The 55918-nt window shown below is 68.7% G+C and carries 48 protein-coding genes (2 of these 48 only partly in view); 18 read left to right on the top strand and 30 right to left on the bottom strand.

Annotated elements, in window-relative coordinates; translation table 11 throughout:
• The 5 genes from ACYVKR_RS21440 to sucC form a co-directional block, all read right to left on the bottom strand.
• Positions 1-245, bottom strand: partial view of a pilin gene (locus ACYVKR_RS21440; RefSeq protein ID WP_460483003.1) — the start only. 280 nt of this gene lie to the left of the window's left edge; the window shows 245 of its 525 coding nt (coding positions 1-245); its start codon is at positions 243-245; the stop codon falls past the left edge of the window.
• Positions 246-497: 252 nt separating this feature from the next.
• Positions 498-1154, bottom strand: a complete 657-nt coding sequence (locus ACYVKR_RS21435) for an FHA domain-containing protein (RefSeq protein WP_460483002.1) — start codon at positions 1152-1154, stop codon at positions 498-500.
• Between the two features lie 318 nt (positions 1155-1472).
• A complete protein-coding gene (locus ACYVKR_RS21430; protein WP_460483001.1) occupies positions 1473-2153 on the bottom strand; it encodes a TerC family protein in 681 nt (226 codons plus the stop codon).
• Between the two features lie 120 nt (positions 2154-2273).
• Positions 2274-3170 carry a succinate--CoA ligase subunit alpha gene (gene sucD / locus ACYVKR_RS21425; RefSeq protein ID WP_460483000.1) on the bottom strand — a complete coding sequence of 299 codons (897 nt, stop codon included), beginning with the start codon at positions 3168-3170 and terminating at the stop codon, positions 2274-2276.
• Positions 3171-3186: 16 nt separating this feature from the next.
• Positions 3187-4347: a succinate--CoA ligase subunit beta gene (gene sucC / locus ACYVKR_RS21420; RefSeq protein ID WP_460482999.1), complete on the bottom strand. Its 1161-nt coding sequence runs from the start codon at positions 4345-4347 to the stop codon at positions 3187-3189.
• Between the two features lie 436 nt (positions 4348-4783).
• Here sucC and argC point away from each other — a divergent pair, with 436 nt between their 5' ends.
• The 3 genes from argC (at position 4784) to ACYVKR_RS21405 (ending at position 7069) form a co-directional block, all read left to right on the top strand.
• Positions 4784-5716: an N-acetyl-gamma-glutamyl-phosphate reductase gene (gene argC, locus ACYVKR_RS21415; protein WP_460482998.1), complete on the top strand. Its 933-nt coding sequence runs from the start codon at positions 4784-4786 to the stop codon at positions 5714-5716.
• Between the two features lie 158 nt (positions 5717-5874).
• Positions 5875-6789, top strand: coding sequence for a drug/metabolite transporter permease (gene yddG, locus ACYVKR_RS21410; protein WP_460482997.1), 915 nt, complete (start codon positions 5875-5877; stop codon positions 6787-6789).
• A 121-nt stretch (positions 6790-6910) separates the two neighbouring features.
• Positions 6911-7069 carry a hypothetical protein gene (locus ACYVKR_RS21405; RefSeq protein WP_460482996.1) on the top strand — a complete coding sequence of 53 codons (159 nt, stop codon included), beginning with the start codon at positions 6911-6913 and terminating at the stop codon, positions 7067-7069.
• A 9-nt stretch (positions 7070-7078) separates the two neighbouring features.
• Here ACYVKR_RS21405 and ACYVKR_RS21400 read toward each other — a convergent pair whose 3' ends face one another.
• Complete coding sequence (locus tag ACYVKR_RS21400; protein WP_460482995.1) at positions 7079-7936, bottom strand: fumarylacetoacetate hydrolase family protein; 858 nt, start codon at positions 7934-7936, stop codon at positions 7079-7081.
• Positions 7937-8119: 183 nt separating this feature from the next.
• Between ACYVKR_RS21400 and ACYVKR_RS21395 the strand changes: the two genes are divergently transcribed.
• Entirely contained in the window at positions 8120-9052 is a 933-nt protein-coding gene (locus ACYVKR_RS21395; RefSeq protein ID WP_460482994.1) for a hypothetical protein, read from the top strand.
• Positions 9053-9166: 114 nt separating this feature from the next.
• Entirely contained in the window at positions 9167-9793 is a 627-nt protein-coding gene (locus tag ACYVKR_RS21390) for a LysE family translocator (RefSeq protein WP_460482993.1), read from the top strand.
• A 7-nt stretch (positions 9794-9800) separates the two neighbouring features.
• Here the strand turns inward: ACYVKR_RS21390 and ACYVKR_RS21385 are convergent, their stop codons facing one another.
• From ACYVKR_RS21385 to recA, 3 genes are all read right to left on the bottom strand, one after another.
• A complete protein-coding gene (locus ACYVKR_RS21385) occupies positions 9801-10775 on the bottom strand; it encodes a type 2 periplasmic-binding domain-containing protein (protein ID WP_460482992.1) in 975 nt (324 codons plus the stop codon).
• 98 nt (positions 10776-10873) lie between these two features.
• Positions 10874-11335: a regulatory protein RecX gene (gene recX / locus ACYVKR_RS21380; RefSeq protein ID WP_460482991.1), complete on the bottom strand. Its 462-nt coding sequence runs from the start codon at positions 11333-11335 to the stop codon at positions 10874-10876.
• A 9-nt stretch (positions 11336-11344) separates the two neighbouring features.
• Positions 11345-12427 (bottom strand): recombinase RecA, encoded by a 1083-nt coding sequence (gene recA, locus ACYVKR_RS21375; RefSeq protein WP_460482990.1) that lies wholly within the window; start codon positions 12425-12427, stop codon positions 11345-11347.
• 140 nt (positions 12428-12567) lie between these two features.
• Between recA and ACYVKR_RS21370 the strand changes: the two genes are divergently transcribed.
• Complete coding sequence (locus ACYVKR_RS21370; RefSeq protein WP_460482989.1) at positions 12568-13068, top strand: MarR family winged helix-turn-helix transcriptional regulator; 501 nt, start codon at positions 12568-12570, stop codon at positions 13066-13068.
• A gap of 277 nt (positions 13069-13345) precedes the next feature.
• On the opposite strand, the gene ACYVKR_RS21365 is transcribed toward ACYVKR_RS21370, so the two are convergent.
• The 5 genes from ACYVKR_RS21365 to ACYVKR_RS21345 are packed head-to-tail and all read right to left on the bottom strand — an operon-like array spanning position 13346 to position 18845.
• Complete coding sequence (locus ACYVKR_RS21365; RefSeq protein WP_460482988.1) at positions 13346-14734, bottom strand: FAD-dependent oxidoreductase; 1389 nt, start codon at positions 14732-14734, stop codon at positions 13346-13348.
• Between the two features lie 5 nt (positions 14735-14739).
• Complete coding sequence (locus ACYVKR_RS21360; RefSeq protein ID WP_460482987.1) at positions 14740-15345, bottom strand: HD domain-containing protein; 606 nt, start codon at positions 15343-15345, stop codon at positions 14740-14742.
• A gap of 14 nt (positions 15346-15359) precedes the next feature.
• Positions 15360-16808, bottom strand: coding sequence for a phosphonoacetaldehyde dehydrogenase (phnY, locus tag ACYVKR_RS21355; protein WP_460482986.1), 1449 nt, complete (start codon positions 16806-16808; stop codon positions 15360-15362).
• A 20-nt stretch (positions 16809-16828) separates the two neighbouring features.
• A complete protein-coding gene (gene phnA / locus ACYVKR_RS21350; RefSeq protein WP_460482985.1) occupies positions 16829-18061 on the bottom strand; it encodes an alkaline phosphatase family protein in 1233 nt (410 codons plus the stop codon).
• Position 18062: 1 nt separating this feature from the next.
• A complete protein-coding gene (locus ACYVKR_RS21345) occupies positions 18063-18845 on the bottom strand; it encodes a phosphonate utilization associated transcriptional regulator (protein ID WP_460482984.1) in 783 nt (260 codons plus the stop codon).
• A 151-nt stretch (positions 18846-18996) separates the two neighbouring features.
• Here ACYVKR_RS21345 and ACYVKR_RS21340 point away from each other — a divergent pair, with 151 nt between their 5' ends.
• From ACYVKR_RS21340 to ACYVKR_RS21325, 4 genes are all read left to right on the top strand, one after another.
• A complete protein-coding gene (locus ACYVKR_RS21340) occupies positions 18997-20037 on the top strand; it encodes a type 2 periplasmic-binding domain-containing protein (RefSeq protein ID WP_460482983.1) in 1041 nt (346 codons plus the stop codon).
• A gap of 83 nt (positions 20038-20120) precedes the next feature.
• Positions 20121-21248: an ABC transporter ATP-binding protein gene (locus tag ACYVKR_RS21335; RefSeq protein ID WP_460482982.1), complete on the top strand. Its 1128-nt coding sequence runs from the start codon at positions 20121-20123 to the stop codon at positions 21246-21248.
• Positions 21245-22981, top strand: coding sequence for a putative 2-aminoethylphosphonate ABC transporter permease subunit (locus tag ACYVKR_RS21330; RefSeq protein WP_460482981.1), 1737 nt, complete (start codon positions 21245-21247; stop codon positions 22979-22981). Before ACYVKR_RS21335 ends, ACYVKR_RS21330 begins: the two co-directional genes overlap by 4 nt.
• Before the next feature lie 43 nt (positions 22982-23024).
• Positions 23025-24158, top strand: coding sequence for a 2-aminoethylphosphonate--pyruvate transaminase (locus tag ACYVKR_RS21325; protein ID WP_460482980.1), 1134 nt, complete (start codon positions 23025-23027; stop codon positions 24156-24158).
• A gap of 58 nt (positions 24159-24216) precedes the next feature.
• Here ACYVKR_RS21325 and ACYVKR_RS21320 read toward each other — a convergent pair whose 3' ends face one another.
• A complete protein-coding gene (locus ACYVKR_RS21320) occupies positions 24217-25017 on the bottom strand; it encodes an IclR family transcriptional regulator (protein ID WP_460482979.1) in 801 nt (266 codons plus the stop codon).
• 325 nt (positions 25018-25342) lie between these two features.
• Between ACYVKR_RS21320 and xsc the strand changes: the two genes are divergently transcribed.
• The 3 genes from xsc (at position 25343) to pta (ending at position 29898) form a co-directional block, all read left to right on the top strand.
• The gene (gene xsc / locus ACYVKR_RS21315) at positions 25343-27151 is read left to right on the top strand and encodes a sulfoacetaldehyde acetyltransferase (RefSeq protein WP_460482978.1); all 1809 of its coding nucleotides are present in this window, start codon (positions 25343-25345) and stop codon (positions 27149-27151) included.
• 244 nt (positions 27152-27395) lie between these two features.
• Positions 27396-28853: an amino acid permease gene (locus ACYVKR_RS21310; protein ID WP_460482977.1), complete on the top strand. Its 1458-nt coding sequence runs from the start codon at positions 27396-27398 to the stop codon at positions 28851-28853.
• A 58-nt stretch (positions 28854-28911) separates the two neighbouring features.
• Entirely contained in the window at positions 28912-29898 is a 987-nt protein-coding gene (gene pta / locus ACYVKR_RS21305; protein ID WP_460483199.1) for a phosphate acetyltransferase, read from the top strand.
• Between the two features lie 404 nt (positions 29899-30302).
• Here pta and ACYVKR_RS21300 read toward each other — a convergent pair whose 3' ends face one another.
• From ACYVKR_RS21300 to ACYVKR_RS21265, 8 genes are all read right to left on the bottom strand, one after another.
• Positions 30303-31163, bottom strand: a complete 861-nt coding sequence (locus ACYVKR_RS21300) for an isocitrate lyase/PEP mutase family protein (RefSeq protein ID WP_460482976.1) — start codon at positions 31161-31163, stop codon at positions 30303-30305.
• Positions 31164-31174: 11 nt separating this feature from the next.
• A complete protein-coding gene (locus ACYVKR_RS21295; protein ID WP_460482975.1) occupies positions 31175-32146 on the bottom strand; it encodes a Bug family tripartite tricarboxylate transporter substrate binding protein in 972 nt (323 codons plus the stop codon).
• Between the two features lie 38 nt (positions 32147-32184).
• On the bottom strand, positions 32185-33378 hold the full coding sequence (gene prpF, locus ACYVKR_RS21290) for a 2-methylaconitate cis-trans isomerase PrpF (protein WP_460482974.1): 1194 nt from the start codon (positions 33376-33378) through the stop codon (positions 32185-32187).
• A complete protein-coding gene (locus ACYVKR_RS21285; RefSeq protein WP_460482973.1) occupies positions 33375-34124 on the bottom strand; it encodes a hypothetical protein in 750 nt (249 codons plus the stop codon). Before ACYVKR_RS21285 ends, prpF begins: the two co-directional genes overlap by 4 nt.
• A 20-nt stretch (positions 34125-34144) precedes the next feature.
• Entirely contained in the window at positions 34145-36778 is a 2634-nt protein-coding gene (gene acnD, locus ACYVKR_RS21280) for a Fe/S-dependent 2-methylisocitrate dehydratase AcnD (protein ID WP_460483198.1), read from the bottom strand.
• Between the two features lie 17 nt (positions 36779-36795).
• Positions 36796-37776 carry a tripartite tricarboxylate transporter substrate binding protein gene (locus ACYVKR_RS21275; RefSeq protein ID WP_460482972.1) on the bottom strand — a complete coding sequence of 327 codons (981 nt, stop codon included), beginning with the start codon at positions 37774-37776 and terminating at the stop codon, positions 36796-36798.
• A gap of 84 nt (positions 37777-37860) precedes the next feature.
• Entirely contained in the window at positions 37861-39015 is a 1155-nt protein-coding gene (prpC, locus tag ACYVKR_RS21270) for a 2-methylcitrate synthase (protein ID WP_460482971.1), read from the bottom strand.
• Positions 39012-39410, bottom strand: a complete 399-nt coding sequence (locus ACYVKR_RS21265) for an acyl-CoA thioesterase (protein WP_460482970.1) — start codon at positions 39408-39410, stop codon at positions 39012-39014. The genes prpC and ACYVKR_RS21265 overlap by 4 nt, the downstream gene beginning before the upstream one ends.
• 121 nt (positions 39411-39531) lie before the next feature.
• Here ACYVKR_RS21265 and ACYVKR_RS21260 point away from each other — a divergent pair, with 121 nt between their 5' ends.
• Positions 39532-40959, top strand: a complete 1428-nt coding sequence (locus ACYVKR_RS21260; protein ID WP_460482969.1) for a short-chain fatty acyl-CoA regulator family protein — start codon at positions 39532-39534, stop codon at positions 40957-40959.
• On the opposite strand, the gene ACYVKR_RS21255 is transcribed toward ACYVKR_RS21260, so the two are convergent.
• On the bottom strand, positions 40956-41540 hold the full coding sequence (locus tag ACYVKR_RS21255) for a 4'-phosphopantetheinyl transferase family protein (protein ID WP_460482968.1): 585 nt from the start codon (positions 41538-41540) through the stop codon (positions 40956-40958). The genes ACYVKR_RS21260 and ACYVKR_RS21255 overlap by 4 nt on opposite strands.
• Positions 41540-45604, bottom strand: coding sequence for a non-ribosomal peptide synthetase (locus tag ACYVKR_RS21250; protein ID WP_460482967.1), 4065 nt, complete (start codon positions 45602-45604; stop codon positions 41540-41542). Before ACYVKR_RS21250 ends, ACYVKR_RS21255 begins: the two co-directional genes overlap by 1 nt.
• 342 nt (positions 45605-45946) lie before the next feature.
• Here ACYVKR_RS21250 and ACYVKR_RS21245 point away from each other — a divergent pair, with 342 nt between their 5' ends.
• From ACYVKR_RS21245 to ACYVKR_RS21235, 3 genes are all read left to right on the top strand, one after another.
• A complete protein-coding gene (locus tag ACYVKR_RS21245) occupies positions 45947-46864 on the top strand; it encodes a LysR family transcriptional regulator (RefSeq protein WP_460482966.1) in 918 nt (305 codons plus the stop codon).
• Between the two features lie 90 nt (positions 46865-46954).
• Positions 46955-47935: a Bug family tripartite tricarboxylate transporter substrate binding protein gene (locus tag ACYVKR_RS21240; protein ID WP_460482965.1), complete on the top strand. Its 981-nt coding sequence runs from the start codon at positions 46955-46957 to the stop codon at positions 47933-47935.
• 16 nt (positions 47936-47951) lie between these two features.
• Positions 47952-48686 (top strand): class II aldolase/adducin head domain-containing protein, encoded by a 735-nt coding sequence (locus ACYVKR_RS21235; RefSeq protein ID WP_460482964.1) that lies wholly within the window; start codon positions 47952-47954, stop codon positions 48684-48686.
• A gap of 51 nt (positions 48687-48737) precedes the next feature.
• On the opposite strand, the gene ACYVKR_RS21230 is transcribed toward ACYVKR_RS21235, so the two are convergent.
• From ACYVKR_RS21230 to alr, 5 genes are all read right to left on the bottom strand, one after another.
• Positions 48738-50150, bottom strand: coding sequence for an outer membrane factor lipoprotein domain-containing protein (locus tag ACYVKR_RS21230; RefSeq protein WP_460482963.1), 1413 nt, complete (start codon positions 50148-50150; stop codon positions 48738-48740).
• A gap of 2 nt (positions 50151-50152) precedes the next feature.
• On the bottom strand, positions 50153-51244 hold the full coding sequence (locus ACYVKR_RS21225; RefSeq protein ID WP_460482962.1) for an HlyD family secretion protein: 1092 nt from the start codon (positions 51242-51244) through the stop codon (positions 50153-50155).
• Complete coding sequence (locus ACYVKR_RS21220) at positions 51241-52926, bottom strand: efflux MFS transporter permease (protein ID WP_460482961.1); 1686 nt, start codon at positions 52924-52926, stop codon at positions 51241-51243. Before ACYVKR_RS21220 ends, ACYVKR_RS21225 begins: the two co-directional genes overlap by 4 nt.
• Entirely contained in the window at positions 52923-53504 is a 582-nt protein-coding gene (locus tag ACYVKR_RS21215; protein WP_460482960.1) for a TetR/AcrR family transcriptional regulator, read from the bottom strand. Before ACYVKR_RS21215 ends, ACYVKR_RS21220 begins: the two co-directional genes overlap by 4 nt.
• A gap of 95 nt (positions 53505-53599) precedes the next feature.
• The gene (gene alr / locus ACYVKR_RS21210) at positions 53600-54706 is read right to left on the bottom strand and encodes an alanine racemase (protein ID WP_460482959.1); all 1107 of its coding nucleotides are present in this window, start codon (positions 54704-54706) and stop codon (positions 53600-53602) included.
• A gap of 163 nt (positions 54707-54869) precedes the next feature.
• Between alr and lplT the strand changes: the two genes are divergently transcribed.
• Positions 54870-55918: the 5' portion of an MFS transporter gene (gene lplT / locus ACYVKR_RS21205; protein WP_460482958.1), read on the top strand. Its footprint extends 256 nt past the window's final position; 1049 of the gene's 1305 nt are visible here — the first part of the coding sequence; its start codon is at positions 54870-54872; its stop codon lies beyond the right edge, outside the window.

The following is a 55918-nucleotide window of genomic DNA, read 5'->3' as shown; positions in this document are numbered from 1 at the left end:
CAACCCCAGCCGTTGGCAGTCGAGGAGACGTTGTCATTGCGCATGGTTTGCACAGCTTCGCTGATGGTGGTGCGGCATTGCGAGGCAGCCAGCACCACTTCAGAAGCACGTGCCTTGATGGTGTAGTCCTTATAAGCCGGCAGCGCCACGGCAGCCAGGATACCGATAATCGCCACCACGATCATCAGTTCGATCAGCGTAAAGCCCTTTTGCAGAGCGCGCTTTGTACGGTTCATGCGGTTCATGTTCATTCCTCTCTATCAGCGAAAGCTTGGTAGCCCACGGAGACATTCCGCAGGTCCGCGGCTATAGAGGCAATCGGCATGCCAGCCCGGCACGGCCACACAAACGTAACCAAAAGCGACAAATTTGCGCTTATTTGTTAAAAATTGACGATCTTGTCTTACATTTTTGTAAGCAGCCGTGAGGGGTCGTCGATAGCGGCCCAAGCGCCGCATTGCGCCATAGCTGCGAGTGAGACCGGCAGGGAGGCCTGCTCAGTGCCCCGTGAACTCGTACACGATGCCCGCCAGCGCCACGCGGTCGCCGTGGCGCAGGGGCTGGGCCTCGGTGCCCAGGGGCTGGCCATTGAGGGTGGCTTCGTCGCGGCCGTCGAGCTTGTTGATGACGTAGCCGTGCTGGCGGCGGATGACGGCGGCGACGGCCACGCCCAGCTTGCCGATGGTGGTGACGACCTTGGCGAGGTCGATGTCCTTGTCGTTGCCCGAGACCACCCGCAGGCAGGCGCTGACCAGCGAGGGGGAAGGCACCGAGTCGGGCATGGCGCCGAGTTCGATCGGAGCGGTGTGCGAGTACTCGGCGCCCCACAGTTCCGAGATGGCGGCCGGGCCAGTGGCCTCGGGGAGCGCGGCATCGCCGATGCCTGCCATATGGTGGTCGAGCAGGAAGCGGACGCGGGCCGTGCCAATGTCGATGAGGTCGCCGCTTTGCAGCACGCGGGTGCGCATGCGCACGCCGTTGACGCGGGTGCCGTTGGTGCTGTCGAGGTCTTCGACCATCACGATGCCGGTCTGCTGGTCGTGGATGAAGACGGCATGCTCGGCACTGACAGACCTGTCAACCAGGACCAGATCGTTGGCCGGATGGCGGCCGAGCGTGGTCCTCGGCTGCCCGAGCACGATATCGTGCAGCACAGATCCATTAATAGAAACAATGAGTCTCGGCGTTTTCATACTTCAGGGCAATTGTACGATGGTCATCCCCATTTGTTTCAATTTGTTATTTTGTTGACATTTGTGAGTAGAGGATCGATCGTGGATCTCCAATACATACTCAACACCCGTACCGATGAAGGAATAAAAGACTATTGAAAAAATAGAATGGACAGTTTGTCTTGATGGAAATCCATCCCGGCATGCAAAGGCGCCGATGCGCAATAGCCGCTCATCGCCTGCTTTGGACAACAAAAAAGCGCCCGAAGGCGCCTTTCTGCTGGAGTGTGAAGGGGTTTGCTAGGCGGCCTGGGCGTGGCGCTTCTTGAGCAAGGTGCCCACGGCGACCACCAGGATGGCGCCAGCGGCGGCTGCGACGTAGTGCAGTATCGGGAAGGATTCGAGCGCACCATGCAGGGCCCGGTCGCTCATGATGGTTTCGCCGGCCACCCAACCGATGAGGGCCGCACCCAGCACGATGATGACGGGGAAACGCTCCATGAGCTTGATCATCAGCGTGGAGCCGAAGACCACCAGCGGGATGCTGATGGCCAGGCCCAGGATGAGCAGCACCATGTTGCCCTGGGCCGCGGCGGCCACGGCGATCACGTTGTCCAGGCTCATCACGAGGTCGGCGATCAGGATGGTGCGGATGGCGACCATCATGCTGCTATGGCCCTTGCCTTCGCCTTCTTCGCCCTCGTCGCCGGTGAGCAGCTGCAGGCCGATCCACAGCAGCAGGCAGCCGCCCACGATCTGCAGGAAGGGCAGTTCCATCAGCTTGGCAGCCACGACGGTGAGCACGATACGCAGCACCACGGCCGCGCCCGAGCCGAACATGATGGCCTTGCGCTGCTGCTCAGGAGGCAGCGAGCGCGCCGCCAGGGCGATGACCACGGCGTTGTCGCCCGACAGGATGATGTTGATCCAGATGATCTTGACCAGCCCGATCCAGAAGTCGGGGGTGCTGAGAAATTCCATGTTGATCTCCGCTGTTATGAATGTAAAGACGCCAGCATCCGAGGAGCTGGCGTCTTCTTTTATGCAGATGCGCAGTGTAGCGAGGCAGGCCGCCTCGCGCATGCGTAATTTTGCGTATCTTTACTTGATCAGTGCCTGCAGCAGGCGGCCCATCTCGGAGGGGTTGCGGGTGATGGTGAAACCGCACTCTTCCATGATGGCCAGCTTGGCATCGGCCGTGTCGGCACCGCCGGAGATCAGCGCGCCGGCATGGCCCATGCGCTTGCCGGGAGGCGCGGTCACGCCGGCGATGAAGCCGACCACGGGCTTCTTCATGTTGGCCTTGCACCAGCGGGCGGCTTCGGCCTCGTCGGGGCCGCCGATCTCGCCGATCATGATCACGGCGTCCGTGTCCGGATCGTCGTTGAAGGCCTGCATCACGTCGATGTGCTTGAGGCCGTTGATCGGGTCGCCGCCGATGCCGACTGCGGAGGACTGGCCGATGCCCAGCTCGGAGAGCTGCGCCACGGCTTCATAGGTCAGCGTGCCGGAGCGCGAGACCACGCCGATGCGGCCCTTCTTGTGGATGTGGCCGGGCATGATGCCGATCTTGATCTCGTCGGGCGTGATCAGGCCGGGGCAGTTGGGGCCCAGCAGCAGGGTCTTCTTGCCGCCGGCGGCTTCCTTGGCCTTCATCTTGTTGCGCACTTCGAGCATGTCGCGCACCGGGATGCCTTCGGTGATGCAGATCGCCAGGTCCAGGTCGGCTTCCACGGCTTCCCAGATCGCAGCGGCTGCGCCTGCCGGGGGCACGTAGATCACCGACACGGTGGCGCCGGTTTCCTTGGCGGCGTCCTTGACCGAACCGAAGATCGGAATGTCGAAGATCTTCTCGCCCGCCTTCTTGGGGTTCACGCCAGCCACGAAGCAGTTCTTGCCGTTCGCGTATTCCTGGCACTTTTCCGTATGGAATTGGCCCGTCTTGCCGGTGATGCCCTGGGTGATGACCTTGGTGTCTTTGTTGATGTAGATAGACATGTTGCTGCTCCTGGGCTTACTTGACGGCGGCGACGATCTTGGTGGCGGCTTCGGCCATCGTGTCGGCGCTGATGATGGGCAGGCCGGATTCGGCCAGCATCTTCTTGCCCAGTTCTTCGTTGGTGCCCTTCATGCGCACGACCAGCGGCACGCTCAGGTTCACGGCCTTGCAGGCGGTGATCACGCCGGTGGCGATGGTGTCGCACTTCATGATGCCGCCGAAGATGTTGACCAGGATGCCCTTGACCTTGGGGTTCTTGAGCATGATCTTGAAGGCTTCGGTGACCTTCTCGGGGGTGGCGCCGCCGCCCACGTCCAGGAAGTTGGCCGGCTCGCCGCCGAACAGCTTGATGGTGTCCATGGTGGCCATGGCCAGGCCCGCGCCGTTCACCAGGCAGCCGATGTTGCCGTCCAGGCTGATGTAAGCCAGGTCGAACTTGGAGGCCTCGACTTCAGCCGGATCTTCCTCGTCCAGGTCGCGCAGGGCCACGATCTCGGGGTGGCGGAACAGGGCGTTGGAGTCGAAGTTGAACTTGGCGTCCAGCGCAACCACGTTGCCCTTGGAGTCGCGATTCAGCGGGTTGATCTCGACCAACGATGCATCGGTGTCCATGTAGCACTTGTAGAGCTTCTGGCAGATGTCGATGAATTGCGCGGTGGAGTCGGCAGGCATGCCGATGCCCTGGGCCAGGGCTTCGCCGTTGGCCTGGGTGAAGCCGGCGAGCGGATCGACCATCACGGTCACGATCTTCTCGGGCGTGGAGTGGGCCACTTCCTCGATGTCCATGCCGCCTTCGCTCGAAGCGATGAAGGCAACCTTCTGCGTGGCGCGGTCGGTCACGGCGGACAGGTAGTATTCCTTCTGGATGTCGGCGCCGTCTTCGATGTACAGGCGACGCACCTTCTGGCCTTCGGGGCCGGTCTGGTGGGTGACGAGCTGCATGCCCAGGATCTGGCCGGCCAGCGCCTTGACGTCGTCGATCGTCTTGGCCACCTTCACGCCGCCGCCCTTGCCACGGCCACCGGCGTGGATCTGCGCCTTGACCACCCACACCGGGCCGCCAAGTTTCTGCGCGGCTTCTACCGCCTCTTGCACCGTGAACGCGGGGATGCCGCGGGGCACGGGCACACCGAACTGGCGCAAGATTTCCTTGCCTTGGTATTCATGAATTTTCATGATTGCTCTCTCAAACGATGGTGAAAACCTGGCGGGGCCATGCCTGCAAAAAACCTGCAGCGCACAGGGTGCAGTGGCCTAGCAGGCCGCGAATTTACCATGCTGCACCGCGCAAATGCTTGCGCAGACTGCGTTCCAGGCCCTGCCGGTACGTGCATTCCGGTAAGGACATCTACGTAATTACTATGTTATTGATAGCTATATGCACTGATATCCACTGCGAATGAGGCCCATTCCATCAAAGAATATGCTCACCCTGCGGTGATTCCTGGCCTGCCTGGGCCCGGCCATGCAAATGCCCCACTAATCCACGAAGCCATGCAGGGGTTTTGGCGGCGGGGCAACAGCGATCTGCGGTATTGCGCTACGCCTGCAACGCATTTGTCGCACAATAAGCGTTTACTTCGGCAATCAGGTTTTCCCCAGGAGCGTAGCAATGGCAAAAGTGTTCATCGACGGCGAAGCAGGCACCACCGGTTTGCAGATCCGCGACCGCCTGGTCGACCTGCCCGGCGTGGAGCTGGTGAGCATCGCTCCCGAGCTGCGCAAGGACCCGGCCGCCAAGCGCGCGCTGATCGCCGGCGTCGACCTGGTCATCCTGTGCCTGCACGACGACGCGGCCCGCGAGACGGCCGCGCTGGTCGATGCCATCGAAAAGGAAACCGGCCGCACCATCAAGATCATCGACGCCTCGACCGCGCACCGCACGGCCGACGGCTGGGTCTACGGTTTTCCAGAACTGGCCGCCGGCCAGGCCGAGGCCGTCAAGGGCGCGCGCCGCGTCTCCAACCCCGGCTGCTACGCCACAGGCGCCATCGCCCTGCTGCGCCCGCTAGTGGATGCAGGACTGCTGCCGGCTGATGCGGCGGTGTCGCTGCCCTCGGTGTCGGGCTACAGCGGCGGCGGCCGCAGCATGATCGAGACCTACGAAGCGGGCACCGCTGCGCCCTACGAGGCCTATGCGCTGGGGCTGACGCACAAGCACATCCCCGAGATCCTGAAGTACACGGGCCTCGCCCGCCGCCCGGTGTTCATCCCCGCGGTGGGCAACTTCGCGCAGGGCATGCTGGTGCAATTGCCGCTGCACCTCGACCTGCTGCCCGGCGCGCCCACGGCCGCCGCCGTGCACGACGCCTATGCCGCGCACTACGGCAAGACCAACCTGCCCGAGCAATGGGTGAAGGTGCTGCCGCCCACCGATGACGGCAAGCTCGCCGCCGACACGCTGGCCAACACCAACAACCTGGAGATCCGCGTGTTCGCCAACGAGCAGCACCGCCAGGCCGTGGCCATCGCCCGCCTGGACAACCTGGGCAAGGGCGCCAGCGGCGCCGCGGTGCAGAACCTGAAGCTGATGCTGGGCTTGTGAGCGGCGTACCGCGCCTTCCTGAAAGCGGCCTGCGGGCCGCTTTTCATTTATTGATAGCTGCTGACGCTTGCCATATAACGATTTCAAATGATTTTTCACTTGAAATCCTGACATGACAAGCGCCAGCAGCTCCTGTTTTTGACATCCCCACTCTTGCCATGACCACCGCCGACCGTTCCCCCGAGGCCCTGCGCCGCGCCACCGCCATCGGCCTGGTCGCCGTGCTGTGCTGGAGCAGCACCGTGGGCCTGATGCGCTCGGTGTCCGAATCGCTGGGCGCGCTCGGCGGCGCGGCCGTGCTCTTCAGCGTCAGCGCCACGCTGGTGCTGCTGGTGCGGGGCGTGCCCAGCCGCCAGCAGCTGCGCCAGGCCTCGCGCATCTACCTGCTGGGCTGCGGGCTGCTGTTCGCGCTGTACGAGATCTGCCTGTCGGTGGCGATCGGCCTCGCGCACGACCGCCAGCAGACCATGGAGCTGGGCATGATCAACTACCTCTGGCCCAGCCTGACCATCGTGCTGGCCGTGCTGTGCCGCCAGCAGCGGGCGCGCTGGTGGCTGTGGCCGGGCGTGCTGCTGTGCCTGTGGGGCCTGTCGCTGGTGCTGGGCGGCGACAGCGGTGCCACGCTGGCCGAGGTGGGCGGCCACGTCGCCGCCAATCCGCTGGCCTATGCGCTGGCGCTGGGCGCGGCGCTGATGTGGCCGGCCTACTCGGTGCTGGCGCGCATGTACGGCGGCGGCCTCAATGCCGTGGGCCTGTTCCTGCTGCTGACGGCCACGCTGCTGTGGCTGCAATGGCTGGCGCTGGCGCCGCCGCCCATGGCCTGGAGCTGGAGCGTGGCCGCGCAGGTGCTGGCCATCGGCGCCAGCACCGCGCTGGGCTATGTGTGCTGGGAGCACGGCATCCAGCGCGGCCACCTGGCGGTGCTGGCAGCGGGCTCGTACTTCACGCCGGTGCTGTCGGCGCTGTGGGCCAGCCTGTGGCTGGCGGTGCGTCCGGGCTGGTCGTTCTGGCAGGGCGTGGCGCTGGTCACGCTGGGCTCGCTGGTATGCTGGTGGGCCACGCGGCGCCAATGACCTGCCGGTGCCGGTGGACATGGCGCGCCGGCCTGTACGGCGGCCGGTGGCTCGGTTAAATTTCACCGCCCAGGAAACCTATGCCGCGCACTGCGCCGCGGCCCCCACCGGAGACAAGAAAATGGACTACACCCGCCCCAACCACATCCCCACGCCCGAGGAAGAGGCCGCCGAGGAACGCACCGAGTACCTGATGCTCAAGTGGTTCGCCGTGCTGGCCATCATCATCGTGGTGATGACCGCGGTGGTGTTCAGCTCCAAGATCACCGGCGCGGCCTGACGACCAACCCTAGGCTTCTTCGCGCGACCAGGCGCGGGTCACCTGGGTCTGCACGCCCAGGCCCTCGACGCCCAGGCGCATGGTGTCGCCGGGCTTCAGGTAGACCGGCGGCTTCTGCCCCAGGCCCACGCCGGGCGGCGTGCCGGTGCTGATGATGTCGCCCGGCAGCAGCGACATGAATCCGCTGATGTAGCTCACCAGCGTCGCCACCGAGAAAATCATGGTGCGCGTGCTGCCGTTCTGGAAGCGCTTGCCGTTGACCTCCAGCCACAGCGCGAGGTTCTGCGGGTCGGCCACCTCGTCGCGGGTCACCATCCACGGGCCGATGGGTGCAAAGGTGTCGCAGCCCTTGCCCTTGTCCCACTGGCCGCCGCGCTCGAGCTGGAATTCGCGCTCGGACACGTCGTTGACCACGGTGTAGCCGGCCACGTAATCCATCGCCTCGGCTTCGGACACGCACGAGGCCTTCTTGCCGATCACCACGCCCAGCTCCACCTCCCAGTCGGTCTTGACCGAGCCACGCGGGATGACCACCGCGTCGTCCGGCCCGGTGATGGACGAGATGGGCTTGAGGAAGAGGATGGGCTCGGCCGGGATGGGCGAGCCGGTCTCGGCCGCGTGGTCGGCATAGTTCAGCCCCACGCCGATCACTTTGCCCACGCGCGCCACCGGCGGGCCGTAGCGCACCGGGCCGCTGACCAGGGGCAGGCCGGCCGCATCGAGGGTGGCGAGCCTTTGCAGCGCCTCGGGCGCCAGCGCCGCGCCGTCGATGTCGGCCAGCTGGGCCGACAGGTCGCGCAGCTGGCCCTGGGCATCGATCAGGCCCGGCTTCTCGTGGCCGGCCTGGCCGTAACGTACCAATTTCATTGCAAGGTCTCCTGGGGAAAAAGGCGATGCTAGCTTTTCGGCATCGGCCCCATGGCGCCCCGGATTGATAATTTTTTCCGATTCCAGACGTTGAAACCAAAGGTTTCAATAATTCAGGCCTGCGGACCGCCCTCGCCCGGCCTGCAATGGCACACTGCGCGCTTTCTTTTTGGGAGCAGGGATATGTTGCAGAGATTGGAAAGCGGGCTGTTGTTTCTGGCGCGGATCGTGATGATCGCGCTGGTGCTGCTGACGCTGGCCGGCCTGGTGGCGTGGCTCGTGGCAGAACTGCCGGGCAAGAGTGACAAGGCGGACGAAGCGCACGCCGCCAGCACCGTGCAATGGTCGGACGTGAAGATCGACGACGCCGATCTCAAGCGCACCACCTACTCCGATTTCGACTACAGCTTCAACGATGGCAATGTCGACATGGCCGAGAGCTACCGCAAGCTGGCCGCCGATGCCGCCGCGGTCCAGGCCTTTGCCCGGGTCGATGCGCTGCTGCGCGGCGCCATCGAGCGCAAGCCGGCGGCCCGCGCGGCGCTGGAGGAGACCCAGTATGGCAGCGGCCTCGCACCCGCGCAGACGCTGGGGCAGATCGTCAAGGCCTGGGAGGACGACCCCGGTGTTCCGGCCGTCGATGCGTCCGACGACGCCGCATCGGCCGCTGCCGCTGCCGCCTCCGCCAGCGAAGGGAGCGAAACGCATGACGCGGTCTCCATCGGCAAGGAGCTGCTGGAGCGCAGCTACGCCGTCATGGAAGGTCATGGCTACGACGCCGGCCGCGCCTTTGTGCTGGGCGCGCCCGCGGCCTTCGAGACCCTGCTGGCGGACCCCAGGGTGCAAAAGGGCATCGACCGCCAGACCGCCTCCTACGTGGTGAACAACCTGCTGATGAACTACCACATGGCCTTTTCCAGCAAGGCCTCGGAAGCCCGCGAAAGCAGCAGCGGCGCCACCACCGCCTGGTTCCACCGGCTGATGGAGCCGTCCAACCTGCTGATCCTCTCCATCATGCTGTGGTCCTTCGTGCTGATGATGATGGTCGTGGTGTTCCTGCGCATCGAGCGCTACCTGCGCGGCATGGCGGCCCCGCGTGCCGCAGACCGTCCGTAGGCCACGGCCATGCCATGAAGGGAGCCCCGGGCTCCCTTTTTTTGTCGCCGCCGCATCACTGCGCTGCGAAAAACGCATGAACCCCGGCCGCGCGAAGTGGAACAATCAGCCGCCATGGCATACCTTTCCTCGCTGCTGCTCATCGCCGGCATCTACCTGGCGGTGCTCGCCAGCCCCGGGCCCAATTTCTTCATCCTGAGCCAGATGGCGCTCGAAGGCCGCCGGCAAGAGGCGCGCCAGGTGGTGCTGGGCCTGGTGACGGGATCGGTCTTCTGGGTGACGGTGGCGCTGGCCGGGCTGTCCACGCTGCTGGGCCAGCACCCCTGGCTGACCACGGCCGTGCGCCTGCTGGGCGCGGCCTACCTGGTCTGGTACGGCGCGCAGCTGCTGCGCGCCGCCCTGGCGCCGCGGCCTGCCGCCGCCGACGCACCCGCCGCCCGGCATGCCACGCCATGGGCCGCCTACCGCACCGGCCTGCTGACGGGCATGACCAACCCCAAGGGCGCGGCGTTCTGGACCAGCGCGTTTGCCGCCATCTTTCCCGTAGGCGCACCTGCGTGGTTTTATGCGGCCACCATCGTGCTCGTCACCCTGCTGTCGCTGGGCTGGCACTGGGGCATCACCGCCGTGTTCGGCACGCCCGCGCTGCGGTCCGGCTACCTGCGCGTGGAGCGCGGCGTGAACGGGCTGGCGGGCATGGCGCTGGTGGCGCTGGGCATCCAGCGCTGCCTGGCGCGCTGATCCGCTCCTATTGCCGGGGAATGCCGGCGCGCTCGATCACCGCACCCCAGCGCCGGATCTCGCCGGCCAACAGCGTGGCCTGCTGCTCGGGTGTGCTGCCGCGCGCCTCCACGCCCAGGCTGCGCAGGCGCTGGCGCACCTCAGGCGCGGCCAGCGCGGCCTGGGCCGCCTGGTTCAGCCGGGCGATGGTGGCGGGTGGCGTGCCGGCCGGGGCGGCCAGCGCATTCCACGAAGCCACCTGAAAGCCCTTGGCGGCCGCACTGCTCTCGGCCACGGTGGGCACGCCGGGCAGTTCGGGCGCGCGCTGCCCGCCCATCACGGCCAGTGCGCGCAGCGCCTTGCCGCTGACCTGGGGCAGCACCGGCGCGAGGATTTCCACCGCCGCGTCCACCTGCTTGCCGCGCAGCGCATTCACCACGGCCGGCGAGCCGTTGAACGGCACGATCTGCACGTCGATGCCCAGCGTGCTCTTGAACAGCTCGGCCGCCAGGTACTGCGTGCTGCCGATGCTGATCGTGCCGATATTGAGCCGGCCGGGCCGGGCCCTGGTCTGGGCGACCAGCTCGGGCAGCGAGCGGATGGGGCTGTCGGCCGCCACCAGCACGGCCAGGTCGAAATAGCCCAGTGTGGAGACCGGCGCGAAATCGCGCACCGCGCTGTACGGCAGCGACTTGAACAGGCCCTCGGCCACCGCGTTGGCGTTGGACATGAGCAGCAACGTCAGCCCGTCGGGCGCCGCATGGGCCACCTGCTCGGCCGCCACCACGCCGCCCGCGCCGGGCTTGTTCTCGACGATGATGGGCTGCCCGCCCATCAGCTCGGTCATCTTCTGCGCCACGCTGCGCACGGTGAGGTCGGCCACGCCGCCGGGGCCGAAGGGCACCACGATGCGGAGGGGCTTGGTCGAAAGGGGCTGCGCGCCCGCCGCCGGCGGCAGGGCGGCCAGCGCCAGCAAGGCGCCGGCAAAGCATCGTCTTTGCATGCGGAGATCTCCTGTGGAGCCCCTACTCTGGCCGCAATCGGCGGCCATGGGCACTGCCCCGGGGCTTCTAGCTGGTATGCGTGCGCGGCATGGAGGCGCTATGCGCCATCGTCCTCGTCGCCTGCACCGCCCAGCACCTTGCGCACCACGTCGCCGCCAAAGCCGCGGCCGAGCAGAAAGCGCATCTGCTTCGCCCGCTCCTGTGGCGTGGCGGGCGGGGCGTCGAAGCGGCGGCGCCAGACCTCGCGGGCGCGCTGCAGTTCGGTGGAACGCAGCTGCTCGACGGCCGCGCCGATCAGCTCGGCATCCAGCCCCTTGCTGCGCAGCTGCTGCGCCACGCGGGCCGCGCCGTAGCGCTGGGCCTTGCTGTGCACGACGGAGTCGGCCACGCGCTGCGGGTTGATGAAGTCGCGCGCCTCCAGCTCGTCGAGCAGCGCCGGCAGGTCTTCGTCCTCCTGCACATGCGGCGCGAGCTTGGCCTGCAGCTCGCTGCGCGAGTGCTCACGCAGCGCCAGCAGGCGCAGCGCGCGGCCCTTGAGCGAGAGCCTGGCAAACGACATGCGCCGGCCTTACTTGGACTTTTCCTTCTCTTCCGGATCGGGAATGACGCCGTCGGTCGGCATCAGGGCGATGCCCAGGCTGTCGCGCACCTTGTTCTCGATCTCGATGGCGAGGTCGCGGTTCTCGCGCAGGAATTCGCGCGCATTGTCGCGGCCCTGGCCGATCTTCTCGCCGCCGTAGGCGTACCAGGCGCCGCTCTTCTCGATGATGCGCGCGTTCACGCCCATGTCGATGATCTCGCCCTCGCGCGAGATGCCCTCGCCGAACAGGATGTCGAACTCGGCCGTCTTGAACGGGGGCGAGACCTTGTTCTTCACCACCTTGACCTTGGTTTCGTTGCCGATGGCCTCGTCGCCCTTCTTGATGGTGCCGGTGCGGCGGATGTCGAGGCGCACCGAGGCGTAGAACTTTAGCGCATTGCCGCCGGTGGTGGTTTCGGGCGAGCCGAACATCACGCCGATCTTCATGCGGATCTGGTTGATGAAGATGACCATGCAGTTGGTCTTCTTGATGGTGGCGGTGAGCTTGCGCAGCGCCTGGCTCATCAGGCGGGCCTGCAGGCCGGGGAGCTGGTCGCCCATCTCGCCCTCGATTTCGGCCTTGGGTGTGAGTGCGGCCACCGAGTCGATGACGATCAGGTCCACGGCGCCCGAGCGCACCAGCGAGTCGACGATCTCGAGCGCCTGCTCGCCGGTGTCGGGCTGGCTGATGAGCACTTCGCCGAGGTTCACGCCGAGCTTCTGGGCGTAGCTGGTGTCGAGCGCGTGCTCGGCGTCGATGAAGGCACAGGTGCCGCCCTGCTTCTGCATTTCGGCGATGACCTGCAGCGTCAGCGTGGTCTTGCCCGAGGATTCGGGGCCGTAGATCTCGATCACGCGACCGCGCGGCAGGCCGCCGACGCCCAGCGCGATGTCGAGGCCCAGCGAGCCGGTGGAGACGACCTGGATGTCCTGGATGGCCTCGCCTTCGCCCAGCTTCATGATCGTGCCCTTGCCGAACTGCTTCTCGATCTGGGCCAGCGCGGCCTGCAGGGCCTTGGCCTTTTCGCTGTTGTCGGCGGTGGATTTGGCGTTCTTGGTGGCGGCGTCCATGGAGTGCTCCTTGAAGGGTGAGAGGGTTTGCATGCACCTGAATGGATCGACAGGCTGGATGCTTGAACAGTAGTTTATGCGACCTATACTTTGCCGGAAACCCTCTTTTTAGTCAGTTTGCCTGACTAAAATCAAGCTCTATGCACCCCCTGCAACCCACCACGCCGGCCTCGGACGCCTGGCGCCAGACCCACCTGGGCCGCCTGCTCGGCCATGCGATGCGCCGCTTCGATGCGCGCGTGCTGCAGCTGATGGCGCGCGACATCGATGTGCCGCTGGCGCTGTCGAATCTGGCGGCGCGCGACCAGGTGAGCGCCGCGCACATCCACATCACGCGGCACCTGTCGCTGGCCGGCGACCGGCTGACCGACCTGGCCGAGCGCGCGGGAATGAGCAAACAGGCCATGGCCAGCCTGGTCGACCAGTGCGAGGCCTGGGGCCTGGTGCGCAAGGCCGCCGACCCGCACGACGCGCGGGCGCGGCGCGTGCAGTTCACCGAGACCGGGCTGCTGTGGCTCAAGGCCTTCGAGCTGGCGGTGGCGCAGGCCGAGGCCGAGTTCCGCGCCGAGGTGGGCGAGGACGTGGCGGCCGTGGTGGCGCTGGGGCTGGAGGCCTATGCGGGCGGCGCGCCGGGGTTTTGACAAAAATCATAGCTGCTAGCGCTTGTCATTCAACGGATTCAGATAGAAATCACATTAAATTCCAATAGCAATGAGCGCCAGCAGCTCTTGTTTTTGATCAGGGATGCTCTTCATGAATCGAGCGGAAAGCAGGCGCTGCGGATCGGGATGGGCTGCAAGGGGGCGGCCCCCCGCGCGCAAAGCGCAGCGATAGCCGTAGCTATCGCGAGCATTTGCAACGCCGCAGACCGCCCGAGTCCGCAGATGCATGCGACGCGACGATTCGTGAAGAGCCTCCCTAAGCCTTGTCGGCCTTGCCCGCGGCGTTGGCCAGCTTGCTGAGCTGGCGGTCCAGCCACCAGGGGGTGCGGTCCTCGTCCTCGGCGCGCTCCTTGCGGCGGATGGCGTTGCGCACCACGATGGAGCCGGCATAGCGCAAGGGCTCGGGCGGAAAGCTGCCCAGCGGCCCGCGCGCGAGCGGGCTGCGCGTCCAGGCGTTGTCCTGGCCGAGCACCAGCGACGACAGCAGTTGCCCGCCCATGTAGGTGGGCCCGACGCCGTTGCCCGAGTAGCCGAAGCCGTAGTAGATGTGCGGCGCGCCATCGAGCCGGCCGAAGAAGGGAAAGCCGGTCACCGAGCGGTCGGACGGGCCGTTCCAGCTCGCGGTGACGGGCACGCCCTTGAGCGACGGGAAGAAGCCGTGCAGCGCCTGCGTCAGCTCGGCCTCGTAGGGCGAGCGCTCGTCGAACACCGGCGCGATGCGCCCGCCGCGCGCAAACGTGTTGCCGCCCTTGCCGAGCATGAGGCGGCCGTCGGCCGAGGTGCGGTAGTAGTAGACGAAAGTGCGCGAATCGAGCACCGAGACGCCATCGGCCAGGCCCGCCGCGCGCAGCAGCTCGGGGCAGCGCTCGGTGATGATCATGTCGCTGGAGACGATGGCGATGCTGCGCTCGAACTGCGCGAAGCTGCTGGCCATCCACGCGTTCATCGCCAGCACCACCTTGGGCGCGGTGATGCTGCCGCAGGGCGTGCGCACGACGGCGGGCTGGCCGCGCTCCAGCGCCACCATGGGGCTGCGCTCGTGGATGCGTATGCCCATCTGCAGCGCCACGCGGCGCAGGCCGCGCACCAGCTTGCCGGGGTGCACGGTGGCGGCGATGGGCGAGAAAACGCCAGCGAGGTTGCGCGCCGAGCCCGAGCGGCGCGCAACCTCTTCAGGCGGCAGCTCCTGGTAGGAGTTGATGCCGCGCTCGGCCAACGCCGCGATCACCGGCGCCAGCGTGCCGATCTGCGCGCGCGAGGTGGCGGTGTAGAGCGTGCCGTCGCGGCGGAATTCGGCTTCGATGCCGTGCTCGCGCACGAAGCGCTCGATGTGGCCGACGGCATCGTCCGCGGCGCGCACCAGGCGCACGGCCTCGGCCTCGCCGAACAATCGCCGCAGCGTGAAGAACTTGGCCGACCAGGTCAGCAAACAGCCGCCGTTGCGCCCGCTGGCGCCGGCGCCGCAGAGGTCGCTCTCGACGATGGCGATGTCGAGCTGCGGCTGCTGCTGCTTGCACTGGATCGCCGTCCAGAGGCCGGTGAAGCCGCCGCCGACGATGCACACGTCGGCCTGCTGCGCACCCTGCAGGGCCGGAGCCAGCGCCCCGTCGTTGAACAAGGCCTGCTCGATCCAGAAGGGGCGCATGGTGCTTACTCCGTGGCGGTGGCGAATGTGGCAGAAGGTGCGGCGGCGGCGCGCTGGGCGCGGTGCTCGTCCGCCGCGAGGACGAGGTGGCGCACGAAGTGCGCGAGACCGGGCACCCGGGCGTCGGCCGACTTGGCCAGGTCATCCCAGCGGCGCAGCGCCACGGCATCGAGCGCATAGGGCTGCGCGCCGAAGGCTTCGGCCTGGGCCGCGTCGAACACGCCGCCCTGCAGCACCAGGCTGCGCGCCGAGTCGGGCGACAGCGCTTCGAGGTAGCCGGGCTCGCGTGCGCACAGGTAGCGCTTGGCATCGACGTGCAGGCGGATGGGCGCGATGGTCGCCTCGCCGAACAGCCCGCGCAGGAAGGGGATGCAGCGGTACTGGTGCAGGTCGTCCACGCCGGCCTGCGTGGGCGAGCCCGGCAGGTCGTGCAGCAGGTGGCCCAGGTCGTGCAGCAGCGCGGCGGCGATCAGCGCGCTGCCCGAGCCCGCCTGCTCCGCGTAGTGCGCGGACTGCAGCGCGTGCTCCAGCTGCGTGACGGGTTCGCCGTCGTACTGCGCGTGGCCCTTGGTCTCGAAGAGGTGGACGATGTCGTCGATGCTGAGACTCATGGCTTGGCCTCGGCTCACCAGGGCAGCGAGTAGGTCTTGGTGTTGCAGAAGCTCTTCATCGCCTCCAGCACGCCTTCCTTGTAGCCCAGGCCCGAGTCCTTGATGCCGCCGAACGGCGTCAGCTCCAGCCGGTAGCCGGGCACCTCGCGCACGTTCACGCTGCCCACGTTCAGCTCGCGGATGAAGCGGGTGATGTAGTCCAGCCGGTTGGTACACACCGACGACGACAGGCCGTAGGCCGTGCCGTTGGAGATGCGGATGGCCTCGTCGATGTCCTTGAAGCGGATCACCGGCGACACGGGGCCGAAGGTCTCGTGCTTCACGACCGTCATCTCGGGCCGCACATGGTCGAGCACGGTGGGCGCGTAGAGCGCGCCGCGGCGCACATGGCCGGCCAGCAGTTTGGCTCCCTGGGCGATGGCTTCGCTGACCACCTGCTCGAAGTGGATGGCGGCCTCCTCGTCGATCACCGTGCCCATGTCGTTGTGCGGGTCCATCGGGTCACCGTACTTCAGCGCCTGGGTCTTCTGCACCAGCAGCTCGACGAACCGGTCGGCCACCGCCTCGTGCACCAGCATGCGCTTGACGGCGGTGCAGCGCTGGCCCGAGTTCTTGTACGAGCCGCTGGCGGCCAGCGTGGCGGCCTCCTCCACGTCGGCGTCTTCCATCACGATGATGGGATCGTTGCCGCCCAGCTCCAGGATCTGGCGCTTGTAGACCGCCTTGCCGGCGATGTACTTGCCGATGGCCACGCCGCCGGTGAAGGTGACGAGGTCGACGTCGGGGTGGGTGAGCATCTCGTCGGCGATCTCGCGCGGATCGCCGGTCACGACCGACAGCATCTGCGGCGGCAGGCCGGCTTCATACAGGATGTCGGCCAGCACGTAGGCGGCCAGCGGCGTCTTCTCGCTGGGCTTGAGCACCACGCGGTTGTTGGTCGCCACGGCCGGCGCCACCTTGTGGATCACCTGGTTCAGCGGGTGGTTGAAGGGCGTGATGGCGGTGATCACGCCCAGCAGCGGCTCCTTGGTGGTGTAGACCTTGCGGCTCTTGCCGTGGTGCGTGAGGTCGCACGAGAACACCTGGCCGTCGTCCACCAGCGCCTGGTTGGCGGCGAACAGCAGCACATCGGACGCGCGGCCCACCTCATACAGCGAGTCCTTGCGGCACAGGCCCGATTCGAGCGTGATGATGCGCGAGATCTCGTCGAGGCGCGAGGCGATGATCTCGCCGGCGCGCATCAGGATCTGGTAGCGCTCGTAGCGCGTGAGCGTGGGCTTGTAATCGCGGGCGATCTGGTAGGCGCGGCGCACGTCGCCCAGCGTGGCCTTGGGCACGGTGGCGATCACTTCGCCGGTGTAGGGGTAGGTGACATCGATCACCTCGTCGCGGTAGACCTTCTCGCCGGCGATGCGCAGGGCTTCTCGGCGGATCTCGATGGGTTTGGCTTGGGGCAGGCTCATGGCTCGTGTCTCCGGATGGGTCAGGCGGCGGCGTGGTTCAGGGCGAGATCAAGGGCATCGAAGTTGCGCAGCCGCCGGCTGCTGGCGATGCCGCTGACCGGGCGGTTGCAGATCAGCGGCACGCGCTGCTCGGAGATGCCGCCGTGCGAGCGCAGCGGTGCGTCCAGCCCCGACAGGTCGTGGCGGCTGGCCGCGGTGCCGAGCACGGTGCTCTGCTCGCTGACGACGACGATGTCGCCTATGCGGTCCGCCGGCAGCTCGAATTTTTTCGCGGCCTCGGCGCGGGTCAGCGCCAGCTCCACGCCGGGCAGCTCGCGGATGCGGGCGATCCATTCGGCGGCGGTGGCCTCGTCGGGCGCATAGATGGTGGCGTACGAGCCCAGCGCGCCGTGGTGCACCACATAGGGGTCGGTGATGGGCAGGATCACGCGGGCGCGCTCGGGGCCGTACCAGGCGTCGAGCTGGTCCTGCAGGTAGATGACCTTGGGGCTGCCGTCGGCGCTGTGCTTGTCGTTCATGCCGTGGTCGGCGGTGAGCACGATGGTGGCGCCCAGCGCGTCGAGCTGCGCGAGGTACTTGTCCATCATGGCGTAGAAGGCGTTGGCGGCCTCGCTGCCCGGCGCGGCCTTGTGCTGCACGTAGTCGGTGGTCGAGAGGTACATCAGATCGGGCCGGCGCGTCTCCATCAGCTTGACGCCGGCGGCGAACACGAACTCGGACAGCTCGGCGCTGTAGACCGAGGGCACAGGCATGCCCACCAGGTCGAGCACGCCGGTGATGCCGTGCTCTTCCTGCGTCACCTGGTCGGCCTTCTCGGACGAGAAGCAGATGCCCTGCATGCGGTTGCCCAGGAGCTTGCGCAGCTTGTCCTTGGCGGTGACCACGGCCACCTTGGCGCCCGCGTCGGCGAAGGCCGCCAGCACGGTGCCGGCGCGCAGGTACTTGGGGTCGTTCATCATCACTTCCTCGCCCAGGTCGCGGTCGAAGAAGTAGTTGCCGCAGATGCCGTGCACGGCCGGCGGCGCGCCGGTGACGATGGACAGGTTGTTCGGGTTGGTGAACGAGGGCACCACGCAGTCGGCCAGCAGGTCGGCGCCCTGCGAGCGCATGCGCGCCAGGTACGGCGCCACGCCGGCCGCCACGGCCGCGTCGAGGTAGGCCGGCTCGCAGCCGTCCACGCACACCACCACCACGGGGCGGGGCATCCAGCGGTAGCTGCGGTTGTTGACTTCGATGGTCTGGGGGGTCGTCATCTCAGGCTTCCTTGGTGGGTGAAGAGGTATCCGCCGCCGGGGCGTCTGCGGCCGGCGCTCCGGTGGCCGGCTGCTGCGGCGCGTCCGGATTCGTGTCGTGGGCCGGGCCACGGCCCAGGGCCTTGTGCATGCGGGCGCGGCTGTCGGCCACGTGCTGGCGCAGCACCTGGCCGGCGCGCCCGGGGTCGCGCGAGGCGATGGCATCGACGATCTCGCGGTGCTCGTCGGCCGACACGCGCAGGCCGCCGCCGCCGGCCAGCGCCCGCAGGCGGAACAGCGACAGCTCCTTGATCAGGCGCTGGTAGGTCTCGGTGAGCTTGGCGCTGCCCGCGGTGTCCAGCAGGATGTCGTGGAACTGCAGGTTGAGCTGCGCGTACTGCTCCAGCTCCTGCGCCTGCGCGGCCACGCGCATGGCCTCGGTCATGGCCTTGAGGCGCTCGATGCCGTCGTCCGTGATGGCGCGCGCCACGCGCCGGCCGATGATCTCCTCCAGCGCCTCGCGCAGTTCGTAGATCTCGTCGGCCTCCTCGAAGGCGATCTCGCGCACGAACATGCCGCGGTTCTTCTCGGTGCGCAGCAGGCCGGCTTCCTCCAGCGCGCGCAGCGCCTCGCGGATGGGCCCGCGGCTGGTGTTGAAGCGCTGCGACAGCTCGCTCTCGTTGAGGCGGCTGCCCACGGGCAGCTCGCCGGTCATGATCAGGCGCTCGATCTCCTCCTGCACCAGCATGGGCAGCGAGCTCGATTGCAGGAAAGCCAGGGCGGAGGGGGGTTGTTTCGAGTCCATGGATGCCATTGTTCTGCGTCGATTGCAAACTGTCAACAGTTTTCTATTGACAGTCTTCAGTTCACAATCTACATTGCATTCCACCGGCACTCCACGACTGTCGGCGGGGCCGCAAGAGTCCTGTATTACAGAACCAACAGGAGACAAGACGATGAAAACCACCACCGGCGCAAGCCGCATCACGATGGCCCTGTGCGCTGCGGTGCTGGGCCTGGCCGCGGGCGCGGCGGCCGCCCAGCAGCGCACGCCGCTGCTGGTCTACACCGCGCTCGAGACCGATGCGATGAAGCTGTACAAGACCAGCTTCGAGAAGGCCAACCCCGACATCGAGATCAAGTGGGTGCGCGACTCCACCGGCATCATCACGGCCAAGCTGCTGGCCGAGAAGGCCAATCCGCAGGCCGACGTGGTCGCCGGCGTGGCCGCCAGCAGCCTGGCGCTGCTGCAGCAGGAGGGAATGCTCCAGGCCTACGAGCCCAAGGGCTTCGACAAGCTCACGCCCGCCTACTCCGACACCGCCCGGCCCCCGGCCTGGGTGGGCATGGACGTGTGGGCCGCGGCCATCTGCTTCAACACGGTCGAGGCCAAGAAGCGCGGCCTGCCCAAGCCCGAGACCTGGAAGGACCTGGCCAAGCCCATCTACAAGGGCGCCATCGTCATGCCCCACCCGGCGTCCAGCGGCACCGGCTACCTCGATGTGTCGTCGTGGCTGCAAATGTGGGGCGACGCCGACGGCTGGAAGTACATGGACGCGCTGCACGAGAACATCGCGCAGTACGTGCACTCCGGCTCCAAGCCCTGCAAGCAGGCCGGCGCGGGCGAGTTCCCCATCGGCATCTCGTTCGAGTTCCGCGCGCACCAGGTGCTGCGCTCGGGCGCGCCGGTGGAGCTGGTCTTCCCCAAGGAAGGCCTGGGCTGGGACATCGAGGGCACGGCCATCATGAAGACCACCAAGAAACCCGAGCTGGCCAAGCGCGCGGCCGACTGGTTCGCAAGCAAGGAAGCCAACGAGGTCACCGCCAACTGGTGGGCCGTGGTGGCCTACCCCGGCGTGGCCAAGAAGCTGGAGGGCATTCCCGAGAACTACGAGCAGCTGCTCGCCAAGAACGACCTGAACTGGGCCGCGAAGAACCGCGAGCGCATCCTGGCCGAGTGGAGCAAGCGCTACGAGGGCAAGGCCGAGGCCAAATAGGTAAGCAACCAGGCGGCGTGCCCGCCATCCATCGCCCCGCGGCCTGCGCCGCGGGGGCCCTTCCACCCACGATGAGCCCCACCATGGATATGACCGCCGCCAAACTGATCGCCGAGGCCATGAGCACCACCCCCGCGCTCGAAATCACCGGCATCCACAAGAATTTCGAGACCTTCAGCGCGCTGCGCGACGTGAACCTGAGCGTGCGCCCGGGCGAGATGCTGTGCTTCCTCGGCCCCTCGGGCTGCGGCAAGACCACGCTGCTGCGCATCATCGCCGGGCTGGAAACGCAGAGCTCGGGCCGCATCGTGCAGAACGGCCGCGACATCTCGTGGCTGCCGGCCGACAAGCGCGACTACGGCATCGTGTTCCAGTCGTACGCGCTGTTCCCCAACCTGAGCATCGCCGACAACGTGGGCTACGGCCTGGTCAACAGCCGCATGAAGAAGGCCCAGGTCCAGGCCCGCGTCGCCGAGCTGCTCGCCCTCGTGGGCCTGCCCACCTCGGGCCACAAATACCCCAGCCAGCTCTCGGGCGGCCAGCAGCAGCGCGTGGCGCTGGCGCGGGCGCTGGCCACCAACCCCGGCCTGCTGCTGCTCGACGAGCCGCTGTCGGCGCTGGACGCCACCGTGCGCGTGCGGTTGCGCGCCGAGATCCGCCGGCTGCAAAAGCAGGTCGGCATCACCACCATCATGGTCACGCACGACCAGGAGGAAGCGCTGTCCATGGCCGACCGCATCGTGGTCATGAACCACGGCGTGATCGAGCAGGTGGGCACGCCCATGGACATCTACGAGCGGCCGGCCACGCCCTTCGTCGCCGACTTCGTCGGCAAGGTCAACGTGCTGCGCGGCGAGGCGCTGGGCGGCAAGCGCTTTCGCGTCGGCGAGATGGAGCTGGAGTGCGAGGCCTGCGACAGCCAGTTCGAGCCCGGCCAGGAGGCCTGCCTCTACCTGCGCCCCGAGGACCGCGTGGTCGAGAACCTGCAGCCCCACACGCCGCACCGCCTGAACGCCTTGATTACCAAGGTGGAGTTTCTGGGCGGCCTGTGCATTGCCGATGTCTGCTGCGACGCGCTGGACGGGCAAAGCCTGGGCCTGCACTTCTCGCTGAACCAGATGCACGACCTGGACATCCGCGAGGGCCACCGCATCGACCTGGCGCTGCGCGCCCACCGCATCCGCGTCTTCGCACCCCGGGCGGCCGCATGAGCAGCGCCACCGCAACCGCCGGCCGCGTGCCCGCCTCTGCCCCCGCCATGCCCCGCCTGCAGTGGAGCCGCGATGCGCTGATCGCCCGCGCCGTGCTGCTCGCGGTGATGGCGCTGCTGCTCACCTTCCTGCTGGCGCCGCTGGCGTCCATCCTGGTCAACGCAGTGCTGGACAAGGACGGCCGCTTCGCTGGCATGGCGCACTTCGTCACCTACTTCCAGACCCCGAGCCTGCTGCGCGCGGCCTGGAACTCGGTGTGGGTCGCCGCCGTGGTGGCGCTGATCTCGGTGCCCACCGCCTTCGTCTGCGCCTATGCGCTGACCCGCACCTGCCTGCCCACGCCGTTCAAGGCCACGGTGCGGCTGATCGCGCTGATCCCGCTGCTCGCACCCTCGCTGCTGTCGGCGATCTCGTTCGTGCAGTGGTTCGGCAACCAGGGTGCGCTCAAGTTCCTGCTGGGCGGCGCCTCGATCTACGGCGCGCCGGGCATCATCCTGGCCGAGGTCTACAACACCTTCCCGCATGCGCTGATGATCCTGGTCACCGCGCTGTCGCTGGCCGACGGCCGCCTGTACGAGGCCGCCACCGCGCTGCGCACGCCGGGCTGGCGCCAGTTCACCACCATCACGCTGCCCTCGTGCAAATATGGTTTGATCAGCGCCGTCACCGTGGTGTTCACCTACGTGGTCAGCGACTTCGGCGCGCCCAAGGTCATCGGCGGCAACTTCAACGTGCTGTCGGTGGACGTGTTCAAGCAGGTGGTCGGCCAGCACAACTTCTCGATGGGCGCGGTGGTGGGCCTGCTGCTGCTGGTGCCGTCCATCGTGTCGTTCAGCATCGACTACAGCGTGCGCCGCAAGCTCAAGGCCCAGCTCACCGCGCGCTCGGTGCCCTACGTGCCCAAGCCCCACCGCGTGGGCGATGCACTGCTGGCGCTGTTCTGCGTGCTGGTCTGCGGCCTGCTGCTGGCCACCATCGGCATGGCGATCTACACCTCGGTCATCAAGCTCTGGCCCTACGACCTCACGTTCACGCTCAAGCACTACCACTTCGCGCTGGTCGAGAGCGACATGGCCGATGCCTACACCAACAGCCTGCTCGTGGCGCTGTGCACCGCGGCGATCGGCTCGGTGATCGTGTTCCTCGGCGCCTACCTGATCGAGAAGACGCGCAACCTCGGCTGGATGCGCCCCGCCATGCACCTGATGGCCGTGCTGTCCATGGCCGTGCCCGGCTTGGTGCTGGGCCTGGGCTACGTGATGTTCTTCAACCACCCGGCCAACCCGCTGAACGTGCTCTACAACACCATGGCAATCCTGGTGGTGTCGATGGTCGTGCACTACTACACCTCCAGCCACCTCACGGCGGTGACGGCGCTGCAGCAGATCGACAACGAGTTCGAGGCCGTGTCGGCCTCGCTGAAGGTGCCGTTCTTCAAGACCTTCCTGCGCGTGACGGTGCCGGTGTGCCTGCCCGCCATCCTCGACATCGCGCGCTACTTCTTCGTGGTCTCGATGGCCAGCCTGTCGTGCGCGATCTTCCTGTACACGCCCGAGACCATCCTCGCGTCGGTGGCGATCATGCACCTGGACGAGGCCGGCGACATCGGCCCCGCGGCGGCGCTGGCGAGCCTGATCGTCGTCACCTCCACCATCGTCTGCATCGCCTACTCGCTGGCCACGCGCGTGCTGCTGGCACGCACCCAGGCCTGGCGCCACCTCGGCCGCGGCTGAACCACCGGTTTCCCCCTTCCCCTCCCACCCACTGGAGTCCTCCATGAGCCAAGCCCCCTACCCCGTCCTGCTCACCCCCGGCCCGCTGACCACCTCCGACCGCACCCGCCAGGCCATGCTGCGCGACTGGGGATCGTGGGACGCCGACTTCAACCAGATCACCACCCGCATCCGCCAGCGCGTGCTCGACATCGTGCACGGCCAGGGCACGCACGAATGCGTGCCCATGCAGGGCAGCGGCACCTTCTCGGTCGAGGCGGCCATCGGCACGCTGGTGCCCCGCAACGGGCATGTGCTAGTGCCCAGCAACGGCGCCTACTGCGCGCGCCTGGCCCGCATCTGCCGGGTGCTGGACCGCAAGGTGACGACCATCGACTACAGCGAGGAGCAGCAGGTGCGCCCCGCCGACGTGGACCGGGCGCTCGCCGCCAACCCGTCCATCACCCACGTGGCCCTGGTGCACTGCGAGACCGGCGCCGGCGTGCTCAACCCGCTGCACGAGGTGGCGCAGGTGGTGGCCCAACATGGGCGCGGCCTGATCGTCGATGCGATGAGCTCGTTCGGCGCGCTGGAGATCGATGCGCGCCAGACCCCGTTCGATGCGGTGATCGCCGCCTCGGGCAAGTGCCTCGAAGGCCCGCCCGGCATGGGCTTCGTGATCGCGCGCCGCAGCGTGCTCGAGCAATGCGAGGGCAACGCCCATTCGCTGGCGCTCGACCTGTACGACCAGTGGATCTACATGCAGAAGACCACGCAGTGGCGCTTCACGCCGCCCACGCACATCGTCGCGGCGCTGGACGAGGCAATGACACAGTACCTGGACGAAGGCGGCCTGCCGGCGCGCGGCGGCCGCTACGCGCGCAACTGCCGGGCGCTGATCGACGGCATGCGCGCGCTGGGCTTCCGCACCTACCTCGACGACGATCTGCAGGCGCCGATCATCGTCACCTTCCACGCGCCGGCCGATCCGGCCTATGAGTTCAAGGCCTTCTACCAGCAGGTCAAGCAGCGCGGCTACATCCTCTACCCCGGCAAGCTGACGCAGCTCGAGACCTTCCGCGTGGGCTGCATCGGCCACTTCGGCGAGGCCGGTATCCCCGGCGCGGTCGCGGCCGTGGCCGACGCCCTCCAGGCCATGGGCGTGCGCCAGATCGCGGCCGCCGAGATGGCGGCCTGATCCCGCGCGCCGCCACCACCGGCCCCCTCGCCGCGCCCTGCGGCGACGGGGCCGTTCTTCATTCGCCCTCCAGCCTGGCCAGCGCCTCGGCGGCCTTGCGCAGCGCGGGCAGGTACTTGTCCACCGTATCCACCGGCAGGCGCAGCGACGGCCCCTGCATCGCCACGCCCAGGTTCGACAGCCCGCTGGCCGACGGCACCAGCACCGCGAAGCACACCAGGCCGTGCAGGAATTCCTCGTTGTCGATGCCGTAGCCGCGCTTCTTGGTCTGGGCCACCTCCTCGTACAGCGCCTCGGGCGTGACGATGGTGTTGGGCGTGTAGCGCTCCAGCGACGCCGCCTCGACCAGGTGCTTCTGCTGGCGCGGCGCCAGCTGCGACAGGAACAGCTTGCCGGTGGCCGAGCAGTGCGCCGGCACGCGCGAACCCTGCTGCAGGAAGAAGCGCAGCGGCGCCATGGTCTCCACCCGGTCGAGGTAGAGCACCTCGCCGCTCTGGAACGAGGTGAGGTTGCAGCTCTCGCCCACGGCCTCGCGCAGGTCGCGCAGCACGGCGTGGCGCGCGGCGTAGAGGCTGTCGCGCAGCAGCAGGTCGTTGGCGATGCGGCGCATGCGCGGCGCCAGCACGTAGTGGCGGTCGTCGCCGTCGCGCTGCACGATGCCGGCGGCCTCGAGCTGCTGCAGCACGCGGTGCACGCTGGGCTTGGGCATGCCGGTCTCGTTGACGATCTCCTGCAGCGTGAAATGGCAGGACAGGCGCGCGATGGCCTCCAGGAACAGGAACAGCCGCACCGTCGGTGTCGCGGTATAGGAGCTGTTCTCGTCGTCGTGCTCGTCCCTTGCCATTGCTTGCCTTTTCATGCGGGTTGCCTTCGTCGGGGTTGGGGAAAGTGCCTACCACGCCGTTTATACAAAAAACGTAGCTGCTCGCGCTTTCCATGCATTGGTTTCAGATGGTTTTATATCCAAAAACCTTGCAGATCAAGCGCCAGCAGCTCTCATATTCTTGGATCCAGCGCCCACGCGCCCTGTTCTGGCCCTGTGCGGGGCGCCCACCGCCTGCGCGGCGGGGCGCTGGTTCCTAGGATGCAAGCGTACTGGTTCTAGACAAGCCCCTGTGTCTCCGCAAAAATGACCTCGCATGCAAAATGCAGAACAATTTGTTCCATTTTTTAAAGGAGATGCCATGAGTCAGGATCAACGCACCGTCGTTCAAGGCGTGCAGAAGATGACGCCTTCCGAGGCCTTTGTGGAAACCATGGTGGCCAATGGCGTCACCGACATGTTCGGCATCATGGGCTCGGCCTTCATGGATGCGATGGACATTTTCGCCCCGGCAGGCATCCGCCTGATCCCGGTGGTGCACGAGCAGGGCGCGGCCCACATGGCCGACGGCTATGCCCGCGCCAGCGGCCGCCACGGCGTGACCATCGGCCAGAACGGCCCCGGCATCAGCAACTGCGTGACGGCCATCGCCGCCGCCTACTGGGCGCACAGCCCGGTGGTGATCGTGACGCCCGAGACCGGCACCAACGGCATGGGCCTGGGCGGCTTCCAGGAAGCCAACCAGCTGCCGATGTTCCAGGAGTTCACCAAGTACCAGGGCCACGTGTGCAACCCCAAGCGCATGGCCGAGTTCACCGCCCGCTGCTTTGACCGCGCCATGAGCGACATGGGCCCGACCCAGCTCAACATCCCGCGCGACTACTTCTACGGCACCATCGAGTGCGAGATCCCCAAGCCCATCCGCATCGAGCGCGGCGCCGGCGGCGAGGAAACCCTGAACGCGGCCATCGAGCTGCTGTCCACCGCCAAGTTCCCGGTCATCCTGGCCGGCGGCGGCGTGGTCATGGGCGATGCCGTCAAGGAGCTGCAGGCCCTGGCCGAGCGCCTGGGCGCCCCGGTGGCCACCGGCTACCTGCGCAACGACGCCTTCCCCGCCAGCCACCCGCTGTGGGCCGGCCCGCTGGGCTACCAGGGCTCCAAGGCCGCGATGAAGCTCATCGCCCAGGCCGACGTGGTGATCGCGCTGGGCTCGCGCATGGGCCCGTTCGGCACGCTGCCGCAGCACGGCATGGACTACTGGCCCAAGAACGCCAAGATCATCCAGGTCGAGGCCGACCACACCAACATCGGCCTGGTCAAGAAGATTACCGTCGGCATCAATGGCGATGCCAAGGCCGTGGCCAAGGCCCTGACCGAGCGCCTGGCCAGCAAGACCCTGGCGGCCGACGCCACCAAGGCCGAGCGCGCCCAGACCATCGCCGCCGAGAAGGCCGCCTGGGAGAAGGAGCTGGACGAGTGGACCCACGAGAAGGACCCCTACAGCCTCGACATGATCGAAGAGGCCAAGGGCGAGAAGCCCTTCAGCGGCGGCGAGTACCTGCACCCGCGCCAGGTGCTGCGCGCGCTGGAAAAGGCCATGCCCCCGCGCGTGATGGTCTCCACCGACATCGGCAACATCAACTCGGTGGCCAACAGCTACCTGCGTTTTGAAGAGCCGCGCAGCTTCTTCGCACCCATGAGCTTCGGCAACTGCGGCTACGCGCTGCCGACCATCATCGGCGCCAAGCTGGCCTGCCCCGACCGCCCCGCCGTGGCCTATGCCGGCGACGGCGCCTGGGCCATGAGCATGGTCGAGATCATGACCGCCGTGCGCCATGACATCCCGGTGACGGCCGTGGTCTTCCACAACCGCCAGTGGGGCGCCGAGAAGAAGAACCAGGTGGACTTCTACAACCGCCGCTTCGTCGCCGGCGAGCTTGACAACGAGAGCTTCTCCGCCATGGCCAAGGCCATGGGCGCCGAAGGCATCGTGGTCGACCGCCTCGAGGACGTGGGCCCCGCGCTGCAGAAGGCCATCGACCTGCAGATGAACCACGGCAAGACCTGCGTGATCGAAGTCATGTGCACCCGCGAGCTGGGCGACCCCTTCCGCCGCGACGCGCTGGCCAAGCCCGTGCGCATGCTGGACAAGTACAAGGACTACGTCTAAGTACCGGCCGGGGGGCGCCCGCCCCGGGCCGCTCCCCCGCCATCCTGCCGGGCGCCTGCCGCCCGGGGGGCCCGTCCCGGCCCCGGCGCACTCCCTCCTCCCCGCTTTGCGCCCGCATCTCCATGCGGGCTGGGGAGAGGCTGTGCCCCACACTTCCGCACCTGGCCGCCCACGGCCACGGAAGCAGCGCGCCAGCAGCCACCACCACAAGAGCTGCCGCGAGACGAGCAACTAGGAGACTCCCATGCAAGTCGATTCCTCGACATCCCAACAAGAAGGCGCGGGCGACGCGCTCAAGCACACCCTCAAGCAGCGCCACATGAGCATGATCGCGCTGGGCGGCGTGATCGGCGCCGGCCTTTTCGTCGGCAGCGGCGTGGTCGTCAAGTCGGCCGGCCCGGCCGTGGTGCTGTCCTTCCTGCTCACCGGCTGCCTGGTGATCCTCGTGATGCGCATGCTCGGCGAGATGGCCGTGGCCCAGCCCATCGTCGGCTCGTTCTACCAGTACGCCCGCATCGCCTGGGCCGACAAGCCCAAGGTCGGCGACCTGGCGGGCTTTCTCACCGGCTGGATGTACTGGTACTTCTGGGTCATCGTGGTGGCGCTCGAAGCCGTGGCCGGCGCCGACCTGGTGCGCTTCTGGATGCCCGAGTGGCCGTCGTGGATCATCAGCCTCGTGCTGCTGCTGCTGCTGACGCTGACCAACCTGTTCTCGGTCAAGTCCTTCGGCGAATTCGAATTCTGGTTCGCCTCCATCAAGGTGGCGGCCATCGTGGTCTTCCTGTTCCTGGGCGCGCTCTACGTCTGCGGGCTGTGGCCCGGCGTCAGCGCCAACTTCAGCAACCTCACCGAGCACGGCGGCTTCATGCCCAAGGGCATTGTGCCGGTGCTGACGGCGGCCGTGGCGGCCACGGGCTTCTACTTCGGCGCCGAGATCGTCACCATCGCCGCCGCCGAGACGGCCGAGCCCGAGAAGGCCGTGGCCAAGGCCACGCAGTCGGTCATCACCCGCGTGCTGGTGTTCTACGTCGGCTCGGTGCTGCTGGTGGTCTGCCTGATCCCCTGGAACTCGCAGGGCATCGCCACGCCCTACGTGAGCGCGCTGCAGTCCATGGGCATCCCCTACGCGCCGCACATCATGAACGCCGTGGTGCTGACGGCCGTGCTCTCGGCGCTCAACTCGGGCATCTACGCCTCGTCGCGCATGCTGTTCGCGCTGACCAAGCGCGGCGACGCGCCCATGGCCCTGGCCAAGCTCAGCAAGAACGGCGTGCCGGTGCGCGCCACCCTGTTCGCCACGCTGTTCGGCTACGGCGCCGTGGTCATGTCCTACGTCTCGCCCGACACGGTGTTCGCCTTCCTGGTCAACTCCTACGGCACCGTGGCGCTGATGGTCTACATCTCCATCGCCATCGCCCAGCTGCGCCTGCGCCGCTACCTGGAGCGCACCGCGCCCGAGCGCCTGAAGGTGAAGATGTGGTGCTTCCCGTGGCTGACCTACCTGGCCATCGTCGGCATGGTCGCCATCATGGTCGCCATGGCCTTCATCCCCGACCAGCGCACGCCGCTGGCCCTGGGTTTCGTGAGCCTGGCGCTGCTGCTGGTGGCCTACTTCGTGCGGGTGCGCTGGGGCCAGGGCACGCTGGCCCGCACCCAGCAACAAGAGGCCATCCTGGCCGCACAAAGGAGCGGTCGTGGCTGAAGCACTGACCGCCTCCCAAGGGGTCGAGCTGCTGCCGCCCGCTCTGCTCGGCAACGCGCTGCTGCGCGGCCTTTTCGAGCGCGCCGCGCAGCAGCGCCGCCGCATCGTGCTGTGCGAGGGCGACGACGAGCGCGTGGCCGCGGCCGGCGCGCTGGCCCAGCAGGCCGGCGTGGCCGACATCGTGCTGATCTCGACCCGGCGCACGGACACCGCCAGCCCCGGCGGTCCCCAGCGCCTGCACCCCGACGACCTGCCCGCCGCCGAGGCCGAGGCGCTGGCCCAGGCGCTGTTCGAGCTGCGCCGCCACAAGGGCCTGACGCTGGAGCAGGCGCGGCAGCAGGTGCGCGAGCCGCTGCTGCTGGCCCACCTGCTGGTCGCCACCGGCCGGGCCGACGGCTGCGTCTCGGGCGCCGTGCACACCACGGCCGACGTGGTGCGCGCCGCGATCCAGATCATCGGCAAGCACCCGCAGGCCAGCCTGGTGTCGAGCTTCTTTCTGATGATCACGCGCCCCGGCGCGCTGGCCGGCGCGAGCGACGAGCCGCACGGCCTGATCTTCACCGACTGCGGCCTGGTGGTGAACCCCAGCGCCCCCGAGCTGGTGGAGATCGCCCGCGCCGGCGCGCAGAGCGCGCGCCAGCTGCTGGGCGAGGAGCCGCGCCTGGCGATGCTGTCGTTCTCGACCAATGGCAGCGCCAACCACCAGCTGGTCGACAAGGTGCGCGAGGCGACCGCGCTGCTGCACGCCAGCGACCCGGCGCTGAAGGTGGACGGCGAGGTGCAGCTCGACGCCGCGCTGGTGCCGGACATCGCGCGCCGCAAGGTGAAGGACAGCGCGGTGGGCGGCCACGCCAACGTGCTGGTGTTTCCCGACCTGAACGCCGGCAACATCGGCTACAAGCTGGCCGAGCGCGTGGGCGGCGCCACCGCCATCGGGCCGCTGCTGCAGGGCCTGAGGCGGCCGGCCAACGATCTGTCGCGCGGCTGCAGCATGGAGGATGTGCTGTGTGCGATTGCGGTGACGGCGCTGCAGGGTGGTGATTGAGAAAGCCTGGCTTCATCAAAAATAAGAGCCGCCACCGCTTTTTCACTCTTGGTTTCAATGAATAAACACATTGGAATTCAATAGGAATGAGCGGTAGCAGCTCTCTTTTTTGATTTCCGAGGCCGGGGTTTCGGCCCGGCGGCCGACCTACTTTCTTGCGCGTGCAAGAAAGTAGGCAAAGAAAACGCCCCGACTGTCTGCGACCCCAACGCCAAGGCGTTGGGGCAACCTGTGGCGTGACGTCTGCGGGGTGCGCCGTGGAACTCGACTCCGCGCCAAGGCGCTCCGCTCGAACATCCCCGGCGAGTCAGATAACGAAGCATGCGCGCTCCGACGCGCATGCCACCCCGCAAACGCCACGCCCCAGGCGCAGCCAGAAGGGGTGGGGAGACTGGCCGGGGGCGTCAGGTATAGCGCTTCTCCAGCGCATCCCACTGCGGCTTGCCCACCAGCCGCTGCCGCTCGGCGAACGGCGCCACCAGGCCACTCGATTCCTGCACTTCCTTCTCGTCGCGCAGCACAGTCAGCGCCTTCTGCATGCCGGCCACCGCGCCCTGCAGCGCGGCGTTGGCGTAGAGCACGATGCCGTAGCCCAGCTCGGCCAGCTGGTCGGCGTTGAAGATCGGCGTCTTGCCGCCGATCACCATGTTCATCAGCTGCGGCTTGGCCAGGCGCTGCGGCAGCGCGCGGATCTCGTCGGCGCTGGTCACGGCCTCGACGAAGAGGATGTCGGCGCCCGCCTCAGCAAAGCGCTGCGCGCGCTCCACCGCGGCCTCGAAGCCGTGCGTGGCGGCCGCGTCGGTGCGCGCCATGACGAGAAAGTCCGCGTCGCGCCGCGCATCGACGGCGGCCTTGATCTTGCTCACCGCCTCGTCGGTGGAGATCACCTCCTTGCCCGAGAAATGGCCGCAGCGCTTGGGCGCGACCTGGTCCTCGAGCTGGATGCAGTCGGCGCCGGCGCGCTCGAGCGTGCGCACCGTGTGGTAGACGTTGAGCGCATTGCCGAAGCCCGTGTCGGCGTCGACGAGCAGCGGCACGTTCACCGTGTCGCGGATGCGTGCCGTGTGGTCGGCGATCTCGGCCAAGCCCATGAAGCCCTGGTCGGGCATGCCGAACCACATATTGGTCACGCCCGCGCCGGTCACGTAGATGGCCTCGAAGCCCAGGTCTTCGATGACCTTGGCGGACAGCGCGTTGAACGCGCCGGGCACGAGCACGCCGCGGCGCGCCTCGACCAGTTTTCTCAGTTGCTGCTTGGTATTCATGGTGGCTTGGATCAATCGAGAGAAATGTGGGCGTTGCGGATCACCGGGCCCCAGCGGGTGCGCTCCTGCGCGATGAACTGGCCGTAGGCCTCGGGCGAGCCGCCGACGACGATGCCGCCGCTGCCTTCGATCATCTGGCGGATGCCGGGCTGCTTCAGCGCCTCGTTCACCGCCTGGTTGAGCCTGGCGACCACGGCATCGGGCGTGCTGGCCGGCGCGATCATGCCCAGCCAGTTGTACGATTCGAAGCCTTTGATGCCAGCCTCCTGCAGCGTGGGCACGTCGGGCAGCACCTTCACGCGCTGGCGGCTGGAGACGGCCAGCGCCCGGATCTTGCCGGCCTCAATGGACGGCAGCGCCGAGTAGCCCATCTCGAACATGAAGGCCAGGTGCCCGCCCATCAGGTCGGCCGCGGCCGGCGCGCCGCCCTTGTAGGGCACGTGGGTCATCTCGGTCTTGGTCTGGAAGGCCAGCAGTTCGCCCGACAGGTGGTGCGCGCCGCCCACGCCCGACGAGCCGTAGCTGAGCTTGCCGGGGTTGGCGCGGGCGTAGTCCACCAGCTCCTTGACGGACTTGAAGTCCTGGTTGGGTGCGGTGGTGAGGAACAACGGCGCCTGCTCGATGAGGATGATGGGCTTGAACGCCTTCTCGGCGTCGTAGGGCATCTTCTTCATCAGCATGGGGTTGGTGACCAGCGGGCCCGGCGAGCCAAAGCCGAAGGTATGGCCGTCGGTGGCCTTGGCGATCAGGTCGGTGCCGGTGACGCCGCCCGCGCCGCCGCGGTTGTCCACGATGACGGGCTGGCCCAGCACCTTGCCCAGCGCATCGCCGATCTTGCGGGCGCGCGTGTCGGCAAAGCCGCCCGCCGCATAGGGCACGATGAGCTTGACGGGCTTGCTCGGCCAGGCGTCCTGCGCGCGGGCGGCGGGAAGGACGGCGGCCAACGCGGCGAAGGCGAGCAGGGTGCGGCGGATGGGGTGCATGGAGTCTCCTGGTGAAGGGGCCGGTGGATGGACCATTGTCACCCTGCGAGCACCTCGCCCGGCACGCGCACCCAACCCTCCATCAGGATGCGCGCGCTGCGGCTCATCAGCGCCTTGGTCACCTGCCACTGGCCGTCCACGAGACGGGCCTCAGCGCCCACGCGCAGCGTGCCCGAGGGGTGCCCAAAGCGTACGGCGTTGCGCTCGCCTCCACCGGCCGCCAGGTTGACCAGCGTGCCCGGCACCGCCGCCGCCGTGCCGATGGCCACGGCCGCCGTGCCCATCATCGCGTGGTGCAGCTGGCCCATGGACAGGGCCCGCACCAGCAGGTCGATGCCGGCGGCCTCGACCCGCTTGCCGCTCGACGCGGTGTAGCTGGCCGGCGGCGCGACGAAGGCGATCTTGGGCGTGTGCTGGCGCATCGCGGCCTCGGCCAGATCGTTGATCAGACCCATCTTCAACGCGCCGTGCGCGCGGATGGTTTCGAAGCGCGCCAGCGCCGCCTTGTCGCCGTTGATAGCGCCCTGCAGCTCGGTGCCGATGTAGCCGAGGTCCGCCGCGTTGAGGAAGATCGTGGGGATGCCCGCGTTGATCAGCGTGGCCGCGAAGCTGCCCACGCCCGGCACCTCCAGCGTATCGACCAACTGGCCCGTAGGAAACATCGCTCCGCCATCCTCGCCTTCGTCGGCCGGATCGAGGAATTCGAGCGCCACCTCGGCGGCGGGAAAGCTCACGCCGTCCAGCTCGAAGTCGCCCGTCTCCTGCACCTGGCCGCCCACGATGGGCACGTGGGCGACGATGGTCTTGCCGATGTTGGCCTGCCAGATGCGGATGGTGCACAGGCCGTCCTGCGGAATGCGCGCAGCATCGACCAGGCCCAGGTGGATGGCACAGGGGCCAACCGCGGCGCTCAGGTTGCCGCAGTTGCCGCTCCAGTCGACGAAGGGCTGGTCGATGGCCACCTGGCCGAAGAGGTAGTCCACGTCGTGGCCGGGCCGCGTGCTGCGCGACAGGATCACCGCCTTGCTGGTGCTGGACGAGGCATTGCCCAGGCCGTCGATCTGCTTGCCATACGGGTCGGGGCTGCCGAGCGTGCGCAGCAGGATGGCATCGCGCACGGCGCCGGGCCGCTGCGCAGCCTCGGGCAGGTCGTGCAGCGCAAAGAACACGCCCTTGCTGGTGCCGCCGCGCAGGTAGGTGGCGGGAATGCGGATCTGGGGAAGCATCGTCATTTCCAATGGTCGGGTCCGAGGAAGGGAATGGCCAGCACGAACACCGGCAGGGCCACCGGCGCCAGGGCCGCGCCGAGCATTTCGCCGGCTGCGCCCGCTACCGCCGAGCCCGAGGACGCGGAGGGTGGGTTCGTGCGATCCATGCGCGCCACGATAGGCTGGGGCCAGCGGCTGCGGGCGGCCAGCGCCGCGCGGTCGGGCAGTTGCACCCACTGGCCCTGGCTCTGGAACACCGCGCTGTAGTAGCTGCCGCCGGTGGCGGGCAGCTTGCAGGCCGGGTCCAGCGCAAACTCGTAGTCGCCGTTCGGCGGGCGCGACAGCTTGCGGGTCACGTTGTCGGCAATGGCGGCCTCCTGGGCCGTGACTTTCAGCCGCTGCAGGCCGAACTGCGCGGCCTGCGCCGGCGTCACCTGCTCGGCGCGCAACAGCAGGCCGTAGCGGCCGTCCACCCGGCCCTGGTTGGCCGGGTCTTGCCAGTCCATGCGCAGGTACATGCGCGCGCAGGCCACGGCCGATTGCAGCGGACTGTCCATCAAGGCGCGGTAGGCCCGGAACGGCGCGGCATCCACACGCAGGGTCTGGTCGCCGATGGGCGTGAACAGGTACAGATTCCCGTCGCTGGCGACGAAGGCGCCGTCGAAGGTTTGGATGTACATCTGCCGCCCGGGCCCGCTGGCGCAGCCGGACAGCAGCGCCAGGGCCAATGCTGCCAGGGCGGCGGCGATGAAGCAGGGTGATTTGCTCATATTTTAATAGCTTATCACGCTTACTGCACGGCCTCCACAACCCTGTTTGACTCCAAAAAATCCTGCGCAAAGCGCTGCAGCACGCCGCCGGCCTCGTAGACCGAGACTTCCTCGGCGGTGTCGAGGCGGCAGCGCACCGGCACCGCCAGGTGTTCGCCGCTCCTGCGCTGGATGAGCAGCATGAGCGTCGCGCCCGGCGTGCGCGCGCCGGCCACGTCGTAGGTCTCGGTGCCATCCAGGCCCAGGGTCTTGCGGTTGGTTCCGGGCAGGAACTCCAGCGGCAGCACGCCCATGCCGATGAGGTTGGTGCGGTGGATGCGCTCGAAGCCTTCGGCCACCACGGTTTCCACGCCGGCCAGGCGCACGCCCTTGGCGGCCCAGTCGCGGCTCGAGCCCTGGCCGTAGTCCGCGCCGGCGATGATGATGAGTGGCTGGCGGCGGTGCAGGTAGGTTTCGATGGCCTCCCACATGCGCACGACCTGGCCCTCGGGCTCGATGCGCGCGAGCGACCCCTTTTTCACCACGCCGTTGACCACGGCCATCTCGTTGACCAGCTGCGGGTTCGCGAAGGTGGCGCGCATGGCCGTGAGGTGGTCGCCGCGGTGCGTGGCGTAGGAGTTGAAGTCCTCCTCGGGCAGGCCCATCTTTGCGAGGTATTCGCCGGCCGCGCTGTCCGGCAGGATGGCGTTGGATGGCGACAGGTGGTCGGTGGTGATGTTGTCCGGCAGCAGGGCTAGCGCGCGCATGCCTTGCAGCGTGCGCGGGTTCGCGGCCAGCGCGCCGACGCCCTCGGTGTCCCAATAAGGCGGGCGGCGGATGTAGGTGGACTGCGCGCGCCAGCCGTACTGCGGCGCCACGCGCTCGCCATCACCCGCGCGGATGGCGAACATGGGCTCGTACACCGCGCGGTACTGGCTGGGCTTCACGGCGGCCTGCACCACGGTGTCGATCTCCTCGTCGCTGGGCCACAGGTCCTTCAGGCGGATCTCGCGGCCATCGGCCACCGTGAGCACGTCGTTCTCGATGTCGAAGCGCACCGTGCCGGCGAGCGCATAGGCCACGACCAGCGGCGGCGAGGCCAGGAAGGCCTGCTTGGCATACGGGTGGATGCGGCCGTCGAAATTGCGGTTGCCCGAGAGCACGGCGGTGGCGTAGAGATCGCGCTCGATGATCTCCTGCTGGATCTGCGGGTCGAGCGCGCCGCTCATGCCGTTGCAGGTGGTGCAGGCAAAGGCGACGATGCCGAAGCCGAGCTGTTCCAGTTCCTGCAAAAGGCCGGCTTCCTGCAGGTACAGCTCGACGGCCTTGGAGCCTGGCGCGAGCGAGGTCTTGACCCAGGGCTTGCGCACGAGGCCCAGCCGGTTGGCATTGCGCGCCAACAGGCCGGCGGCGATCACGTTGCGCGGGTTGCTGGTGTTGGTGCAGCTGGTGATGGCGGCGATGACGACGGCGCCATCGGGCATGAGCCCTTGCGCCTCCTGCGCGCGCGCCTGGTCCAGGTCGACGGCGATGCCGCGCTCGGCGAGCTGCGAAGTCGGCAGGCGGCGGTGCGGGTTCGACGGGCCGGCCATGTTGCGCACCACGCTGGAGAGGTCGAACTGCAGCACGCGCTCGTACTGCACCTCGGCCAGCGTATCGGCCCAGAAGCCCGCGGTCTTCGCATAGGTCTCGACCAGCTGCACCTGCGGCTCGTCGCGGCCGGTGAGCCGCAGGTAGGCCAGGGTCTGCTCGTCGATGGCGAACAGCGCGGCGGTGGCGCCATACTCAGGGCACATGTTCGAGATGGTCGCGCGGTCGCCAATGCTGAGGCTGCGCGCACCGTCGCCAAAGAACTCGAGGTAGGCGCCCACCACCTTCTGCTGGCGCAGGAACTCGGTCAGCGCCAGCACGATGTCGGTGGCGGTGATGCCCGGCTGGCGGCGGCCGGTCAGCTCCACGCCGACGATATCGGGCAGGCGCATCCACGAGGCGCGGCCCAGCATCACGTTCTCGGCCTCCAGGCCGCCCACGCCCACCGCGATCACGCCCAGCGCATCGACGTGCGGCGTGTGGCTGTCGGTGCCCACGCAGGTGTCGGGGAAGGCCAGGCCGTCCTGCACGTAGACCACCGGCGACATCTTCTCCAGGTTGATCTGGTGCATGATGCCGTTGCCCGCGGGGATCACGTCCACGTTGGCAAAGGCCTTCTTCGTCCATTCGATGAAGTGGAAGCGGTCCTCGTTGCGGCGGTCCTCGATGGCGCGGTTTTTCGCAAATGCCTCGGGGTCGAAGCCGCCACACTCCACGGCCAGCGAATGGTCCACGATGAGCTGCACCGGCACCACCGGGTTCACGGCCGCCGGGTCGCCACCCGCTTGGGCAATCGCATCGCGCAGCCCGGCCAAGTCGACCAGCGCGGTCTGGCCCAGGATGTCATGGCAGACCACGCGCACCGGATACCAGGGAAAGTCGATGTCGCGGCTGCGGCCGATCAATTGGCCCAGGTAGGCGTCGAGCCGGGCCGGGTCGGCGCGGCGCACCAGGTTCTCGGCATGCACGCGGGCGGTGTAGGGCAGGCGCGCCCAGGCGCCGGGCTGCAGCGCGTCGACGGCGGCGCGCGCGTCGATGTAGTCGAGGCCGGTGCCGGGCAGCGGCTGGCGGTGGAGGGAAGTCATCGTGGGGGTGAGCAGGCTCATTGGCTGTGGATATGGTTGTCGCGCACGACCTTGCCGTAGCGCGGGATCTCGGCCTTGATCAGCGTGCCGAACTGGCCCGGCGTGCCGCCCGCGGGCGATACGCCGGTAGGCTCGAGCTGCGCGATCAGCGCCTTGGACTGCAGGCCGTCGTTGAGGGCATCGTTGAGCGTGGCCAGCACGGCGGGCGGCAGGCCCTTGGGGGCCACCAGGCCGTGCCAGGCGACCACGTCGTAGTCGGGCAGGTTGCCGGCCTCGGCCACCGAGGGGATGTCGGGATAGGCCTGCAGGCGCTGCGCCGTGGTGACGGCCAGCGCACGCAGCTTGCCCGCTTTCACGTGCTGCATCAGCGCCTCGGTGCCGGCCACCAGCATGTCCACGTTGCCCGCCAGCAGGTCGGTGACCGCCGGCCCCGTGCCCTTGTAGGGCACGTGCGTGGCCTTGACGCCGGCCATGCCGAACAGGTACTCGGTAACGATGTGCAGGTGGCTGCCGTTGCCGGCCGATGCGAACGTGAGCTTGCCCGGGTTCTGGCGGCCGTAGGCCAGCAGCTCGTGCAGATTGCGCGCCGGCACATTGGCGTTGACGCACACCACATACGCGCCCTTGGAGAGCTGGATCACCGGCGTGATGTCGGCCACCGGGTCGAAGCGCAGCTTGTACAGCGCGGGGTTCACGGTGTAGCTGCCCGCCACCAGCAGCAGCGTGTAGCCGTCGGCCGGGCTGCGCAGCGCCAGCTCGGTGCCCAGCGTGCCGCCCGCACCGGGGCGGTTCTCCACGATGGCGGACTGGCCCAGGCGCTCGCCCAGCAGCGTGGAGGCGACGCGCGCGATGAAGTCCGATCCGCCGCCGGGCGCAAAGGGGCACACGATCTTCAGCGGCCGGGACGGGAACCGGTCCTCGGCCCGGAGCGCGAAGGGTGCGGGCAGCGCCAGGCTGGCGAGCGCGGCGTGGAAGCGGCGGCGGTTGAATGCGGTCATGGCGGTCTCCGGATCAGCGTCGGGACCCTCACTGTAAATCGCGCCTGGCATCGCTGCGTAAAGCCGCGTCATCCCGCTGCAGGCTCAGGCCCGCTCGTCCAGCGGCACGAAGCGCTGGTCTTCCGGGCCGGTGTAGTTTGCGCTGGGGCGGATGATCTTGTTGTCCACCCGCTGCTCGATCACATGCGCGGCCCAGCCGCTGGTGCGCGCCACCACGAACAGCGGCGTGAACATGGCCGTGGGCACGCCCATCATGTGGTAGCTCACCGCGCTGAACCAGTCGAGGTTGGGGAACATCTGCTTCACCTCCCACATCACGGCCTCCAGCCGCTCGGCGATGTCGAACATGCGCGTCGATCCCGCCGCCTCGGACAGGCGTTTGGCCACGCCCTTGATGACCCCATTGCGCGGATCGCTCACCGTGTAGACCGGGTGGCCGAAGCCGATCACCACCTCCTTGGCCGCCACGCGGCGGCGGATGTCGGCCTCGGCCTCGTCGGGGTTGGCGTAGCGCTTCTGCACCTCGAAGGCGACCTCGTTGGCGCCGCCATGCTTGGGGCCGCGCAGCGCGCCGATGGCGCCGGCAACGGCCGAGTACATGTCGCTGCCGGTGCCGGCCACCACGCGGGCGGTGAAGGTGGAGGCGTTGAACTCGTGCTCGGCGTACAGGTTCAGCGAGGTATGCATCGCACGCACCCAGGCATCATCGGGCTTGGCGCCATGCAGCAGGTGCAGGAAGTGGCCGCCGATGGAGTCGTCGTCGGTCTCCACCGCGATGCGCTTGCCGTTGTGGCTGAAGTGGTACCAGTACAGCAGCATCGAGCCCAGCGAGGCCATCAGCCGGTCGGCGATGTCGCGCGCACCGGCCAGGTTGTGGTCGTCCTTCTCGGGCAGCACGCAGCCCAGCGCCGAGACGCCGGTGCGCATCACGTCCATCGGGTGCGCGGCGGCGGGCAGGGCCTCCAGTGCGCTCGTCACCGCGTCGGGCAGGCCGCGCAGCGCCTTGAGCTTGGCCTTGTAGGCGGCCAGCTCGGCGCGCGTGGGCAGCCTGCCGTGCACCAGCAGGTGGGCGATCTCCTCGAACTCGCAGACCTCGGCGATGTCGAGGATGTCGTAGCCGCGGTAGTGCAGGTCGTTGCCGGTGCGGCCCACGGTGCACAGCGCGGTGTTGCCGGCCGTCACGCCGGACAGGGCCACGGATTTCTTCGGTTTGGCGAGGGTGGAAGGCACGGCGTTCATGCGATGGACTCCTTGTCTGAATCGTTGGAATGGATGGCGGCGGGACGGCCGGCGGCATCCACCGCGACCATCTCGAACACCGCCTTGAGCACCTCCTCGGGCGCCACGCGCGGCAGCCCGGCCACCGCGCTGACGCAGACCGTCATCGAGCTGGTGCCCACGCGGCTGACCCAGGCGCGCAGCACCAGCTCGCAGCCCAGCGGTGCGGGCGCGAGAAAGTCCGCCTGCGTGACGCGGGCCATCACCACCTCGCGCTGCGCGAGGCGCCGCGCCGCGAGGAAGGCCGCCTTGGCCAGCCACTGCAGGCCCTGGCCGGCAAACAGCGTGTGGCGGTGGTTGGCATGCGCGGGCAACACCAGTTCGTGCAGCTCGGCTATTGCGGAGGGGTTTGTCATGATTCGCAATTTACGCAAAATACCGGGGAGTCGCCAGCACTGAAAAGGCGAATGTTTGCGAATGAAATCCCGGCAATTTGCGAATTTTGCGAATCACCGGAATCAGCATGGAGAGCATCGGATGAGCAAGACTTTCATGGGCGTGCGCCTGCGCAAGCTGCGCAGCGAGCGCGGCCTGTCGCAGATCGCGATGGCCCAGGCGCTGGGCCTGTCGCCCAGCTACCTGAACCAGCTGGAGCAGAACCAGCGGCCGCTGACGGTGAGCGTGCTGCTCAAGATCCACCGCACGCTGGGCGTCGACATCCAGCAGTTCTCCGAGGACGAGGAGGCGCGCCTGATCGCCGGCATGCGCGAGGCGCTGGCCGATGCGCCCGAAGCCGTCGCGCTGCCCGAGCTGCAGGAGGTGGCCTCGCAGATGCCCGCGCTGGGCCGCGCCCTGGTCGCGCTGCACCGCCGCCACCTGCAGGCGATGGAGCGCCTGGAAGGCATGAGCCAGCACCTGGGCGAAGACCGCGCCGACGGTGCCCCAGCACCGCCGAACCCGGTGCGGGCCATGCCCTTCGAGATGGTGCGCGACTTCTTCTTCGACGGCCGCAACCACTTCGATGCGGTGGACCGCGCCGCCGAGGACTGCGCCCAGCAGGCGCAGGACCAGGGCGGCCCGCTGCTCGCCTGGCTGGAGCAGCGCCTGTCCGCGCGCCATGGCGTGCGCGTGCAGCGCGCCGACGCCCCCGGCCACAAGCGCCGCTACGATCCCGCCACGCGCACCCTGCACCTGTCGGCCCTGCTGGAGCCGGGGCAGCAGGCCTTCCAGCTGGGCACGCAGCTGGCGCTGCAGGAGCAGGGCGAGCTGCTCGACAGCCTGGTCGACGCGGCCCCGTTCGCCGGCGACGCGGCCGCGCGCCGGCTGGCGCGCATCGGCCTGGCCAACTACTTCGCCGGTGCGCTGCTGCTGCCGTATGGCCGCTTCCTGCAGGCGGCCGAGGCGCTGCGCTACGACATCGACCTGCTCAGCCAGCGTTTCGGCGTGGGCTTCGAGACCGTGTGCCACCGCCTGTCCACGCTGCAGCGGCCGCATGCGCCGGGCGTGCCCTTCTTCTTCGTGCGGGTGGACCGCGCGGGCAACATCAGCAAGCGGCAATCGGCCACGCACTTCCACTTCAGCCGCACCGGCGGCACCTGCCCGCTGTGGAACGTGTACGAGGCCTTCAGCCAGCCCGGCCGCATCGTGCCGCAGCTCGCGCGCATGCCCGACGGCCGCGCCTACCTGTGGATCGCCCGCACCGTCACCCGCGCCGGCCAGGGCTGGGGCACGCAGGGCCAGACCTTCTCGCTGGGCCTGGGCTGCGACATCCGCCACGCGCCGCGCCTGGTCTATGCCAAGGGCCTGGACCTGGCCGACCCCGATGCCGCCACGCCCATAGGCATGGGCTGCAAGGTGTGCGAGCGCGCCCACTGCCCACAACGCGCCTTCCCCTTCGTCGGCCAGCCGCTGGACGTGGACGAGAACCAGAGCCGGCTGGCGCCGTATGGGGTGGCCGAGCGCTAGGGCCGCCAGGCGATGGCAGCCGCATGCGCAGCGCCCAACGGCACCTCTGCGCTGCGGATGCCCGCCAGCCGCGCCTCCAGCTCCCCGCTCCACTCCACCAGCCCCAGGCCTGCGCATTTGAGGCGGGCCTCGTGCTGCGTCCAGGCCGTTGCGAATGCTTCCAAAAAAAGAGCTTCTTGCGCAATACCAATAAGCGCTAAAGCCGTTTTTGACTTCAAAAACAGCCGCGCCACCCCTTCCAACTCGCAGCGCGGCGCGCCGGTGTCGATGGCCTGGATGTCCACGCCCACCGGCCCCGACCAGTGCCAGGCCAGCAGCGCCAGCCCCGGTGCATGGCTGATGGAACAGTGCGGCGCAGCCAGCTGCTCACCGCGCCGCAGCAGCTGCGGCGCCTGGCCGCGCTGGTTGGTGATTTGCAGCTCGCCCTCGTCGCAGCCCAGCCCGGGCGCCAGGCAGGCGCGCAGCGCGGCGCGGGCCTGCAGGCGGGCCTGGTCGCGGTCGATGGACAGGCCCTGCACCAGCCGCACCTGCGGCGCGCCGGCGTCCTGCCAGCCCGCGAAGGTGCAGGGCCGTACCTGCATCAGGCGCGGGCCGGGGCTGCCGGCGCGCCCTCCCAGCGGGTGCGGGCGGGCAGGGCCTCGCCCTTCATCACCAGGGTCAGCGGGCCCAGCTGCACGCCGTCGCCCACGCTGGCGCTGTACAGCACGGTGCAGCGCGCGCCCAGGGTCACGCGGCTGCCGATGCGCACGTGGTCGACCTTCATCACCCGGTCCTCGAACAGGTGGGTCTGCGGGCAGCACAGCGCGTTCAGCTCGCTGTGCGCGCCGATGGTGACGCAGTCGTGCTCGGTGATGTCGGTGGTGTCCAGCCAGGCGCTGGCGGCGATCTTGCTGCCCATCAGGTTCATGGCCAGCGGCAGCCAGGGCGTGCCACGCAGGTAGCGCAAAAAGTTGGGCACCGCCATGCCCTCGTACATGTTGGTGGTGGCCTCGGAGAGCCAGACGAAGGGCGTCCACATGGGCACGGCCGTCTTGCCGTAGCGCCGCACGGTGAGCCACTTGAACAGCGCCACCAGGAAGAAGGCCACCATGCCGAAGATCACGCCCGCCACGGCCAGGTCCACCACCACGTCGCCCCAGCGGCCCTTGGAGGCCAGCGGCATCGCGTCGAGCACGATGGCGTAGCCCACGGCGATGACCAGTGCATGCGGCGCGGCGATGCGGAAGGCCTCGACCAGGCCGCGGCCCAGGCGCCGCCAGGGCGAGGGCGCGAAGGTCAGGTGCTCGGGGTAGCCCTGGGCCACCTCGCGCGCCGGCAGGTTGATGGCGGGCGAGCCCAGCCAGGTGTCGCCGCTCTTCATGTCGGCGTTGCGCGGCACGGCGGTCAGCACGCCGATGAGCACGTTCTCGGGGATGGTCGAGCCGTCGGGCACGTAGGCGCCGTTGCCGATGAAGCTGCGGCGCGAGACCACCGTGGGCTTGACCGTCATCCAGCCGCCGTCGATCAGCTCGTCGCCCAGCATCACCGCATCGGCGACGAAGCACTCGTCGCCCAGCGTCAGCATGTCGGGCACCACGCCCAATGCGGTGGACAGCTCGGTCTGCCTGCCCACCTTGGCGCCCAGCAGCCGGTACCAGGTGGAGGAGTACACCGTGGCGTAGATGCCATGCAGCGTGGCCAGGCTGGCCTCCTGGATCTGGTTGACCATCCACTTGCCGAGATACCGGCCGCTGTGCACCGACCAGGTACCGGCCCGCGTGCGCGGCAGGAACAGGTAGCGCACCAGCGCCGCCACCAGCACCGTGCAGGCCACCAGCACCGCACTGGACGGCAGCGCCAGCACGAAGAACTTGAGGAAGCGCAGGACGAACGCGCCCACCGCGTCCACCACGCCGTGCTCGAGCAGCGGGCGGATCGAGATGGCCTCGATGTCGAGCACGTCGATCAGCATGAAGGTAGGGAACACCGGCATGAAGAACAGCGTGGCCACCAGCAGGCCGCCGCCCAGGAAGACCAGCATCTCCCAGGCCAGCCGCGCCCGGCCCACAGGCTGGCGCGGCGGCAGGCCTGCGGGATCGAACGGCCCCTTCTCGCGTGCCGGCGAGCCGGCCCACACGGTGCGCACGGGCAGCTCGGCGCCGTCGGCCAGCGCCGACTGGCCTTCCAGGTGCACCCAGTCGCCCAGGCGGGTATTGCCCTCGACCACCACGTACGAGCCTATGCAGACCTCGTTGCCGATGGCGATGCGGCCCAGCACCAGCTCGCCGCCTTCGACGCGGGCGTTCTCCAGGTTGACCGCGTTGCCTATGCTCGCGCCGTCGCCGATCACGAGCAGGTCGTGCGCGCGTACCGTCATCGAGCCGAGGTTGGTCTCGCTTCCCACCTTCGCGCCCAGCGCGCGCAGCCACAGCGGGTGCAGCGATGAGCCGGTGATCATGGCGATGGGCACCGCCTCCACCAGCCGGTCGGCAAACCACCAACGGAAGTAGGTTAGCCCCCACAGCGGGTAGCGCCCGGGCTTCAGCCGCCCGGTCACCAGCCATTTGCCGGCCCAGGCGATGGCGAACTCGGCCAGCGTGGCGATGGCGAACGCCAGCACCGACATGGCCACGGCGAACCCCACGGAATCGGCCTCGTCGCCGGTGAAGAAGTGGTAGGTGAAGAACGGCGCCAGCCACTGCGCCATCTTGATGAGCACCAGCAGCGGGATCGCCACCGCCTGCGCCGCGCCGCAGCGCCAGCGCCGCCACGCGGAGTGGATGCGGAACGGCCGCTCGGCCGCCGCTGCCCCGCCCTGCTGCATGCCCGCCTGCAGCGCCTCGGCGATCGCGCCCACGCGGCGCTGCTGGTAGATGGTGCTGACCGTGGCCTGGGCAAAGCGCTCGTCGGCCCGCAGCAGCGAGGTCAGCCGCGCCGCGAACAGCGAGTGCCCGCCCAGGTCGCCGAAGAAGTCCAGCGCGCGGCGGATGGGCTGGCCCGGAAACAGCTGGGCCAGCGCGGCGAACAGCACTTCCTCGGCCGGGGTCTCGGGCGTGTCGGAGTCGGACAGGTCGACCACGGTCGACAGCGCCAGGGCCTTGAGCGCCTTGCGGTCGATCTTGCCCGAGGTCAGGCGCGGCATCTCGGCCAGCGCCTCGAAGCGCGCCGGCACCATGTAGGGCGGCAGGCGCTCGGCCAGCGCACTGCGCAGCGCGGTGTGCGTGGGCGGGGCTTCGGTGGGCACGTAGAAGGCCACCAGCTGGTCGATGCCATCGTCCTTGCGCAGCAGCACCGCGGTGGTGCCCACGCCCGGCTGCTGCGCCAGCACGGCCTCGATCTCGCCCAGCTCGACGCGGAAGCCCCGGATCTTGACCTGGTCGTCGGCCCGGCCCAGGCAGTGGATCTGGCCGTGCTCGTCGATGCGCGCCAGGTCGCCCGTGCGGTACAGGCGCGTGTCGTGCGGGCCGGCGGGCCAGGGGTTGGCGAGGAATTTCTCGGCCGTCAGCTCGGGGCGGCCCAGGTAGCCGGCGGCCACGCCGGGGCCAGTGATGCACAGCTCGCCGACCTCGCCCTGCGGCAGGCCGACCAGCGTGGGCGCGGTGCCGGCCGGAAAGCTGTCGGCCTCGATCACCTGCACCACCACCAGGCTGTAGCCCGGCAGCGGCGTGCCGATGGTCACCGGCTCGCCGGCCTTCAGCTCGGCCAGGCTGGCCGACACCGTGGCCTCGGTGGGGCCGTAGGTGTTGAACATCTGCCGCGAGCCGTGGGCCCAGCGCGCCACCAGCGATTCCGGGCACATCTCGCCGCCGAGGTTGATGAGGCGCAGGTTGGGCACGTCCTGCGCGAACAGCGCCAGCAGCGTGGGCACGGCGTGCAGCACCGTCACCTGCTGCTCGATCAGCGCGCGCGGCAGCGCCTCGGGGTCGCCGGCGATCTCGCGCGGCGCCAGCCACAGCGTGGCGCCGACGAGGTAGCTGATCCAGATCTCCTCGAACGACATGTCGAAGGCCACCGAGAAGCCCTGGTAGACCTTGTCGGTCTGGCGCACGCCAAGCCGCGCGTTCTCGCTGCGCAGGAAGTGGCAGATGCTGCCCTGCGTGATGGCGATGCCCTTGGGCTTGCCGGTGGAGCCGCTGGTGTAGATCACATAGGCCGGGTGTTCGGGCAGCGCGCCTTCGCGGCGGCGCAGCACGGTGCCGGCAGGCAGCGGCGCGAGCAGTTCGGTGTCGGTCAATATCTGGGCCGAAATGCCTTCTTGCGCTTGCAGCACCTGCACCTGGCGCTCTGCTATCAATAGCGCACTGGCAGCGGCGTCCTCCAGGCAGACGGCGATGCGCTCGGGCGGGGTCTCGGCGTCGAAGGGCAGCCAGGCCGCGCCGGTCTTGGCGATGGCCAGCTGCAGCGTGAGCAGCTCGATGCCGCGCGGCAGCCACAGGCCCACCATGTCGCCGGGGCGGATGCCGGCCTCGATCAGCCGGTGCGCGGCGCGGCTGGCATCGGCATCCAGCTCGGCGTAGCTGCGCTGGCGCGCCTCGCCGCCCTGCCCCTCGATCAGCGCGGTCTGCTCGGGATGGGCATAGGCGGTGGCCTCGAAGATGTCGGCCAGCACCTCGTGGCGCAGCAAATCTGGCCGCTCGGGCCCGCGCAAAACAACAGTGTCAGACATACCATCAGCGGCTGACCCGAATGCAACCGTGCACCCGACGTGGCGGCGCCGCTCTTTTCAGCCCGCCATTATTGAGCGGCGCGGCCCGTATTCCACACGGCGCGGCCCGCTTCGCGCCGCGCGTTGCGCAATATTTACATTGGCGGCGCGGGCCGGTGTTGCAATACTACGGTAATGATAGCTATTCGCGCTTTCTGCATAAGCGCTGGAGGCTATTTTTGCTTTGAACCTGGCGGCGCCTGCCAGCCGCCCTCCTTGCCGCGCCCGCAACCTAGAATGCCAGAAGGCAATGCAGATCCAGCCCATCACGCTATTTTTTTTATAGCCAAAAAAACAACCGCCATGCCCCTATCCCCCGCCGACGCCGACCGGCTGCTGCGCGCCTTCGTGGCCGTGGCGCGCGCGGGTTCGCTGGCAAGCGCAGGTTTTGCGCTGGGTCTCACGCCAGCGGCCGTCAGCCGGCAGATTGCCGCGCTGGAGACCCGGGTAGGCGCCAAGCTGTTCGATCGCCATGGGCGCGGCATGCGGACCACTTCGACGGGCGCGCAATTGCTGCGCCAGGTCAGCGCGGGCTTCGACCTCCTGGATGCGGCGCTGGTCGAAGCCCAAAGTGCCGAAGGCCAGCGCCAGGCCCAGGTGCGTATCGCCTCGGTGAATACACTGGCAGCCTATCTGCTGCCAGAAGTGGCGCGCCGCGTCCGCGATCACCATCCACAGCGCAGGCTGCAGCTGCTCAACGCCAGTTCGCCCGACGTGGTGGAGCTGGTGGCTCGCGGCAATGCCGACCTTGGCCTGGTGTACGACCTGGCCGTGGACACCGGCGCCGTGCATGTGCAGCGCCTGTTCTCCGAGGATATCTGCGCCTTCTGCCGCGCGGACGCGCACCTGCCCGAATCCATCGACGGCGATGCCCTGCGGCAGCAGCCCCTGATCGTGCCACCCCGGCCCTATGCGCTGCGCCGGTTGCTGGACCGGACCTTCGGCGCCGGCCTGAAGCCCATGATCGAGAGCAACTCGGTCAGCCTCTCGCTCGAGCTGGCCGCGCAGGGGCTGGGCCTGGCCCTGCTGCCGACGCGGCTGCCCGAGGCCATGGTGCGCGCGCAGGGGCTGCGGCGCCTGCACATCACCGGCGTGGACCTGTGCCGGCCCGTGGTGCTGATCCACCGCCCCGCCTCCGCCGAGCTGCCGCCCGCCGTGCGCGAGACCATGCATCTCATCCAGGCCTGCACCGCCGCATGGCGCCGTGCCGACGAGCCTTGATGCCAGCGCAAGGCTGAGTTGAATTTTCCCTGCTCCGCCAGAGGAGGCCGCCGCTAGAGTCCGTTCACCACAAGACCACGGAGACACCTCATGCGACGGCAATTTCTCAAACCCCTGCTGGCCTTGGCCGCGGCAAGCTTGCTGGCGCCTGCCCTGGTGCAGGCCGAACCCAAACCCATACGCCTGGTGCTGGGCCAGGCTGCCGGCGGTGCCGTCGATACCGTGGCGCGGGCGCTGGCCGAAGCGCTGAGCCAGGAGCTCGGCCAGCCCGTGGTGGTGGACAATCGCCCCGGCGCGGGCGGCATGCTCGCCGCCGAGCTGCTGGCCAACGCGCCCGCCGACGGCCACACGCTGGGCCTGCTCGACGTGGGCTCCGTCGTGGTCAACCCGCTGCTGCAGAAAACCGTGCGCTACGACGTGAGCAAGGACTTCGCCCCGCTGGGCTCCGTGGCGCGCATTCCGCTGGCCATGGTCGCCCACCCCTCGCTACCCGTCGCCAGCCTCCGGGAGCTGACCCAGCTCGCCAAGGCCCAGCCGGACAAGCTCAGCTATGCCTCCTCGGGCGTCGGCAGCCCGCCGCAGTTCACGTTCGAGAACTACAAGCGCCAGGCAGGCGTGGCCATTTCGCACGTACCCTACCGCGGCGGCGCGCCGGCCCTGGCCGACGTGGTGGCCGGCCACATTCTGCTGACCGTGGTGGACACCAACCTCGCCAGCCAGTACCTCAAGGACGGCCGCATCAAGGTCCTGGCCGTGGCTACGGCCCAGCGCAGCCCGCTGATGCCGCAGGTGCCGACCTTTGCCGAGGCCGGCTACCAGATGTCCGACTTCGTGCCCTGGGTCGGCGTGCTGGCGCCGCGGAAGACCCCGGCCGCCACACTCCAGCGCCTGGAGGACAAGCTGCAGCACGTCACCGCCAGCACGGCCTTCGCGGCGCGCATGGCGGCGATCGGCTTCGATGCCGCCCCCGGCAGCGGAACGGCGCTCGCACAGCTCGTGCAAGCCGACCGGCAGCGCTACGGCGCCCTGATCCGCAGCCAGGGCATCCAACTCGACGACAGCGCACGCTGAACCAGGAGCACGACCCATGGAAACCACCAAGACCCTCGCTCTCGATGAAATTGCCAGCGGCCTGGGCCAGGATCTGGCCGAGCAGTTCGCGGATGCCTGCCGCATCCTGCACGCCCAGGGCCACGGCGCCGGCCTCGCCGGCCAGCTGACGCTGCGCGACGGCGACTCCAACCGCATGTACACGCTGGCGCTGGGCCAGGGCTTCGACGAAGCCACGCCCGACGGTGTCCTGCTCGTGGACGAGCGTGTGAACACCTTGCGCGGCACCGGCAGGGCCAACCCTGGCGTGCTGTTCCACAACTGGATCTATGCGCGCTACCCCGAGGTCCGCTCCATCGCCCACACCCACCCGCCCGCGCTCTCGGCCCTGTCCATGCTGGGCCGGCCCATGCCGGTGGCGCACATGGATGCGGCCATGTTCCACGACGACTGCGGCTTCCTCGGCCGCTGGCCCGGCGTGCCGACCGGCGACGAAGAGGGGCAACTGATCGCGCAAGCGCTGGATGGCAAGCGCTGCGCCTTCCTGGTCAACCACGGCATTGTCTGCACCGGGCGCTCGCTGCAGGAGGCGATCTACCTCAATGTCTTTGCAGAGCGCAATGCCCGCATGGTGCTCGATGCGCTGGCCGCTGGCGCTATCCAGCCCGTGGAGCCCGCTGCCGCGGCCGAGGCGCATGACTTCCTGCTGCAGCCGTCCATCGTCAACGCCACTTTTGCCTATTGGGCGCGGCAGGCCCGGTGTCCGGGGTAAGCAGACTACAAAATAGATAGCTATTCGCGCTTTCTGCATAAGCGCTGGAGGCTATTTTTGCTTTGAATCCGGCGGCGCCTGCCAGCCGCCGCCCAGCGCCTGGTACAGCGCCACGCGGTTCTGCAGCTGGCTCTGGCGCAGGTTGATGACCTCGATCTCGGTCTGGTAGAGGTTGCGCTGTGCGTCGAGCTGCTCCAGGTACGAGGAGTAGCCGGCCTGGTAGCGGTCCTGCGCGTAGCCGAGGGAGCGCGCCAGCACCTCGCGGCGGCGCGTGGCGCCGTCGAGCTGCTCCTGCAGGCGCAGCGTGCCGACCAGCGCGTTCTCGACCTCGGCGAAGGCATTGAGCACCGCGCCGCGGTAGGCGTAGGCGGCCTGGTCGCGTTGGGCCGTGGCGGCGTCGTACTGGGCGTCGAGCCGGCCGCCGTCGAACAGCGGCGCGAGCACGCTGGCGCCCAGGCTCCAGACCTGGATCGGGTCGTAGTGCAGCGCATTGGCATACAGCCCGCCGAGGCTGGCGCTGAGCTGCACCGACGGCAGGAAGGCCGCGCGGCTGGCGCGCAGGTTGGCGTCGCCGGCGGCGAGCTGGGCCGCGGCCTGCGCCAGGTCAGGCCGGCGCGCCAGCAGCTCGGACGGCAGCATCCCCGGCACCGGCGGCAGCACCAGGGCCTGGAACTGCCCGGCCAGGGCCGCGCCATCGGCTTCGGTCCCGGCCGCCGCCGGCAGCTCGCCGGCCAGCAGTTGCAGCGCATTGCGCTGGCGGCTGATGGCCAGGCGCAGCGCGGGGATCTGCTGCTGCACCGCCTCGAACTCGGACTCGGCCTGCGTGAGCTGCAGCCGCGAGATGTAGCCGTGCGCCTGCTGGTCCTGCGCCAGCACGAGCGCCTCGCGGCGCAGTTCGGCGGTCTTGCGCGTCTGCGCCAGCTGGGCCTCGCGCGCCATCAGGTCGATGTAGGCCTGGGCGGTGGCGGCGGCCACGCTGAGCGCCACCGCATCGCGGTCGGCCTGGCTGGCGCGCAGCTGCCAGTCGGCGGCGCTGCGCCGGTCGGCCAGCCGGCCCCATAGGTCGGGTTCCCACGCGGCCTGCAGCTGCGGCTGTGCGGTGCGGCTGGTGGTGATGCCGGCGGCGGTGAGCGTGTGGCTGGCGCCCACGCTGGCGCCGGCGTTGAGCACCGGTGCCAGCGTGGCCTCGGCCAGCGCGAGCTGGGCGCGCGCCGCCGCCACGCGGGTGCCGGCCAGCTGCAGGTTGGCGTTGTGCGCCAGCGCCGCGTCCACCTGGCGGTTCAGCCCGGCGTGGCCGAAGCCTTCCCACCAGCGCGCGGCCAGCGGGATGGACGAGGCCGCCGCGGTGCTCCACGCGGCGGGCGCTTCGACGCGCGCATCCTCGGGCACGGCGCGCGGCGCCGGGGCGCAGGCGGCGAGCAGCAGCGCGGCGGCGCAGGCAGGGGCAATGGCAGTCAGGCGCATGCTCACTGCTTTCCGTCGGTGGCGGCCTCGGGGGCGGCTGCCGTGTTGACCCGCGCCTCGACCGACATGCCGGGCCGCAGGCGCTGGGCCAGCGGCTGGTCCGGGTCAATGCGGATGCGCACCGGCAGGCGCTGCACCACCTTGGTGAAGTTGCCGGTGGCGTTGTCGGGCTTGATGACGCTGAACTCCGAGCCGGTGGCCGGCGCGATCTGCTCGACGTGGCCGTGGATGACCTGGCCCTCCAGCGCATCGACCGCGAAGCTCGCGGGCTGGCCGATCTGCATGTGGGCGGTCTGGGTCTCCTTGAAGTTGGCCACCACCCAGAGCTGGCTGGGCACCAGGAACATCAGCTGCGAGCCCGCCGTCACGTACTGGCCCAGGCGCACCGAGGCCTCGCTGACCTGGCCGCCCTGCGGCGCGCGGATCACGGTGTTGGCCAGGTCGATCTGCGCCAGGCCGAGCTGCGCCTCGGCGGCCTTGACCTGGGCCTCCAGGCTGGCGCGCGAGACATGGGTGGACTTGATGGTCTCTTCGCCGATGTGGATGTCGGCCTGGGCCTTGAGCACGTTGGCCTGGGCGAGCTGGGCCGTGGCGCGGGCCTGGTCGCGCTCGCGCAGCGACACCGAGCCGCGGCCGGCCAGTTCTTCCACGCGGGTCAGGTCGGCGGCGGCGCGGCGCGCCTCGGCCTGCACCGCGGCCAGGCTGGCCTTGCGCGCGCCGAGGTTGGCGCGGTTCTGCGCCTGGGTCTGGTCGGAGTTGGCGAGCTGGGCGCGCGCATTGTCGAGCTGCGCCTGGGCCTGGGCCGCCTTGTCCTTGTAGATGCGGTCGTCGATGGCGAGCAGCACCTGGCCCTCCTTCACATGGTCGAAGTCGCGCACCTCCACGCGGCTCACGTAGCCGCTGACCTGCGGCGCCAGCACCGTGACCTGGCCGCGCACGTAGGCGTTGTCGGTGGTGGCCCAGGCCGACTTGAACGGCGGCAGCTTCCAGGCCCAGAGGATGAGCAGCACGCCCGCCAGCGCCACCAGCAGGGCCAGCAGCACGGCCTTGGCGGAGGGACGGATGAGCTTGGGGGGTGAGGCAGGGGCGTTCATGGGGCGGGATCGGTTTCTGGAGAGAGTTTGCGGGTCACGGCGCTGGCGATGCGCGGATGCACGTCCGCCTTGTAGCGGGTGTACACGTAGCGCAGCACGGCATAGCCGAGGAAGCTGAACGCCATCAGCGCGATCAGCACGAAGACGTCGTTGTAGGCGCGCACGCCGGCTTCGCGCCGCACGGTCTGCGCCAGCTGCGAGCGGCCCTGGGCGCTGCGCAGCATGGGATCGGTCTGCACGCGGGCATAGGGCTGCTGCTGCATCTGCAGGCGCTGGGCCACCTGCGGGTCGCTGGCCGGCATGCCGGCCGCGATGGCCTGCACATAGGCCTGGGTGCGCTGCGCCTGCAGCGTGCCCAGCAGCGCCGGGCCGAGCACGCCGCCCAGGCTCTGCGTCACCGAAAACAGCACGATGAAGGTGATGAGGTGGTCCAGCCCCTTGGCCAGCACTTGCATGAAGCCCGAGATCAGGATGGGCCCGATGAACAGCGCCGCCGCGAACGAGATCAGGAACTGGCTGAAGAAAAAGTCGTGCGGCCGCACCTGGCTGGTGGCGTGCCAATCGAGCCAGCCGCCCGTGCCGATCAGCGCGATCGACGCCAGGATCATCCACAGCACCCGCTGCGGGCTGAACACCGCCGCACCGACCACCGTGCCCAGCACCATGCCGGCGCAGATCACGGCGTACAGCGGCTGCAGCTGCTCAGGCTGCATGCCCAGCATGCGCAGCAGGCCGACCACGCCGTAGCTCTGCTCGGCCACCATGAAGCGCATGACGATGGCGCCCAGCATGAAGGCCAGCGTGCTGGGGTGCAGCAGCCAGCGCAGCTGGATCAGCGGCGTGCGGCGCGAGTACTCCAGCACCGCGGCAAGCGCGAACAGCACCAGCGACGCCGCCAGCGCCCAGGCCAGCCAGGGCGTGTCGAACCACCAGGCGTTCACGCCCTGCACCAGCACCGCGCACAGCAGCGCGATGGCCGGCGCCACCAGCGCGAAGGTCAGGAAGTCCAGCGGCTCGAACACGTGGATCTGCACGCTGCTCGGCAGCTTGAGCACGATCACCGCCGCCAGGCTGCACAGCGCCAGCCCGGCCTCGAAGGCATACAGCGACGGCCACGGCGAGATGTCCACCAGCGACGGCGACAGCACCCAGGCCAGCGGCACCGCGATGGACGACAGGTTCATGCCGATGATGAAGGCCGACAGCACCTTGGTCGGCGGAAACACCTGCACCATGTACAGCGTGGCCAGCGAGGTGGCCGCCGCGGCCGACATGCCGCTGACGGCGCGCACCAGCAGCGACATCTCGTAGGTGTGGATGAACAGGTGCAGCACCGCCACGAAGGCGTAGATGCCCAGGCCCCATTCGGCGAACGCGCGCAGGCCGAACTGCTGGCGCGTCTTGAACACCAGCAGGTTGGCGGTCATGTTGACCATGTAGTACACCGCCGGCAGCCACGCAGCCTCGACCGGCGTGAGCCCCAGCTGGCCCTGGATGGCCTGCTGGTTGGCCACCACCAGCCCGTTGCCCAGGCCGCCGGCCATGCCGATCAGCAACGCGACCAGCAGGTAGGCCACGCGCCGCCGCGTCGAGTGCGCGATCTTGGCCGGCGAGCCCGGCAGTGTGGGGCGCTCGTGCTCTTCCCACTCGGGCGGAGGGACGATGTAGCGGGGGCTGTTCATGGCGCCGCGCCTTCCAGCACGGGCATGCGCAGACCACCCTCGACCAGCTCCCAGGCACGCCGGGCCAGCGCCAGCTGCTCGTCGCGGGTGCGCCCGCGCCGCGCGGCGCCGAACATGCCGCCGACCAGCACCAGGTCCTCCGGGCTCAGGTCGGCGCGGCAGCGGCCGCCCTGCTTGGCCTGCTCCAGCAGCGGCTCGAGCATGGCGCGCAGCTGCTGCTGGGCTTCGAGCAGCGTGGTGTCGCTGCGGTCCAGCGAGCGCCAGAAGTCGAGCAGCGGCGTGGTGCGCACCACGGTTTCGGCCCAGTCGCGCATGAAGGCGAACAACGCGTCCGGCCCCAGCGGGCTCAGCTCGTCGGCGCGGGCCTGCAGCTGCTCGAGCATGCGCAGCAGCAGCGCGCGCATCAGCGCGTGGCGATCGGCGAAGTTGCGGTACAGCGTGGCCCGGCTGACGCCGGCGCGCTCGGCCACCAGGTCGAGCGCGGCCTGCGCGCCCTGCTCCGAAAACACCTCGAAGGCCGCGTCCAGCAGCTGCTGGAGGTTGGCCTGGGCATCGGAGCGGGACTGGCGTGGGCGCATGGAGATCATTTCTTAAACGTACAAAAGTGTACGTTACGATCTCGCACCCTGCCTGACACTAGGGATTACCCTAGTTATTCGCAATGTCTTGCGGTTCAGTCGCCGGCTTCGGTCTGCACCGGCACGCGCGGCGCCAGCGCGCACATCAGCTCGTAGCCCACGGTGCCGGCGGCCTGGGCCACTTCGTCGATGGGCAGCACGGCGCCGTTGCCGGCCCGGCCCCACATGGTGACCTCGGAGCCGAAGCCGGCCCCGGGCAGGTCGGTCAGGTCGACGGTGATCATGTCCATGCTGACCCGGCCCACGAGGCGGCTGCGCTGGCCGTCCACCAGCACCGGCGTGCCGGTGCCGCAGTGGCGCGGGTAGCCGTCGGCATAGCCGCAGGCCACCACGCCGATGCGCATGGGCCGCTCGGCGACGAAGGTGGAGCCGTAGCCCACGCTGTCGCCCGGCTGCAGCTGCTGCACGCCGATCACGCGGGTGGAGAGCGTCATCGTCGGCAGCAAGCCCCAGTCGGCGGCGCTGCGCTCGGGGTAGTCGGGCGCGCCGCCGTAGAGCATGATGCCGGCGCGCACCCAGTCGCCGCGCTCGGTGGCGGGCATGTCGGGGTAGCGCAGCAGCGCGGCGCTGTTGCAGATGCAGCGCTCGCCGGGCAGGTCGCGCGTGGCCTCGTCGAAGGCGGCGAGCTGCGCGGCGATGCCCTTGGGGCCGTCGGCGTCGCTGAAATGGGTCATCACCGAGATCTCGTCGACCTGGGGCAGCGCATCGAGCCGCGCCCAGGCGGCGCGGAAGCGCTCGGGCGTGAAGCCCAGGCGGTTCATGCCCGAGTTCATCTTGAGGAACACGCGGTGCGGCGCCTGGGTCTTGTGGGCGGCCAGCCAGTCGATCTGCTGGTCGCAGTGCACGGCGTGCCAGATGCCCAGGCGCGAGCACAGCTCCAGGTCGCGCGGCTCGAACACGCCTTCGAGCAGCAGCAGCGGGCCGCGCCAGCCCAGCTTGCGCACGCGCTCGGCCTCGGCCAGGTCGATGAAGGCGAAGCCGTCGGCGGCGTACAGGCCCTCGAACACCCGCTCGATGCCATGGCCGTAGGCGTTGGCCTTGACGACGGCCCAGACCTGCGCGTCGACGGCGGCACGGCGCGCGCGCTCCAGGTTATGGCGCAGGGCGGGGGTGTGGATGGTGGCTAGAATGGGACGCGGCATGGGGATCGGCTCTACAGAGAAAACACGGAGGAATCCCTCGCCATTCTGGCACCGCCCCGCCCCCTGCGCGTGCTATAACCGCCAGTCCCAGCCCCCGCCATCTGCATTTCTCCGCCTCCATTAGCGCTACTGATACAGAACCAGAACCAGAAACAGGATCTCGATGAAGCGCGGTTTCTACACCATCATGGCAGCGCAGTTCTTCAGCTCGCTGGCCGACAATGCCTTGTTCGTCGCGGCCGTGGACCTGCTGATGACCTCGGGCGCCCCCGAATGGCAGCGTGCGGCACTGGTGCCCATGTTCGCCCTGTTCTATGTGCTGCTGGCGCCCTTCGTGGGCGCCTTCGCCGACGCCTACCCCAAGGGCCAGGTCATGCTGGTCAGCAACTCCATCAAGGTGGTGGGCTGCCTGCTGATGCTGTTCGGCTCGCACCCGCTGATGGCCTACGCGGTCGTAGGCCTGGGGGCCGCGGCCTATTCGCCGGCCAAGTACGGCATCCTGACCGAGCTGCTGCCGCCCAGCCAGCTGGTCAAGGCCAATGGCTGGATCGAGGGGCTGACCATCGCCTCCATCATCCTCGGCGTGCTGCTGGGCGGCCAGCTCGTGGGGCCGGCGATCTCGGGCGTGCTGCTGGGGCTGAACCTGCCGCTGGTGGACACGCCCATCGACACCCCGGCCGAGGCCGCGATCTCGCTGATCGTGCTGCTGTATGCGGCGGCCGCCTGGTTCAACACCTGCATCCCGCGCACCGAAGCCAAGCTGATGCCGATGCGCCAGGACCCGTCGCGCAGCCTGGCCGCCAATGTGCTCGACCTGCTGCCCGACTTCTGGCGCTGCAACCTGCGCCTGTGGCGCGACAAGCTGGGCCAGATCTCGCTGGGCACGACCACGCTGTTCTGGGGCGTGTCGGGCAACCTGCGCTACATCGTGCTGGCCTGGGGCGCGGTGGCGCTGGGCTACAGCACCACCCAGGCCTCGGCGCTGGTCGGCGTGGTGGCCATAGGCACGGCCGTGGGCGCGGTGCTGGCCTCGATGCGCATGAAGCTCGACGACGCCACCCGCGTCATCCCGCTGGGCATCGCCATGGGCCTGCTGGTGGTGGCGATGAACCTCATCCACACCGTCTGGCTGGCCGTGCCCTTCCTGATCCTGCTCGGCGGCCTGGGCGGCTTCCTGGTGGTGCCGATGAACGCGCTGCTGCAGCACCGCGG

Source organism: Comamonas humi, from assembly GCF_054782535.1.
The sequence above is the reverse complement of the archived record's forward strand: the minus strand, read 5'-3'. Positions and strand labels throughout refer to the sequence as shown.

What these genes read in the sequence shown, in the direction of transcription:
- ACYVKR_RS21430 (WP_460483001.1), bottom strand. Translation starts at nt 2,153, where the DNA reads ATGGAATTTCTCAGCACCCCCGACTTCTGGATCGGGCTGGTCAAGATC.
- sucD (WP_460483000.1), bottom strand. Translation starts at nt 3,170, where the DNA reads ATGTCTATCTACATCAACAAAGACACCAAGGTCATCACCCAGGGCATC.
- sucC (WP_460482999.1), bottom strand. Translation starts at nt 4,347, where the DNA reads ATGAAAATTCATGAATACCAAGGCAAGGAAATCTTGCGCCAGTTCGGT.
- argC (WP_460482998.1), top strand. Translation starts at nt 4,784, where the DNA reads ATGGCAAAAGTGTTCATCGACGGCGAAGCAGGCACCACCGGTTTGCAG.
- yddG (WP_460482997.1), top strand. Translation starts at nt 5,875, where the DNA reads ATGACCACCGCCGACCGTTCCCCCGAGGCCCTGCGCCGCGCCACCGCC.
- ACYVKR_RS21405 (WP_460482996.1), top strand. Translation starts at nt 6,911, where the DNA reads ATGGACTACACCCGCCCCAACCACATCCCCACGCCCGAGGAAGAGGCC.
- ACYVKR_RS21400 (WP_460482995.1), bottom strand. Translation starts at nt 7,936, where the DNA reads ATGAAATTGGTACGTTACGGCCAGGCCGGCCACGAGAAGCCGGGCCTG.
- ACYVKR_RS21395 (WP_460482994.1), top strand. Translation starts at nt 8,120, where the DNA reads ATGTTGCAGAGATTGGAAAGCGGGCTGTTGTTTCTGGCGCGGATCGTG.
- ACYVKR_RS21390 (WP_460482993.1), top strand. Translation starts at nt 9,167, where the DNA reads ATGGCATACCTTTCCTCGCTGCTGCTCATCGCCGGCATCTACCTGGCG.
- ACYVKR_RS21385 (WP_460482992.1), bottom strand. Translation starts at nt 10,775, where the DNA reads ATGCAAAGACGATGCTTTGCCGGCGCCTTGCTGGCGCTGGCCGCCCTG.
- recX (WP_460482991.1), bottom strand. Translation starts at nt 11,335, where the DNA reads ATGTCGTTTGCCAGGCTCTCGCTCAAGGGCCGCGCGCTGCGCCTGCTG.
- recA (WP_460482990.1), bottom strand. Translation starts at nt 12,427, where the DNA reads ATGGACGCCGCCACCAAGAACGCCAAATCCACCGCCGACAACAGCGAA.
- ACYVKR_RS21370 (WP_460482989.1), top strand. Translation starts at nt 12,568, where the DNA reads ATGCACCCCCTGCAACCCACCACGCCGGCCTCGGACGCCTGGCGCCAG.
- ACYVKR_RS21365 (WP_460482988.1), bottom strand. Translation starts at nt 14,734, where the DNA reads ATGCGCCCCTTCTGGATCGAGCAGGCCTTGTTCAACGACGGGGCGCTG.
- ACYVKR_RS21360 (WP_460482987.1), bottom strand. Translation starts at nt 15,345, where the DNA reads ATGAGTCTCAGCATCGACGACATCGTCCACCTCTTCGAGACCAAGGGC.
- phnY (WP_460482986.1), bottom strand. Translation starts at nt 16,808, where the DNA reads ATGAGCCTGCCCCAAGCCAAACCCATCGAGATCCGCCGAGAAGCCCTG.
- phnA (WP_460482985.1), bottom strand. Translation starts at nt 18,061, where the DNA reads ATGACGACCCCCCAGACCATCGAAGTCAACAACCGCAGCTACCGCTGG.
- ACYVKR_RS21345 (WP_460482984.1), bottom strand. Translation starts at nt 18,845, where the DNA reads ATGGACTCGAAACAACCCCCCTCCGCCCTGGCTTTCCTGCAATCGAGC.
- ACYVKR_RS21340 (WP_460482983.1), top strand. Translation starts at nt 18,997, where the DNA reads ATGAAAACCACCACCGGCGCAAGCCGCATCACGATGGCCCTGTGCGCT.
- ACYVKR_RS21335 (WP_460482982.1), top strand. Translation starts at nt 20,121, where the DNA reads ATGGATATGACCGCCGCCAAACTGATCGCCGAGGCCATGAGCACCACC.
- ACYVKR_RS21330 (WP_460482981.1), top strand. Translation starts at nt 21,245, where the DNA reads ATGAGCAGCGCCACCGCAACCGCCGGCCGCGTGCCCGCCTCTGCCCCC.
- ACYVKR_RS21325 (WP_460482980.1), top strand. Translation starts at nt 23,025, where the DNA reads ATGAGCCAAGCCCCCTACCCCGTCCTGCTCACCCCCGGCCCGCTGACC.
- ACYVKR_RS21320 (WP_460482979.1), bottom strand. Translation starts at nt 25,017, where the DNA reads ATGAAAAGGCAAGCAATGGCAAGGGACGAGCACGACGACGAGAACAGC.
- xsc (WP_460482978.1), top strand. Translation starts at nt 25,343, where the DNA reads ATGAGTCAGGATCAACGCACCGTCGTTCAAGGCGTGCAGAAGATGACG.
- ACYVKR_RS21310 (WP_460482977.1), top strand. Translation starts at nt 27,396, where the DNA reads ATGCAAGTCGATTCCTCGACATCCCAACAAGAAGGCGCGGGCGACGCG.
- ACYVKR_RS21300 (WP_460482976.1), bottom strand. Translation starts at nt 31,163, where the DNA reads ATGAATACCAAGCAGCAACTGAGAAAACTGGTCGAGGCGCGCCGCGGC.
- ACYVKR_RS21295 (WP_460482975.1), bottom strand. Translation starts at nt 32,146, where the DNA reads ATGCACCCCATCCGCCGCACCCTGCTCGCCTTCGCCGCGTTGGCCGCC.
- prpF (WP_460482974.1), bottom strand. Translation starts at nt 33,378, where the DNA reads ATGACGATGCTTCCCCAGATCCGCATTCCCGCCACCTACCTGCGCGGC.
- ACYVKR_RS21285 (WP_460482973.1), bottom strand. Translation starts at nt 34,124, where the DNA reads ATGAGCAAATCACCCTGCTTCATCGCCGCCGCCCTGGCAGCATTGGCC.
- acnD (WP_460483198.1), bottom strand. Translation starts at nt 36,778, where the DNA reads ATGACTTCCCTCCACCGCCAGCCGCTGCCCGGCACCGGCCTCGACTAC.
- ACYVKR_RS21275 (WP_460482972.1), bottom strand. Translation starts at nt 37,776, where the DNA reads ATGACCGCATTCAACCGCCGCCGCTTCCACGCCGCGCTCGCCAGCCTG.
- prpC (WP_460482971.1), bottom strand. Translation starts at nt 39,015, where the DNA reads ATGAACGCCGTGCCTTCCACCCTCGCCAAACCGAAGAAATCCGTGGCC.
- ACYVKR_RS21265 (WP_460482970.1), bottom strand. Translation starts at nt 39,410, where the DNA reads ATGACAAACCCCTCCGCAATAGCCGAGCTGCACGAACTGGTGTTGCCC.
- ACYVKR_RS21260 (WP_460482969.1), top strand. Translation starts at nt 39,532, where the DNA reads ATGAGCAAGACTTTCATGGGCGTGCGCCTGCGCAAGCTGCGCAGCGAG.
- ACYVKR_RS21255 (WP_460482968.1), bottom strand. Translation starts at nt 41,540, where the DNA reads ATGCAGGTACGGCCCTGCACCTTCGCGGGCTGGCAGGACGCCGGCGCG.
- ACYVKR_RS21250 (WP_460482967.1), bottom strand. Translation starts at nt 45,604, where the DNA reads ATGTCTGACACTGTTGTTTTGCGCGGGCCCGAGCGGCCAGATTTGCTG.
- ACYVKR_RS21245 (WP_460482966.1), top strand. Translation starts at nt 45,947, where the DNA reads ATGCCCCTATCCCCCGCCGACGCCGACCGGCTGCTGCGCGCCTTCGTG.
- ACYVKR_RS21240 (WP_460482965.1), top strand. Translation starts at nt 46,955, where the DNA reads ATGCGACGGCAATTTCTCAAACCCCTGCTGGCCTTGGCCGCGGCAAGC.
- ACYVKR_RS21235 (WP_460482964.1), top strand. Translation starts at nt 47,952, where the DNA reads ATGGAAACCACCAAGACCCTCGCTCTCGATGAAATTGCCAGCGGCCTG.
- ACYVKR_RS21230 (WP_460482963.1), bottom strand. Translation starts at nt 50,150, where the DNA reads ATGCGCCTGACTGCCATTGCCCCTGCCTGCGCCGCCGCGCTGCTGCTC.
- ACYVKR_RS21225 (WP_460482962.1), bottom strand. Translation starts at nt 51,244, where the DNA reads ATGAACGCCCCTGCCTCACCCCCCAAGCTCATCCGTCCCTCCGCCAAG.
- ACYVKR_RS21220 (WP_460482961.1), bottom strand. Translation starts at nt 52,926, where the DNA reads ATGAACAGCCCCCGCTACATCGTCCCTCCGCCCGAGTGGGAAGAGCAC.
- ACYVKR_RS21215 (WP_460482960.1), bottom strand. Translation starts at nt 53,504, where the DNA reads ATGCGCCCACGCCAGTCCCGCTCCGATGCCCAGGCCAACCTCCAGCAG.
- alr (WP_460482959.1), bottom strand. Translation starts at nt 54,706, where the DNA reads ATGCCGCGTCCCATTCTAGCCACCATCCACACCCCCGCCCTGCGCCAT.